At 37.7% G+C, this 46,814-nt stretch carries 58 protein-coding genes and 5 pseudogenes (1 of these 63 only partly in view); 22 read left to right on the forward strand and 41 right to left on the reverse strand.

Annotated features, from left to right (window positions below; translation table 11 throughout):
* Positions 1 to 666: the 5' portion of a MerR family DNA-binding transcriptional regulator gene (locus tag DL897_RS15295; protein ID WP_113659994.1), read on the reverse strand. The gene continues 54 nt to the left of window position 1, outside the view; only the first 666 of its 720 coding nucleotides appear in the window; the start codon lies at positions 664 to 666; the stop codon falls past the left edge of the window.
* A gap of 299 nt (positions 667 to 965) precedes the next feature.
* Between DL897_RS15295 and DL897_RS15300 the strand changes: the two genes are divergently transcribed.
* Both DL897_RS15300 and DL897_RS15305 read left to right on the forward strand, forming a co-directional pair.
* Positions 966 to 1,859, forward strand: a complete 894-nt coding sequence (locus DL897_RS15300) for a Vgb family protein (RefSeq protein ID WP_113660050.1) — start codon at positions 966 to 968, stop codon at positions 1,857 to 1,859.
* Positions 1,860 to 1,898: 39 nt separating this feature from the next.
* The gene (locus DL897_RS15305) at positions 1,899 to 2,345 is read left to right on the forward strand and encodes a DoxX family protein (protein WP_113659995.1); all 447 of its coding nucleotides are present in this window, start codon (positions 1,899 to 1,901) and stop codon (positions 2,343 to 2,345) included.
* 529 nt (positions 2,346 to 2,874) lie between these two features.
* Here the strand turns inward: DL897_RS15305 and DL897_RS15310 are convergent.
* Positions 2,875 to 3,093 carry a helix-turn-helix domain-containing protein gene (locus tag DL897_RS15310; protein WP_113659996.1) on the reverse strand — a complete coding sequence of 73 codons (219 nt, stop codon included), beginning with the start codon at positions 3,091 to 3,093 and terminating at the stop codon, positions 2,875 to 2,877.
* Between the two features lie 213 nt (positions 3,094 to 3,306).
* Entirely contained in the window at positions 3,307 to 3,612 is a 306-nt protein-coding gene (locus DL897_RS15315) for a hypothetical protein (protein WP_113659997.1), read from the reverse strand.
* Between the two features lie 100 nt (positions 3,613 to 3,712).
* Here DL897_RS15315 and DL897_RS15320 point away from each other — a divergent pair, with 100 nt between their 5' ends.
* On the forward strand, positions 3,713 to 4,093 hold the full coding sequence (locus DL897_RS15320; protein WP_113659998.1) for a DUF4158 domain-containing protein: 381 nt from the start codon (positions 3,713 to 3,715) through the stop codon (positions 4,091 to 4,093).
* A gap of 17 nt (positions 4,094 to 4,110) precedes the next feature.
* On the opposite strand, the pseudogene DL897_RS15325 reads toward DL897_RS15320, so the two are convergent.
* From DL897_RS15325 to DL897_RS15335, 3 genes and pseudogenes are all read right to left on the reverse strand, one after another.
* Positions 4,111 to 4,540, reverse strand: a pseudogene (locus DL897_RS15325) (SRPBCC family protein).
* 612 nt (positions 4,541 to 5,152) lie between these two features.
* The gene (locus tag DL897_RS15330) at positions 5,153 to 5,371 is read right to left on the reverse strand and encodes a hypothetical protein (RefSeq protein ID WP_113659999.1); all 219 of its coding nucleotides are present in this window, start codon (positions 5,369 to 5,371) and stop codon (positions 5,153 to 5,155) included.
* A gap of 4 nt (positions 5,372 to 5,375) precedes the next feature.
* On the reverse strand, positions 5,376 to 6,416 hold the full coding sequence (locus tag DL897_RS15335; RefSeq protein ID WP_113660000.1) for an AsnC family protein: 1,041 nt from the start codon (positions 6,414 to 6,416) through the stop codon (positions 5,376 to 5,378).
* Positions 6,417 to 6,487: 71 nt separating this feature from the next.
* On the opposite strand from DL897_RS15335, the gene DL897_RS15340 reads away from it, so the two are divergent.
* Both DL897_RS15340 and DL897_RS15345 read left to right on the forward strand, forming a co-directional pair.
* The gene (locus tag DL897_RS15340) at positions 6,488 to 6,952 is read left to right on the forward strand and encodes a hypothetical protein (protein WP_145962231.1); all 465 of its coding nucleotides are present in this window, start codon (positions 6,488 to 6,490) and stop codon (positions 6,950 to 6,952) included.
* Positions 6,942 to 7,478: a class IV adenylate cyclase gene (locus DL897_RS15345; RefSeq protein ID WP_113660002.1), complete on the forward strand. Its 537-nt coding sequence runs from the start codon at positions 6,942 to 6,944 to the stop codon at positions 7,476 to 7,478. Before DL897_RS15340 ends, DL897_RS15345 begins: the two co-directional genes overlap by 11 nt.
* 366 nt (positions 7,479 to 7,844) lie before the next feature.
* Here DL897_RS15345 and DL897_RS15350 read toward each other — a convergent pair whose 3' ends face one another.
* Positions 7,845 to 8,777, reverse strand: a complete 933-nt coding sequence (locus DL897_RS15350; RefSeq protein ID WP_206186539.1) for a hypothetical protein — start codon at positions 8,775 to 8,777, stop codon at positions 7,845 to 7,847.
* 79 nt (positions 8,778 to 8,856) lie between these two features.
* Here DL897_RS15350 and DL897_RS19100 point away from each other — a divergent pair.
* Positions 8,857 to 9,075: pseudogene (locus DL897_RS19100) on the forward strand (asparagine synthase-related protein); the annotation flags it as partial.
* Here the strand turns inward: DL897_RS19100 and DL897_RS15360 are convergent.
* From DL897_RS15360 to DL897_RS18340, 3 genes are all read right to left on the reverse strand, one after another.
* Positions 9,071 to 9,559 (reverse strand): tyrosine-type recombinase/integrase, encoded by a 489-nt coding sequence (locus DL897_RS15360; protein ID WP_113660005.1) that lies wholly within the window; start codon positions 9,557 to 9,559, stop codon positions 9,071 to 9,073. The pseudogene DL897_RS19100 and the gene DL897_RS15360 sit on opposite strands and share 5 nt — an antisense overlap.
* Positions 9,560 to 9,707: 148 nt before the next feature.
* Positions 9,708 to 10,286, reverse strand: coding sequence for a hypothetical protein (locus DL897_RS15365; protein WP_113660006.1), 579 nt, complete (start codon positions 10,284 to 10,286; stop codon positions 9,708 to 9,710).
* A gap of 107 nt (positions 10,287 to 10,393) precedes the next feature.
* Positions 10,394 to 10,555 carry a TFIIB-type zinc finger domain-containing protein gene (locus DL897_RS18340; protein ID WP_168188823.1) on the reverse strand — a complete coding sequence of 54 codons (162 nt, stop codon included), beginning with the start codon at positions 10,553 to 10,555 and terminating at the stop codon, positions 10,394 to 10,396.
* 1,094 nt (positions 10,556 to 11,649) lie between these two features.
* Here DL897_RS18340 and DL897_RS15380 point away from each other — a divergent pair.
* On the forward strand, positions 11,650 to 12,366 hold the full coding sequence (locus tag DL897_RS15380; protein WP_168188824.1) for a tetratricopeptide repeat protein: 717 nt from the start codon (positions 11,650 to 11,652) through the stop codon (positions 12,364 to 12,366).
* 109 nt (positions 12,367 to 12,475) lie between these two features.
* Here the strand turns inward: DL897_RS15380 and DL897_RS15385 are convergent, their stop codons facing one another.
* The 4 genes from DL897_RS15385 to DL897_RS15400 form a co-directional block, all read right to left on the reverse strand.
* The gene (locus DL897_RS15385; protein ID WP_113660010.1) at positions 12,476 to 12,901 is read right to left on the reverse strand and encodes an NUDIX hydrolase; all 426 of its coding nucleotides are present in this window, start codon (positions 12,899 to 12,901) and stop codon (positions 12,476 to 12,478) included.
* A 45-nt stretch (positions 12,902 to 12,946) separates the two neighbouring features.
* Complete coding sequence (locus tag DL897_RS15390) at positions 12,947 to 13,507, reverse strand: recombinase family protein (protein ID WP_113660051.1); 561 nt, start codon at positions 13,505 to 13,507, stop codon at positions 12,947 to 12,949.
* A gap of 218 nt (positions 13,508 to 13,725) precedes the next feature.
* The gene (locus tag DL897_RS15395) at positions 13,726 to 14,190 is read right to left on the reverse strand and encodes a phage tail protein (RefSeq protein ID WP_113660011.1); all 465 of its coding nucleotides are present in this window, start codon (positions 14,188 to 14,190) and stop codon (positions 13,726 to 13,728) included.
* A 23-nt stretch (positions 14,191 to 14,213) separates the two neighbouring features.
* Complete coding sequence (locus DL897_RS15400) at positions 14,214 to 14,687, reverse strand: GyrI-like domain-containing protein (RefSeq protein ID WP_113660012.1); 474 nt, start codon at positions 14,685 to 14,687, stop codon at positions 14,214 to 14,216.
* A 98-nt stretch (positions 14,688 to 14,785) separates the two neighbouring features.
* Here DL897_RS15400 and DL897_RS15405 point away from each other — a divergent pair, with 98 nt between their 5' ends.
* Positions 14,786 to 15,742: a helix-turn-helix transcriptional regulator gene (locus DL897_RS15405; protein ID WP_113660013.1), complete on the forward strand. Its 957-nt coding sequence runs from the start codon at positions 14,786 to 14,788 to the stop codon at positions 15,740 to 15,742.
* 296 nt (positions 15,743 to 16,038) lie between these two features.
* On the opposite strand, the pseudogene pdxR reads toward DL897_RS15405, so the two are convergent.
* A pseudogene (gene pdxR, locus DL897_RS15410) lies at positions 16,039 to 17,435 on the reverse strand (MocR-like pyridoxine biosynthesis transcription factor PdxR).
* Between the two features lie 120 nt (positions 17,436 to 17,555).
* Here pdxR and DL897_RS15415 point away from each other — a divergent pair.
* Positions 17,556 to 18,512 (forward strand): proline dehydrogenase family protein, encoded by a 957-nt coding sequence (locus DL897_RS15415; protein WP_113660014.1) that lies wholly within the window; start codon positions 17,556 to 17,558, stop codon positions 18,510 to 18,512.
* Between the two features lie 577 nt (positions 18,513 to 19,089).
* Here the strand turns inward: DL897_RS15415 and DL897_RS15420 are convergent.
* Together DL897_RS15420 and DL897_RS15425 are read right to left on the reverse strand one after the other, a co-directional pair.
* Positions 19,090 to 19,584 carry a helix-turn-helix domain-containing protein gene (locus tag DL897_RS15420; RefSeq protein WP_113660015.1) on the reverse strand — a complete coding sequence of 165 codons (495 nt, stop codon included), beginning with the start codon at positions 19,582 to 19,584 and terminating at the stop codon, positions 19,090 to 19,092.
* 4 nt (positions 19,585 to 19,588) lie between these two features.
* Complete coding sequence (locus DL897_RS15425) at positions 19,589 to 20,125, reverse strand: DUF6932 family protein (protein WP_113660016.1); 537 nt, start codon at positions 20,123 to 20,125, stop codon at positions 19,589 to 19,591.
* A 254-nt stretch (positions 20,126 to 20,379) separates the two neighbouring features.
* On the opposite strand from DL897_RS15425, the gene DL897_RS15430 reads away from it, so the two are divergent.
* From DL897_RS15430 to DL897_RS15450, 7 genes and pseudogenes are all read left to right on the forward strand, one after another.
* The gene (locus DL897_RS15430) at positions 20,380 to 21,003 is read left to right on the forward strand and encodes a recombinase family protein (RefSeq protein ID WP_113660017.1); all 624 of its coding nucleotides are present in this window, start codon (positions 20,380 to 20,382) and stop codon (positions 21,001 to 21,003) included.
* A gap of 572 nt (positions 21,004 to 21,575) precedes the next feature.
* Positions 21,576 to 21,716, forward strand: a complete 141-nt coding sequence (locus DL897_RS18345; RefSeq protein WP_168188825.1) for a hypothetical protein — start codon at positions 21,576 to 21,578, stop codon at positions 21,714 to 21,716.
* Between the two features lie 301 nt (positions 21,717 to 22,017).
* A complete protein-coding gene (locus DL897_RS15435) occupies positions 22,018 to 22,467 on the forward strand; it encodes a MarR family winged helix-turn-helix transcriptional regulator (RefSeq protein WP_113660018.1) in 450 nt (149 codons plus the stop codon).
* Between the two features lie 47 nt (positions 22,468 to 22,514).
* Positions 22,515 to 23,072, forward strand: a pseudogene (locus DL897_RS15440) (permease); the annotation flags it as partial.
* Between the two features lie 14 nt (positions 23,073 to 23,086).
* Positions 23,087 to 23,227 carry a hypothetical protein gene (locus DL897_RS18350; protein ID WP_168188826.1) on the forward strand — a complete coding sequence of 47 codons (141 nt, stop codon included), beginning with the start codon at positions 23,087 to 23,089 and terminating at the stop codon, positions 23,225 to 23,227.
* A gap of 61 nt (positions 23,228 to 23,288) precedes the next feature.
* Entirely contained in the window at positions 23,289 to 23,480 is a 192-nt protein-coding gene (locus DL897_RS15445) for a hypothetical protein (RefSeq protein ID WP_113660020.1), read from the forward strand.
* Between the two features lie 28 nt (positions 23,481 to 23,508).
* Positions 23,509 to 23,958, forward strand: a complete 450-nt coding sequence (locus DL897_RS15450) for an ArsI/CadI family heavy metal resistance metalloenzyme (RefSeq protein WP_113660021.1) — start codon at positions 23,509 to 23,511, stop codon at positions 23,956 to 23,958.
* A gap of 198 nt (positions 23,959 to 24,156) precedes the next feature.
* Here DL897_RS15450 and arsC read toward each other — a convergent pair whose 3' ends face one another.
* From arsC to DL897_RS15465, 3 genes are read right to left on the reverse strand one after another with little or no spacing between them, the layout of a single operon-like run.
* Positions 24,157 to 24,579: an arsenate reductase (thioredoxin) gene (gene arsC / locus DL897_RS15455; RefSeq protein WP_113660022.1), complete on the reverse strand. Its 423-nt coding sequence runs from the start codon at positions 24,577 to 24,579 to the stop codon at positions 24,157 to 24,159.
* 11 nt (positions 24,580 to 24,590) lie between these two features.
* The gene (arsB, locus tag DL897_RS15460) at positions 24,591 to 25,634 is read right to left on the reverse strand and encodes an ACR3 family arsenite efflux transporter (RefSeq protein ID WP_113660052.1); all 1,044 of its coding nucleotides are present in this window, start codon (positions 25,632 to 25,634) and stop codon (positions 24,591 to 24,593) included.
* A 58-nt stretch (positions 25,635 to 25,692) separates the two neighbouring features.
* Positions 25,693 to 26,016, reverse strand: a complete 324-nt coding sequence (locus tag DL897_RS15465) for an ArsR/SmtB family transcription factor (protein WP_113660023.1) — start codon at positions 26,014 to 26,016, stop codon at positions 25,693 to 25,695.
* Between the two features lie 537 nt (positions 26,017 to 26,553).
* On the opposite strand from DL897_RS15465, the gene DL897_RS15470 reads away from it, so the two are divergent.
* A complete protein-coding gene (locus tag DL897_RS15470; protein WP_113660024.1) occupies positions 26,554 to 26,937 on the forward strand; it encodes a VOC family protein in 384 nt (127 codons plus the stop codon).
* A gap of 157 nt (positions 26,938 to 27,094) precedes the next feature.
* Here the strand turns inward: DL897_RS15470 and DL897_RS15475 are convergent, their stop codons facing one another.
* Positions 27,095 to 28,300, reverse strand: coding sequence for an erythromycin esterase family protein (locus DL897_RS15475; RefSeq protein ID WP_113660025.1), 1,206 nt, complete (start codon positions 28,298 to 28,300; stop codon positions 27,095 to 27,097).
* A gap of 441 nt (positions 28,301 to 28,741) precedes the next feature.
* Positions 28,742 to 29,545, reverse strand: coding sequence for an alpha/beta fold hydrolase (locus tag DL897_RS15480; RefSeq protein WP_113660026.1), 804 nt, complete (start codon positions 29,543 to 29,545; stop codon positions 28,742 to 28,744).
* Between the two features lie 95 nt (positions 29,546 to 29,640).
* Here DL897_RS15480 and DL897_RS19105 point away from each other — a divergent pair, with 95 nt between their 5' ends.
* Positions 29,641 to 29,811 carry a JAB domain-containing protein gene (locus tag DL897_RS19105; RefSeq protein WP_420824144.1) on the forward strand — a complete coding sequence of 57 codons (171 nt, stop codon included), beginning with the start codon at positions 29,641 to 29,643 and terminating at the stop codon, positions 29,809 to 29,811.
* 1,000 nt (positions 29,812 to 30,811) lie between these two features.
* Here the strand turns inward: DL897_RS19105 and DL897_RS15490 are convergent.
* The 9 genes from DL897_RS15490 to DL897_RS15530 form a co-directional block, all read right to left on the reverse strand.
* Positions 30,812 to 31,633, reverse strand: coding sequence for a cytidyltransferase (locus DL897_RS15490; protein ID WP_168188827.1), 822 nt, complete (start codon positions 31,631 to 31,633; stop codon positions 30,812 to 30,814).
* Positions 31,634 to 32,093: 460 nt separating this feature from the next.
* The gene (locus DL897_RS15495) at positions 32,094 to 33,377 is read right to left on the reverse strand and encodes an MFS transporter (RefSeq protein WP_113660028.1); all 1,284 of its coding nucleotides are present in this window, start codon (positions 33,375 to 33,377) and stop codon (positions 32,094 to 32,096) included.
* 152 nt (positions 33,378 to 33,529) lie between these two features.
* Complete coding sequence (locus DL897_RS15500; RefSeq protein ID WP_113660029.1) at positions 33,530 to 33,874, reverse strand: cupin domain-containing protein; 345 nt, start codon at positions 33,872 to 33,874, stop codon at positions 33,530 to 33,532.
* A gap of 4 nt (positions 33,875 to 33,878) precedes the next feature.
* The gene (locus tag DL897_RS15505; RefSeq protein ID WP_168188828.1) at positions 33,879 to 34,505 is read right to left on the reverse strand and encodes a DUF2848 family protein; all 627 of its coding nucleotides are present in this window, start codon (positions 34,503 to 34,505) and stop codon (positions 33,879 to 33,881) included.
* A 49-nt stretch (positions 34,506 to 34,554) separates the two neighbouring features.
* Entirely contained in the window at positions 34,555 to 35,355 is an 801-nt protein-coding gene (locus DL897_RS15510) for a carbon-nitrogen family hydrolase (protein WP_113660031.1), read from the reverse strand.
* 164 nt (positions 35,356 to 35,519) lie between these two features.
* Positions 35,520 to 36,965 carry a 4-hydroxyphenylacetate 3-hydroxylase family protein gene (locus DL897_RS15515; protein ID WP_113660032.1) on the reverse strand — a complete coding sequence of 482 codons (1,446 nt, stop codon included), beginning with the start codon at positions 36,963 to 36,965 and terminating at the stop codon, positions 35,520 to 35,522.
* Between the two features lie 110 nt (positions 36,966 to 37,075).
* Positions 37,076 to 37,525 carry a PNPOx family protein gene (locus DL897_RS15520; RefSeq protein WP_168188829.1) on the reverse strand — a complete coding sequence of 150 codons (450 nt, stop codon included), beginning with the start codon at positions 37,523 to 37,525 and terminating at the stop codon, positions 37,076 to 37,078.
* 2 nt (positions 37,526 to 37,527) lie between these two features.
* Entirely contained in the window at positions 37,528 to 38,193 is a 666-nt protein-coding gene (locus DL897_RS15525) for a GntR family transcriptional regulator (RefSeq protein ID WP_168188830.1), read from the reverse strand.
* Positions 38,194 to 38,705: 512 nt separating this feature from the next.
* Positions 38,706 to 39,647 carry a helix-turn-helix transcriptional regulator gene (locus DL897_RS15530; protein ID WP_240627470.1) on the reverse strand — a complete coding sequence of 314 codons (942 nt, stop codon included), beginning with the start codon at positions 39,645 to 39,647 and terminating at the stop codon, positions 38,706 to 38,708.
* 102 nt (positions 39,648 to 39,749) lie between these two features.
* On the opposite strand from DL897_RS15530, the gene DL897_RS15535 reads away from it, so the two are divergent.
* Entirely contained in the window at positions 39,750 to 40,724 is a 975-nt protein-coding gene (locus tag DL897_RS15535; RefSeq protein WP_113660036.1) for a quinone oxidoreductase family protein, read from the forward strand.
* A 961-nt stretch (positions 40,725 to 41,685) separates the two neighbouring features.
* Here the strand turns inward: DL897_RS15535 and DL897_RS18355 are convergent.
* Both DL897_RS18355 and DL897_RS15545 read right to left on the reverse strand, forming a co-directional pair.
* Positions 41,686 to 41,862 (reverse strand): hypothetical protein, encoded by a 177-nt coding sequence (locus DL897_RS18355; protein WP_168188831.1) that lies wholly within the window; start codon positions 41,860 to 41,862, stop codon positions 41,686 to 41,688.
* 137 nt (positions 41,863 to 41,999) lie between these two features.
* Positions 42,000 to 42,275, reverse strand: a complete 276-nt coding sequence (locus tag DL897_RS15545) for a hypothetical protein (protein ID WP_113660038.1) — start codon at positions 42,273 to 42,275, stop codon at positions 42,000 to 42,002.
* 117 nt (positions 42,276 to 42,392) lie between these two features.
* On the opposite strand from DL897_RS15545, the gene DL897_RS15550 reads away from it, so the two are divergent.
* Positions 42,393 to 42,602, forward strand: a complete 210-nt coding sequence (locus DL897_RS15550; RefSeq protein ID WP_113660039.1) for a helix-turn-helix transcriptional regulator — start codon at positions 42,393 to 42,395, stop codon at positions 42,600 to 42,602.
* A 17-nt stretch (positions 42,603 to 42,619) separates the two neighbouring features.
* Here the strand turns inward: DL897_RS15550 and DL897_RS18930 are convergent.
* From DL897_RS18930 to DL897_RS18360, 3 genes and pseudogenes are all read right to left on the reverse strand, one after another.
* Positions 42,620 to 42,853, reverse strand: a pseudogene (locus tag DL897_RS18930) (terminase large subunit); the annotation flags it as partial.
* Between the two features lie 87 nt (positions 42,854 to 42,940).
* The gene (locus DL897_RS15560) at positions 42,941 to 43,504 is read right to left on the reverse strand and encodes a hypothetical protein (RefSeq protein WP_113660041.1); all 564 of its coding nucleotides are present in this window, start codon (positions 43,502 to 43,504) and stop codon (positions 42,941 to 42,943) included.
* A 91-nt stretch (positions 43,505 to 43,595) separates the two neighbouring features.
* The gene (locus DL897_RS18360) at positions 43,596 to 43,757 is read right to left on the reverse strand and encodes a hypothetical protein (RefSeq protein WP_168188832.1); all 162 of its coding nucleotides are present in this window, start codon (positions 43,755 to 43,757) and stop codon (positions 43,596 to 43,598) included.
* A 215-nt stretch (positions 43,758 to 43,972) separates the two neighbouring features.
* Here DL897_RS18360 and DL897_RS15565 point away from each other — a divergent pair, with 215 nt between their 5' ends.
* Positions 43,973 to 44,161 (forward strand): ribbon-helix-helix domain-containing protein, encoded by a 189-nt coding sequence (locus DL897_RS15565; RefSeq protein WP_113660042.1) that lies wholly within the window; start codon positions 43,973 to 43,975, stop codon positions 44,159 to 44,161.
* Between the two features lie 60 nt (positions 44,162 to 44,221).
* Here the strand turns inward: DL897_RS15565 and DL897_RS15570 are convergent, their stop codons facing one another.
* Both DL897_RS15570 and DL897_RS18935 read right to left on the reverse strand, forming a co-directional pair.
* Positions 44,222 to 44,746 carry a hypothetical protein gene (locus tag DL897_RS15570; RefSeq protein ID WP_113660043.1) on the reverse strand — a complete coding sequence of 175 codons (525 nt, stop codon included), beginning with the start codon at positions 44,744 to 44,746 and terminating at the stop codon, positions 44,222 to 44,224.
* Positions 44,747 to 44,822: 76 nt separating this feature from the next.
* Positions 44,823 to 44,945, reverse strand: coding sequence for a hypothetical protein (locus DL897_RS18935; protein ID WP_276308599.1), 123 nt, complete (start codon positions 44,943 to 44,945; stop codon positions 44,823 to 44,825).
* A 166-nt stretch (positions 44,946 to 45,111) separates the two neighbouring features.
* On the opposite strand from DL897_RS18935, the gene DL897_RS15575 reads away from it, so the two are divergent.
* A complete protein-coding gene (locus tag DL897_RS15575; protein WP_113660044.1) occupies positions 45,112 to 45,261 on the forward strand; it encodes a ribbon-helix-helix domain-containing protein in 150 nt (49 codons plus the stop codon).
* Between the two features lie 127 nt (positions 45,262 to 45,388).
* Here DL897_RS15575 and DL897_RS15580 read toward each other — a convergent pair whose 3' ends face one another.
* From DL897_RS15580 to DL897_RS15590, 3 genes are all read right to left on the reverse strand, one after another.
* Positions 45,389 to 45,982 (reverse strand): hypothetical protein, encoded by a 594-nt coding sequence (locus DL897_RS15580; RefSeq protein WP_113660045.1) that lies wholly within the window; start codon positions 45,980 to 45,982, stop codon positions 45,389 to 45,391.
* A 78-nt stretch (positions 45,983 to 46,060) separates the two neighbouring features.
* The gene (locus tag DL897_RS15585) at positions 46,061 to 46,315 is read right to left on the reverse strand and encodes a hypothetical protein (protein WP_113660046.1); all 255 of its coding nucleotides are present in this window, start codon (positions 46,313 to 46,315) and stop codon (positions 46,061 to 46,063) included.
* Between the two features lies 1 nt (position 46,316).
* Positions 46,317 to 46,814, reverse strand: a 498-nt coding sequence (locus DL897_RS15590; protein WP_145962233.1) for an arylamine N-acetyltransferase, incomplete at its 5' end; no start/stop codon positions are given.

Genomic DNA, 46,814 nt, shown 5'->3' on the forward strand with positions numbered 1-46,814 from the left:
GTAGAGGGCTTTCAACTGAGACCTGTTGGTATTATTTAAGTAAATTAGGATTTTTTCTGCAAGCTTCATCACATGCTCTATATTATGATCATCTATCGCAGCAATCGATTTCTTTAGACTTACGGTGTCCTCAGAATATACAAAGCTTTGCAGCACCTGAATCAACCTGATTTTGAACAAATGAGCTTCGCTATATTGACGGTAATCGTTTGCAGGGTCCCGCTCTGCAGTAATTAGACTTACTTTCTCCCAATAGCGGATTGCCGATTTAGGCACACCTGTCCGTATAGAGACCTCATTGATGTTGAAGCGTTGCTTTAGGTCGTGAGTTTGGCTTCCATCGGCATATGCTTCCAACTCCTTAATCAATTTCTCCACTCTCGCTTTTTCCTGATACAAAGAAACTTCCCTCTCCTTAACGATCCACAGAGCTTTGTCCAACTCGCCCCTCTGGAGACAATGTAGCACTTCGGTTGTGATTTCCATCCCAAACGCAGGAGCCATGGCTTGAATACATGCCAAATAGGCCTCATGTTGCTCTGTATAAATGCGGTAGCCATTTGCCGATCGATCTGCAGGAGGGATCAACCCATTTGCTTCGTAGTTTCTTATCGTGCTTGCGCTCATCTTGAATTTCTCCGCCATTTTTTTTGGCCGTAGGACCATACTATCTCTCCTCTTGGAAGAAAATACATCTAAACATTAAAATCGTTATAATGTTTCTTCTGATTTTCTCGTTGTTTTCCTACTATATTTTCCCGAAACCTTCCAATTGGCTTACATGTTATACAATGGAGTTAGAATTAATCGAGGAGGCGTATATTATGGAAAAACACTCCCCCGTCTTCCAACAGAGCATGACGATCGAAGAAATTGGCGAAGAAGGTAATCGGTATATTACATCTGTATGGAAGTCTTTGTATGATTCGATGCACGAGCAATTAATACAATGGAGGGAGTATGGTATGAGGATTAGCATTCGAGAATACACAATGCCCAGAGCAGAATCCGGGCCCTACGGAATTACAGCCGGAAAAGACGGAGCGATGTGGTTTACGGAACAAAAAGGGAATCGAATCGGGCGAATCGACATGAATGGTGAAGTCGTGTCATTTTCCATCCTAACTCCCCATGCAGGGGTTATGTCTATCATTTCGGATCAGGAAGGCTCCTTATGGTTCACCGAATATCACGCCAATAAGATCGGGAGAATGTCGATGGACGGCTTATGCATAGAATACGAGCTTCCGACAGAGAACGCTTCGCCCTTTGGCATTACGGAGGGAGCGGACGGCGCAATATGGTTTACCGAAATGAGCAGCGGGAAGATCGGCAAGATAAGCAAATTAGGGGAGATCACGGAGTTTGAGCTGCCTAATCCCAAGTCATTTCCCTCATTTATTACTCGAGGTCCGGATGGTGCATTATGGTTTACGCTCAATCAAAACAATTCAATTGGAAGAATAACCATAAGTGGAGAAATACAGGAATACCCCATTCCGACTCCCAATTCCGGGCCGGTTGGTATTACTAGTGGACCCGATGGTGCCTTGTGGTTTGTTCAAATTCTAGGAAATAAGATCGGAAGAATGACAGTCTTAGGTGAGGTTCGTGAATTTGCGATTCCAACGCCGAACGCTAGACCTCATGCCATTGTTAGCGGTACTCATGATGAACTATGGTTCACAGAATGGGGCGGTAACCGAATCGGAAGAATTTCAACGCAAGGCGAAATATCGGAATATGAAATCCCCTCCAAGAATGCAGAGCCTCATGGTATCGCCCTTGGACCGAACGGTGATATTTGGTTCGCTGAAGAGTGTAATCAAGTTGGACGTCTTCAAATGAACCATGAATAATTCTGATCTATAACTTCGAATCGGACGGAGGAGGTAATTATGGCGCCATTTATTGCCCTTGTGGCATCCTTTTTATTGTTTCGAGCAGTCGGCTTCCTCGGTTGGCCTCTTTTCGATAGTTGGCATTCATCACTGAAAGGAGCAGTGGTTGTCATGCTGTTGCTTGCCGCTTCCGCTCATTGGGGGAAGAACCGTTCGGACCTAATCCGAATGGTTCCTCCTATTTTTCCAAGGCCCGACTGGATCGTGACGGCAACTGGGTGCTTGGAAATCGCGGGTGCAATTGGCATTATGATTCCCGCTACTTCTTACATTGCGTGCGTATGCTTAGTCGTATTGCTTATCGCCATGTTTCCAGCAAATATTTATGCAGCTAAGGAGAAATTAACAGTTGGCGGCAGGCCGGTGCCGAAGCTGTTTGTCCGCAGTTTGCTGCAGGTCGTATTTATAGTGGCGATCATACTCTCATTACCGACGTTCGGGTAATGAAATTGACAACAGCGAGAGACCGCTATGCTTCACGAAAAGGTGGAATAAAGAGTACCAGAACGGTGCAACCAAGTGTAATTTGAACAATAACTGAAAATTGAACGCAAAAGTATTGTAGAATTAATGTTCTGTGACACTTTAATCACTTTTATAAAGCAGAGGGAGTTTTAAATAGGACTACGAAGTTAATTTATCATGTAGCAACTACAGCTGATGGGTTTATTGCTGGTCCGAATGGAGAAGCAGACGCTTCAATTTTTCTTTACGATGAGGAACATGTCTCAGATTTTATTTCCGCTATTCAAGTAAAAAGCACATTAAATTAGAGTTGTTGAATCTGAAAAAATATGAAAATGGTGTTATATTACCAAGTAATTCACGGTGCGGGTATGTATTTCCACTAACCCAGATCCATTCACCACAAATTTCAATCTCAAGGGGTAAGTAAAAGAAAGTGATCAAGAGTGGGCTAGGAAGATGTTGGAGCTGGTGAGATAAGAATAAAAAAAGAAGGCCACGAAGGGCCTTATTTTTTTCGCAAATTCTTTTTATACTCCTCTACTTCTTGACGAAGAAATAAGGAAATATTCCCTGTTTCGATTGGTAGAGGACGAAGTTTTCCAGCTGATACAGCTTTTTTAACTGCTGTACGAGATACATTAAGATATTCTGTAACTTGGGTTGTAGTCATGATCTCGCTTTTGAAGAAGTGTAATAGTTCATTCATGTTTTTAATTGGAAACATACTAATCACCTTTTTTGGTATTTACCATTGCCAATATAACAGCAACAATTACTAAAATATCTAAAGCAATCATGAAAGTAGGTGTTGTAAAAAGGTTAAACCCCATTAAACGAGCTATAAAATAGACGGCTGCACCTACACAAGTTATAAACGTAAAAAAGTTTTTTATGGTATAATGGAGTGGCGAGGAAGAAAGGAGAGGGGGCTAATCCCCTATTCTCCTTCCTCATATTCAATCTCACGCTTTATCTCGGTTCCGTCAGGCTTAGTGATGTGTTCTTTCAGACGAAACTTTTTGGTAGAAGGTTTTTTCTTCTTGAAGGTTTGGACGCCTGTAAAGATAACTCCTACCAGAGTGAGCACTAAGCCGGCGAGACCGACAGCGTTAAGTGTTAGCCACTCCATTATACCATGAAAAACTTTTTTAATTTTTTGTGACAAAATATAAGATTGCAAAAAGCCATAAGGGGTACGTGAACGATTCGAGGAATGAAGGGCCACATCTGAAAATATTTCCAATTTAGGAGCCGACCTGCCATGTAAATGGACAGGTTTTTATTTTATTATAGGAAAAGACTGTGAAATCAGAAATACAGATTTGATAAGGAAGGGAACAGGATTGCCAAGCATTCAAGATACTATCTATCCTCGGATTAAAAGTAATTTAACGGACAAAGACTTAGAAGAAGCATACACTCCTCAAAGAGAAGAAGTTGAATGGGCAGAAAGGAAAACAAGAGGAAACTTTCAACAGCTGGCATTATTGGTTTTGTTAAAAACCACCCAAAAATTAGGCTTTTTTACGACTTTGCTGGATGTTCCTAAAGCAATTATTGAACATATTGCTCAAGTAGCATACTTACCTATTCCACAGGAAGAGGAATGGCAAGAGTATAACGGTTCAAGAAGGGGTAGAAGGAGCGAACAGCGATGTTCGCTCCTTCTACCCCTAGAAGTCGATTTTTTTTTGTATCATCTCTTCAGAACCTTTGTAAACTAATACAAAGGTTGCTGTTCTTAATGCACGAGTGCTGCTCTTAATTTATTAATGCCAAATTCCAAATACCCCTTTAAACAGGTCAACATATAAACCCAACCCTCTTTATTGCCTATTAATTGACTGACTATATTCTCATCATTTTCATTAAAGCCTTCTTCGTTCACTACAATCAATGTACTTGAATAATCCATCTCACTCAACATAATGGTAACTAAATGTTCTCCAAAATAATCCCATTTGAAAACGATTTTCTTGTTTTCCTCGATTTTTATTACTTTTATTTTCCCTTCTGCCTCATATTCATCGTATCTCAATGTAATCGTCTTACCTTCTTCCCATCTTTCAGAACTCGATGAAAACCAAAAGTTTCCGATTTGTGAAGGATCGACAATAGCTTCATACTTCATCGGCAGGTTTCAATATTTTCATTTTTGTTACGTTGTTCATACTAAATCAACTTCCTTTCTTGGCTGCACACAACGTTAAGTTATTCCGTTGCATCTTTTCTTCTTGTAACTTTGCGCCTTTATACATTATTGTATATACTTGACCCAATCATTAGACCCAATAGGGGGAATAGCAAGATGAAACTAGGCTATATAAAACAAAGAAAAAAAATAGCCTAAGTTCAGTAAAACATAGACCTAGATTGATTTTTTCTTTGTTTTATCATTCAATTGATACTACCGCGCTATTACTTGCTTCCCTGCTTAGATTCAGTCGGCAAAGCCTCTCTCATCACGCAGGCTACGTCCCCCTTCTTTAACAAAAATAATAAATCCAAACAAGTTTGAAACACAAACTTAAAAATAAACACCTTTATATTTATAGTAACAGACCATTAATCTATACATAAGATAGTGCCAAAAAACAAAAACTGATATAACTCCCCCATCCTACTATAAAATAGCCCAAAAAAAACTATATGCACCAGCAATAAAAAAACAAAAAAAGGCTTCCTTTCGGTAAGCCTAATCCAATAAAAAAAATTGTTTATAGTGACAGCGAGTACGCAACGAACATCAGTTCGATATCTTATAGTGACAACTAGTACGCACCTTATAATATTTGCTTTTTTAACTTACGAATATAAGCTTCACTGACTTCCAACATTTTTGATAACTTATAGTTTGATGCTTCTGGATGCTCTTTAATTAGCACTTTAAGCTGATCAACCTTACTTTCTTTTTGTTTTTTTCTTTGCTTCTCATATTCTTCCTTAGTGACTGACCCCCGTTTTTCTCTCTGATACTCAGTATTACGTTTCCTTTTTGTCACTCTATCAATTAGGACTCGATTCTTCTTCTGTAATATTAAGCTTTTCTATAATTGTTGATGATTTCTCAGGTTTAACAAGATCAGAAGCCAATCCCCTCATCCGGTAATTATTTTCTGCAAAGGCTTTTAAAAATTTAGTTGCATCATCATAAGCTGATTTAGCAGTCACATCAACTTCTTTTTTTAAAAGTGGCTCCGTAAATTTTTCATTGATTTGCCGAGCGAAGACAATAGTAGCAGCTTGCGTCTTTACAATAAGAGCTATTGTGAATGAGTAAGAATACAGAAAGGTATTCCTATAGCCTGTCATCTTACTCTGGCGTAATTGTACTAAAAGCTCCAAATCGTCTTTCTTCTTTGTATTTAAGGAGTATAAATCCACTACACCTTTTGGCGGTGGAAAAATAACAACACCTTGTTTCTTCTTTCTACGAGTCTTACGAATCTCTTCGATCGGAGTAACATATCGATAAAGCTCTTGTAATGTATATTCCACAGGATTCCAGATCTCAACTGTTGCCTTTATCTGATTCTTTTGGTTAATCGTATTCGGAAAACGCAAGACCCGTGTTGGGTCTGTTGTCCTTGTATCAGCTCCCAAAAATGCTAACTTTGCAATATATTGAGAAGTAATATAACGACTTAACCACGAAATTTTTGGTGCAGCTCCACCCTCAATTCCATAGATAAGTTGTAAACCTCGTCCAGATTGGACAAACAAATTAGGCTCAGGGAGTGTGTCATCCATAATCATTACTTGTATCTCATCTATCGCTTCTTCTATAGAAGCCCCCACTTTGTATATATCCAAATCAACACCAAGGTTCCGAATCTGCATTAAACTTGTTTCTTGACGACTACCATACTTAAATGCATTCAAAGAAAGATAAACATTACTCTTATTTTGATCCTGTGCATATGACAGCATTTTTTGGATGTCATTTAATCCCCAAAAACGTTGAAATTTTTCTGGTAACTGTAAAGTACAAACAAAACCCGTTTTCTTACGAGACGACAGATAGCAATCAGTCCAATCTTTAATCAAAACTACTCCTTAATTGTGGAATCAAAGCAAGTGCGAACATTGTTGTCCCTGACTATAGCCATGCTCCTCGTGTGCGGCGACTTCTAGAGGAGTACTCGACTAATCTATCTGTTCGATTGCTTAATTCTCTTGATGATGGTAAATCTTCAATTAACGCAATCTTTCGTATTCTAGATGATCTTAAGGCCGTTCCAATCGCTCAATATATTACTGCTGGTGTTTCTGGTTCTCGTACTGCGTACCGTTTACCTTCAGGACGAATTATCTATTTCAAACAGATTCGCCCGGTTCGACTACCTAAAACTTGTAATAATTGCCGATTTAACAATGAGACTGACTGCCAAGAAGGCTACTATGGAGTAAGGCTCTATCGGGCGCAAAATAGTGGTTATCAATTTGGAGTTTGCATTCAACGAATGGATTTATGTATGCCAATAGAGGAATTTGTAGATAGTGATCTCTGCAAAGAGATTGTTAACTTTCGTGAATCAGAGTACCATCAACTGACTAGAGGAGGTCACACAGATGTCCATTGAGTACGAGGGGAAAATTCTCGATATCGATCCGACAGCCATTTCAAAAAAAATCATTGCCATCGGTGGTGAGCGAATGGGAGAATCATTTATGCGTCGCTATGTGTATGACATCATCCCAAATGATAAAAGCCGCTGGATTCGTCTTAGAGACACTGGGAAAGAAGTAACACTTACAGTTAAAGAGATCGTACATGATGGAATTGATGGAACCCATGAAGTAGAGATTCTTGTCGATAATTTTGAAGCAACAAACCAACTACTTGGTAAGCTCGGATTCCATCCCAAAGGATATCAAGAAAACCATCGTACCAGTTTTTTTTTGAACGGCGTGCGTTTAGAGATCGACCATTGGCCATTAATTCCACCTTATTTGGAAATTGAGGGGAACTCCCATGAACAGGTGATCCAAGTAGCTACGTTGCTTGGTTTCGATAAATCACAGATAACTGGCGAGAATACGATTAAAATTTATGCCCGATATGGCATTGATCTAAATACTATTAAAGAGCTTCGTTTCAACCTTTAAATGGAGTACTCTTCAATTAAAATTAAGGAATATCTTAAAAAAAGTAAATATCAGAAAATACCCGTATCAACTACACTTAAAATGATACGGGTTTCTTATGTTTATAAGATACAACAATATAAATTGACAGGTAATTCAGAAAAATGATCTCCTGTTAGAAGAATAAATAGTTCTATTTCGGTTATAATGGATGGTTTTTGGTAATTTTAATTATGTTGGTGCGATAGCTAAAATAATTAATGGGCAAAAACACCCTTATATGAGAGTATCTTTATCAGTAGTGATAAAATACCCTCAAAGCAAAAAGCCCTAGTATCTTAATATAAAAATACTAGGGATAATTATAAACAATAATAAAATGAATGTTTAACTGCCTGGAGGATCACCAACAGTATGATTTTTAATTTGTTCATGAGTGTTATTCATTTCCTTTTCACCTCCTTTAGCATAGGAATGGAAAAAGTCAAGTGCATAGTTTGTAAAAGTAGGATCACCAATATCCTTTAAATAAATTGCTAGTTTTAGGAGGATCTTATTTTTTTGATCTATAAAAAGATGTTTTTCAGCCAGTTCTAATGCCTCACTAAAACATTGATGTACCTTGTCGTCCTTTTTTAATTTTATATAACAATCTCCTAAACCGGAAAGAGCTTGCGTTTCAAGATAAACATCATTTGTTTTTTTACTATATTTCCTTGCGTTTAGGAAAGATTTTTCAGAACGTTTTAAGTCCCCTAAGTTATCATGTAACATTCCGAGCTGAATGTAAACATAAGCAAGAAGATACTCTCTTTTTACTTTGTCCTTTAGTTTTAAAGCAGTACGAAAACAGCATTCAGCTAGATTAAGTTTATTTTGTTTTATATAAATACTCCCTAATGTAGTCCACAATTCAAGGGACCTTTCGTACATTTTATCTAAACGTGCAATCTCAATTCCTTTTAGAGCATATACTTTCGCTTCAGACAAACTACCATTCCTTGCTAAAAGCTTAGAATACATTTCGTACATATTAAGTGTAGACTCATTGCTTTTACTCTGAAAAGTATATATTTCTTTGTCTTGTATAAAATTATTCTTGTTTACTGCTAAATCCTCAAGAAATTTCTGAGCATCCCCGAATCGATTCAGTTTTTCAAGGTAAATAACTTTACTAACTTGGATTAGATCATACAAATATTTTCTTTCGCCATCATAAAGAAAATATTTTATCGCTTCATTAGAGTATTGCTCAAAAAAAGCATTAATGGGCTGGTCTAGTTTACCAAGTAATGCTATTTGGTATACAGAAGAAGCCAAATATAAGGCAGGGGAATTATTAATTCAATATTCAAATGAGGCAGAACCCTTTTCTTATAAAGCTGGTCAACATCAATCAATGGTTGATATAAATCTTATTGGACGTACTTCACGTATTGAAAAGCAAATAGCCGACAGGATTGGTATTAATCTACACTTTCCGTATTTAGACCATCATATCATCCAAACTTGTATGAGTACAAATATGGAAGAACGAATGAGCCCATATGAATTTAAACCTCTACTAAAAAAAGCGTTTAATAGAGAATTACCTAAAAAATTATTAGAGAGAACTACAAAAGGAGATTACACATATGATTTATTTTTTGGAATGAAAAAGAATGTTCATCAGATTTTAGAGCTTCTTCAAACTTCACATTTGGCAGAACAAGAGAAAGGTCCCCATTCGTTGCGTCCAGTAAATTCTTACAGAAAGTATGTCGAAGACTATGGATAGTGATATCCTCATTTCCTGTAATTTGCTCTAAATAAGGTTTGACTTGTTTATGAATGGCTTGTCTGGACATTTTTTCACCACGATTGGAGATAAACATTGCATTCGTTTGTGATTCTCTCACCTCTAGCCATTCATCGATAGCTCTACAAATATCTTTTACAGCCTTAACTGTATCCATTTTCCCACCTTTACCCTGGCGAATGTCAATTGTCCCTTCACTACCCCACTTCTTATAATCATCCAGTTCTAAGTTAGCAACCTCACTCACACGAAGGCCTGCCTGTAGCATCAATCGAATCATTGCTTTATGGGGCAGAAGGAGCATCGATCGATTTTGGGGCCAAGAAGGAATTAAATGGAAAAATAACTTGAGTTACCTATATGGTTTCTCAAGTCATTTTTCCATTTACTGGATTTGTGGCACCAAATTTGCTGTTCGCTCCTTCTATCCCTATTATAACCGAATTTATGTATTAATCGGAAACAAGTGACGGTAAAGCCGCTCTTCTCTCTTTGAATAGCTGAATAGTTTCTTCTAGCTTTGTGAAATTTCCGTATGGTATTTTCACAAAGCTAGAGTACTTTTTGTCCCAAAGGTCTAGCGGAATATCAATCGATTTCGGATGGTTATAAGTATCCCATAGCCAACGAATTTCCTGATCGACAATTTCTAAATGTGACTGAACCCCGAATCCTGCCCAGTGAATGCCTACCCCGTATTCTTCTTCTTCCTTAGATGTTTCTCCTGTTTTGTTCTCATATTCTCGCATTTTTGCGAAAACCTCAACGGATCGACGCGGAAACCCTAGCGTTAAGCCTACGATGAGATGTTCTTCGTAAGAGTCCTTTTCAACCCCTTCAATCTGTTCTTGATACTTCGTTTTCAATTCTTCATTTTGAAAAAACATAAAACTGTCTGGTTCACTGTCGAATGGCGATATAAATGGATATTGTTTGAGTTGGGCAAAAAACCTCGATTGCTTATCATTCCTTTTCCAATAGATTACCGCAGGCTTATAACCGTCTAAGAACCCTTGTTCATGCCTTTTCATTCCCACACCATCACCTCAATTAAAAAAATGCCCCCGTAGGGGCTATTCTATATCATTTGCTTCTCCGAAACAACAAAACATTCTTACAAATGTGTTTAGATTACTTATTACTCATTAATCATGTGACACTTTTTACAAACCCATTCCCCGCCTATCCACTCGAAGGAAGTACTTCCACAACGGGCACATTTTGCAGGTTTTGGACGGTTATGTCTTACATTAACAATCTCTAACACCGTAAACTTATTAATATTCTTTTCCTTGTTCATTGAAATCCTCCTCATTATTTAAACTCGATAAACAAACCGTTATTCGTGCTGCAATAATGAGGTAATTAATTCGTACATAAAACGCCAAACCTACGATTATTATCGGAGGAGTCAATATACCATAAGGTATCATAGGAACGGCGTTGGGGTATTTTTTGTGGTAGAACATTAGAGAGTGTGAAATAAGAAACGAAACCATGATCTTGTCGGACAGCATATAGTTTAATCCTTTATTTCTTGCATCACCACCTTTCAAAATATTACATCTATTATAGTGACCTAGTGAGCTCCGAATAGATTAATATCCCTATCTAGAGTTGCATCACATCGACGACATTTCTCCGGTTTGAAGTCTCCTAACATCCATATATGTAAAGCATGACATTTTGGGCACGTGTCTGCATTTTTTCCAAATGTTCTTTCTATCAAGCGCAATCGCTTTCTCCTACCATACTCGCGAATTTTACTTGCTAAATTATCGTGCTTTAAAGTTAGCGAGCAGTGTATTTTTCTGTTTATCGAGCATACTATACTTATTTTTGTCATACAAATAATACCTCCTGCGCTTGATTTTATGGATATATTCTATTAATCCTTTTCTTACTGGTTATTTGATATTTTACATGATTCAGAATTAGCGAGCAAATAGCCAGTATTCCGCAAATATGCGTTTTATAGCGGCGTAAAAAGGTAAATTAATACTAAAATAGTATTAATACTCTAAAATCACGGCGTAACCGCCACGAATTAAGGCTAAACAAGCGTATAGAGAATCACAATCACGAATTTAAAAAAAGTTGAAGGAAGGGATCTATTGTGTTATTTGCTAAATCTAGATTGGAATTAGGCAAGTTCTTAAAGCAAATTCGTAAGCAAAGAGGGTAGAAAAGTATCCAGAGATCAAAGATACTAATCTTTACTCTTTAATATGTAAGAAAATTGCCGAAACTTACTACTATGAGAATGATCTAACAAATGCTCTAAACTACACTAATAAAGGAATACTATATTATCAACCAACAGGAGACAAGAGACATGTCATTCAGTATTTGCTTAGTTCGAAAGCTATTTATCTGGAGATGCTTGGGCGAAACATGGATGCAAAAATAGTTCTCGATGAATTATGGAAATATTCCCCTTCACCCTTGGTACCAGTAGTTTTAAGTGCCTATGAAGCTAAAACATCAGTGTTGATTCAATTTAGATTGTATGAGGAAGCCTTACTAGTGGCGAATGAGGGCCTTGATATTGCGATCAATAACAAGTTTCTTGATAGGGTACTAGAGTTATGGACTCTGTTAGGGAAGACTTATCTTCTTTTAAATAATTACGATAAAGCAGAGGAATGTTTGTATTATGCACTGGATTTAAGAGTCCCTGTTAAGCGACTGAAAAGGGAATCGTTAGTTATTGCAACTTACACAGAGTTGGCAAAACTATACCATAAAATAGGCGAATATAGGAAATCAGAAGAATACTTTCATAAAGCACTAGCGACAGGCGAAATAACAAATAACAGCAGACGACACGTAGAAGCCCTTCACGAATATGAAAAAACATTAATTATGTGGAATAGACCTAAGGATGCAGTTTTACACCTATCGCTAGCTGATAAGCTATGTGACGAATCTAAGTTCATCCGAAAACGTGAGGAAGTTTTATTTGACTTGAGCAATGCTTACTTACAATTTGACATGAAAATGCATATAAAAATACTTGAAAGAAAACATCAAATTCAACTAATATTGAAGCAAGAGGAAGTGGAAGGAGGGGTTACTATGCGTGTAGGCGACCCACCTGAAGGCGGTTAGGTTAAAAATAAAGAGACCTTAGGGTCTCTTTCAGCTTGTCGACCTGTTCAAAAATGAACTTTGTCGACAAGCTGAAAGAACGCCACTTAGGCGTTCTTTCTCTTTTAAGTCAAGAGTAAATAGCAGATGACTGAAATCCTTTTAGGATACATTTCTTAATTTCATCGCTTAAGTCATATTGGTTAATCTCATTAGAGCCAATCCACTTCACGTCGATATGGTCTTCACTGAGCTTCAGGTTTTCAATAGATTCCCCATTAAATAGACGAACCATATAAAGTATATCAACAGTATGGCGGTTACCATTATCCGAAATATATGAAAATGTATGATATGGATCTCCGACCTCTATTTCTAAGTTAACTTCCTCATGAAACTCTCTTGCAAGCGCTTCTCTTGGATCTTCACCAAAGTCGACTTTTCCGCCTGGTAATTCAAAAAAGCCTGGTAAGAATTTCTCTTTAAACGAGCGTTGAATAGTCAATACTTTATTTTTGTGAAGAAGAAATCCAGTGCAGACGATTTTTTGATTCATATTGAACCTCCCAGATAGAACTTGAAAAAATATGAAGCCCGAAAGTTATGTAATACCTTTTTTGTTGCTCTGATTTAAATACCGATATAAAGTGGATTTAGACACTTTCAATGTTTCGCAAATTTCTTGTACAGATAGATTTGGATCTTTCATCAAGGATACAGCCATTTTCAATTTTTTCTCATCCATCTTCCGCGGGCGGCCACCTAGTCTCCCCCGGTCACGAGCTGCTGCTAACCCTGCTTGGGTTCTCTCACGGATTATTTCGCGCTCAAATTCAGCTAAAGCACCAAACACATGAAAAATTAGTTTTCCACCACTACTTGTAGTGTCCATATTTTCTTGTAGACTTCGGAAACCGATTCCTTGCTCATTCAAGCCATTAACAACGTCGATCAGGTGCTTTAATGATCTTCCAAGACGGTCAAGTTTCCAAACAACTAATGTATCACCTGTACGAACATAGCTAAGAGCTTCGTCTAAGCCCTTTCGAGTAAGTTGGCCACCACTAAAAATATCAGTGAATATCTTTTTGCATCCATGCTGCAACAAAGCGTCTTTTTGTAAAAGACAGCAAGTCCCTGTATAAACAAGAAATGACTTGATGCTACATGCATGGTACCTCAAGTCATTTTTCCATTTTTTGGGGATATGGCCCCAAAATCGCTCTTCGCTCCCTCTATCCCTTAGCCGAAACTCTATTGGCAAAGTAGAAGTTTTAGCGAGTGAAAGCTATTTTTTACCTTGAGAGAAAATAGCTTTCACTCATTTCAATGGAGAAAAAGAATGACCTACAGATTCCTCAACTTGCGCTTTTGCTTACTTTAATATTCTCCTTTAATTACAAAAAACGAGCCCCGAATTGTCCCAGCTAGTTTAGACTTCTGCCTAGCAAACTTAAACTTCCCTTCTAACTCCGTTGGTATCTCCATCCCCTCAGAAAGCTTAAAACCAACGGCCCGCTTCTTAGGGTTATCAGTGGGATACATCATGTTAACCACAAGACCATCCTCATAAAAGACGTAGGCAAATTGGATGTTTTCCACTTGGAAACGTGATGTTTCTAAAGGTTTGGCCGAAAACTCAATATCACGCTCTTCTTTCAAAATACGGTTCACATAATCAAGAGTCTCTTGGCTTTCGCTAGCTGGTTCAACCGTAAATTCATGCTTGTACTTGTTCATAAAATAACGGGCTTCATTCGCACGTAAGCCAGCAAGCGTCTCAACTACAGGTGAAGACTCTAAACCAACTGTAGATACATTTTTAAAATCAACGATATAGGACATATTCATCTTCTCCTTTTAGCTTTTTATTTCTTAACAACAGGAACCCACATCTCACCAAAAATGAAGCCGTCTCGTTGTCCCATCTCAACCATTGCATTTGGCCCACCGACATAAGCAAAGTTCTTTGCTTCTGGCAAGACTTGACCAAAGGCAATGCCTTCCAGTTTGCTATTCAATTCACTAACTGTTTTCTCTTCCCCTTTTACAACTAGGTATTTCCCTTTAGGAAATTGGATAATTCTAGCCTCTTCTGGTGCTGATACTGATGCATCTGTCATAACACCAGCATAATGCATCATCTTGTTATTCACCGCTTCGTTCACAGCAAAAATGTAGTCATTTGTAGCTATGGCTTTTAACGTGTCAAGTGTTCCATTTCGGCTGATGGCTTGCCAAAAGTCTGCCTTTTTCTTGTCCATTCCAGCATAGTCTGTAAGCTCCGTTCCAATACCTACAACGGTAAAGCTATCTTTTTCTTCTAGGGTATAATCTGCCATATTCAATCCCTTCCTTTTTTAATGAATTGTTTTCTTTGCTTGATAGGTATATGATAGTCTTAAATCATGTCAAAAAATGATACTGTTTAGGAGTCCTGATGAAAAAAGTTGAACGGATTAATACCATCATGCGATATATCAACAACCGCTCCCACTTTACCATTTCTGAAATCATGCGGGAATTTAACATCTCTCGTTCGACAGCGATTAGAGATATCAGAGAAATTGAGGCCATGGGGATGCCGCTCGTCTCTGAAGTTGGAAGGGATGGGGGTTATTTTGTCATGCATAACTCTGTCCTGCCTGTAGTTCGCTTTACTGATAATGAGCTTAAAGCTCTTTTTATAGCCTTTATGGCCACAAGAAATCAACAACTCCCCTATCTAAAGAGTCGTCAGTCTTTAGCTGAAAAATTACTTGGTCTCATTTCAGAAAATCAGCAAGACGACTTAGTTTTTTTAAATCAAATTCTGATTTTTGAAGGAACCAATCCTTATAATCCCGACCTACTTGAGCTTTCAGACCTCCCCCATCCCATGATAGAAAAACTCATCCAAACCCTTCTTTTGGATCGCTATTTATGGATTACCATCAAAGAAGAGGAGGTAATAAAGTCTTATCCCATTTATCTCTTGCACCTTTATCATGAAAAAAGTCTTTGGCTGATTGAAGGCTTTGACTTAAAGGAAGAAAAGAAGAAGATTTTTCTGGTCGACCATCTTATCGATGTGAACCCCTACCCGACGAAAAAAGGATTAAGTAAGAAAAAGATTTTAGAAAAACTAAGTAAGCAGGAAGAAGTAATCAATCTTATTGTTGAACTTGGTCCAAAAGCAATTGCCCAGTTCAAAAAATACCATCCGTTAAAAGTTTCCATTTCCTATACGAATCCTTACCAAACCACAGCCATTTTAAAGACTTTTATCAATGTGAATAATCCCGAAGAATTGACCGAAATAACAAATTGGATACTTTTTCTAGGTGCGGATATCAAAGTCAGGGAAATGCCAGAAGAAGTCTTAGAAGAGGTACAGCAACGATTTGTTCTTTTTTGAGCCACACACAAAAAGACTGGGGTAGATTCATTTACTTTGTTGAATCTACCCCATCTTTTCTATTTTAACCAACTTCTTCCAGTTGAGAAATTATAGTTTGTTATTTTTGTTGAAAAAACTCGTCATAGTCAGTTGCAGAATACGACGAATATTTATATTATATTGGTAATTCACACAACAAATCAAGCCAATTAACGAAAGATATTCTCAGCATTTTAAAAAAATCGTACGCTAAGGACCTGATCTCATAAAAAAGTCGATTTCCTTTACGTTCAGGATCAATCGACTTTTATTTTTTAAGTATTACCCTTATTTATTGCTTGAAACAGTCTAGTTATGCCTTCTTCAATTTCGTCATTGTTTAGATGTCCATAACCCAAAATAATTTGATTAGGATATTTTCCTTTTTCAATTACGTGATCTTCAACTGGATGAATTTTAACTCCAAATTGTTCAATTTCTTCAAGTAATTCTTTTGAAAAATGTTGTTCCTTAAATTCAACAATGAGGTGTAAGCCTGTGGAGTCACCCAAAATATTAATCTTATTCGAAAATGTTGTTTTTAAACAATTGATAAGAAAATCTCTCCGGAATTTATAAGTCTTCTTCATTCTTGAAATATGCCGTTCCAAATGGCCTTCCTTTATAGGATAAGCTGATCTAAAGAAGGCGTATGCAGATCCGAAAACCATTTTAGCTTCCGGCACTGTTCAATGAGCTGTAAAGGTAGAATCAAATATCCCATTCTAAGGGCGGGTGATAAGATTTTGCTAAATGAACCAATGTATAATACACGTTCAGGGTCCAATCCCTGTAATGAACTTACAGGCGGGCCTTCATACCGAAACTCACTGTCATAATCATCCTCAACAAGATAACAATTAGTTTTTCTTGAGTAATGAATCAATTGAATCCGTCGTTGAATTGGTAACGCTCCTCCTAAAGGAAATTGATGAGAAGGAGTAACAAAAACGAATCTTGGATTTTTATTTAATGGCAGATAAGATGTTTTCATTCCATATTCATCAACAGGTATGGGATAGAGGTGCGCACCAGTGGTTTTAAATATCGTTTGAATATCATTGGTGATTGGATCTTCCATTATTACCGTATCATTCAGTGATAAAAGTAATTTGGAAACGAGTGTCATAGCTTGAGTTGCACCAGAAGTAATCACAATTTGATCTGGATGACAGTCAACACCTCTCGTTTTCAGTAAATAATGTGATAAAACCTGTCTTAATTCCGGACGACCCTCAGGAAAATCATATCCAAACGCTGAAGAAGATGTCTCGCTCCATATGGTATAGGATAACTTTGCCCATGTCTTACGTGGGAACAAATCCAATGCTGGTATTCCTGAACGAAAGTTAATATCATCATCTTTTTTGTCTTTTTCATCCCTAATAAAAGAGTGTAATGAGGATGCCTTTTTATGTTGTTCTAAAAAAGCTCCTGCAGCAACAAATGTCCCCGAACCCCTTCGAGAAACTAAAAATCCTTCGGCCAATAGTTGATCATATGCTTCTAAAATTACATTCCTAGAAACTTTTAATTCAGAAGATAGTTCCCGGGTAGATGGTAGTTTTTCATCCGATTTTAGCTGACCATTTAATATCCGTTCCCGTATTTGCTGATAAACTTGCTTAATTAAAGGTATATCCAGCGACCGGTCAATAGGTATCCAAAGCATATTTGCATTTTCTCCTTCTATAAAAGTGGTGCCATAAAAAACATAATAAGTGGTACTAATATAAACCATTTTATCATGATAAAGTGGATTCAAATAGTAAAAAGGAGATGTACAATCATAATGAAAACTCAGGAATCCCAGGTCTCTCAAGCACTTAAATCGATTGCACGAAATCAACATATTAAATCCTATATTCAACAATCCAATGAACTATATCCATTATTATTGAAGGCTGCCAAACGGTTTGTTACAGGAGAAAATAAACAAGATGGAATCGAGATAGCAAAGGAGCTGATTTCAAAAGGGTATTTTATTTCACTTGAATACATAGGGGAAAATACAGCAGAATTAGAAGATTGTATAAAAGTCAAAGAGGAATTTTTGAATCTTATAGAAAAAATGGGTTCCATGTCAATGAAACAAACTGTTTCGCTAGATCTCTCGCATATTGGATTATCTTTGAATCCAGACATAGCTTATAAGCATTTACTTGAGATAGCCGAAAAAGCAAATCAATACGGGATTACACTAATGATCAGTATGGAGGAATCATCAAAAACGGACGACATTCTTGATATTTATAAAAAGGCGACTAAGCAATATCCAAATGTAGGCATAACACTGCAGGCACATTTATACCGATCCAGCGATGATATTAAGGAACTCATTTATTATCCTGGGAGAATACGAGTTGTTAAAGGTGCTTATGAGGAATCTGCTGAAATTTCTATTGCTAGATCTGAAGAATTAACCGAACGTTATCTGTCCCTTGTGGACACCCTCGTAGCAGCAAACCATCCTGTATCCATTGCAACACATGATGAGGTAATTATTCAGGAATTACTACATCGTAAACATGCCCAACAACCTAATGTAGAATTTGAAATGCTATATGGAATCCGTTCTGACTTGATATGGGATCTAAAGGAAAAGGGTTACCAAACAAAAGTATATTTAACATATGGGAAAGAGTGGTATTTATATTTATGTCACCGACTTGCTGAGTATCCACCGAACATTTATACTGCAATCTCTGATATTGTACAGCCAGATCTTACAGATAAAATATCATATTAACTCTTGACTTCTTAGATTAAGCTTAAGATTCCTATGAACCTCTCCCACTCACGCTAACGCTAAGAAGAGGGAGTTTCTTACCATTAGAATCAAGAAGCTCTCACGTATCGAAGGGTTTGCCTTCGATACTCGATCGAAGTGATCGGAAAGTCATCTGGATTCCTAAGTAAGCAACAGGTACAAAAAGGGATGTACCAGGGTCGGAACAGACCATCTACTACTTCTCGCTAAGCGATCCGTAGATACGTTTGTTTCGTGATAACAAATACCAAATAGACGAACCTATAAAAGTATCTGTGTTAATTAAACCTAGAAAAAATATTGATTTATGGATTCAGTACAAAAACGAGTCTGATATACATCATGTGTATGTTAACACGAAAGCCTTGTTATTACATAAAGAATCTCCTGCCATACCAAAAGTGGAACTGACTTTTTCCGTGCAAAAAAATTAATGGAGTGTATTCGTCATTATGTCATTCCATTAGAAGTAAAAGGTTCAAATCGTAGAGAAAAGAAAAAGAGTAAATAAAAAAACAGGGTTGACAAAGTAACACGTCAGCCCTGTTTTTGTTTATTAACCCGCTTGTCTCTTCTTCTCACTTGATGCTGCCATTTCTTGAATAGCTTGCCACTTTGAGTATTCATCTTTAGGAATAATAGTTAGCTTCTCAACTTCTAAAGCCTGTAATATCCGATTCAATTTTCTCATGCTGATGTTTTGATATTCATTTCTCTCATCCTTACAAACCTGTACAGGAGTCACCCCTAATCGTTCAGCAAGTTCGGTTTGACTAAGACCTTTCCAGATTCGAAGTTTGATAAGATGAGAGCCGAGTTTATCAATTGTTACCTTCTCTTTCTCAAAGTCTCCAGAAACTGCTTCTTCATATTCTCTTATATCACGACGTAAACCGCTTAGAACACAATCTAACTGACAAAAAGCAATACCTATCATCTCAGGCGTATATCCTTCTTCTTTCATTTTCTTTAATTCTTCTGCACGATATTGTTCATTCTCTTCTAATTCTTTCTTTGACTTCAAATACTGCTGTTCTGAATGAAGTCTCACATAATCACCCCTTAATTAGCTTAATAACCCCTTTAGGAAAGCCGTTTTTATCTTGACGAAACATTTGGTCAAACTTCTTTCCATCCTTTGTCGCATAGACCCCAAAACAATTCGGATAGATCTCAATTTGATATTTGAACCACATCTCTGGTTTTGACTCGAAATCACTATTTGGTCGCCTTTCCCACCAATTCCATAGTCCATCCTCAGATAAAGAGTTGAGTTCGTGAGCCAAGGCAATTAGCTCTTGTAATATTTGAGCTCTAGTTTTCCCATCATCAGGGAATTCAAAATAGGCATCAATATCTTTAGGTGTTTCTTTGTCAGTACAGAAAGAGCCATCAATATAAACACTTTCAATTCCTATAGTCCATAACGGCTGAATCAAATGCTCCAAATTATTCACTAAATACCGCCTATGTCCTTCTTTCCATTGATAGGTTGATTCATCTCCTAGTACTAAAATGGATTCTTTTAATTCAGATATAGTCATTTCATGGTCACCTTCTGGAAGATAGCCATATTCATTAAAACGTAACATATGTCCCACTCTCATTTTAGCCTATTTTATTCACCTTATAACTTCTAGGTTAAAAGACTAGTTCCTGCTAAAGAAAATCTTTATATATCTGTGTCCATAAAGGTATACTTTAGATCTCATCCACTTTTGAATGGATCTATTGTTTATAAAGGTATGTTTGATAATAAATAGACGTTTATTTTCTTACAACCACTTTTACAACCACATTTGATATAATATAAATATTAAATTGATATTGGAGAAGGGATATTTATATGAAGATGGGCTATATTCGAGTTTCATCGAAAGATCAGAATATTGAGCGGCAATTAAAAAAGATGCACGAGCTTGGAATTGAAGAAAGATATATTTTTATTGATAAGCAAAGTGGTAAAGACTTTGACCGTCCTCAATACCAGATGATGAAGAGATTTATTCGTGAAGGTGATATGGTTTATATCGATGCTCTTGACAGATTAGGAAGGAGTTATGATGGGATTATCAAAGAATGGAAGTATATCACTCGTGAAATAAATGCAGATATTATCATCTTAGAAAACGAAACATTATTCGATAGTCGGAAATTCAAATCCATGGGTGATATCGGAAAGTTGATGGAAGATCAGTTCTTATCTCTTCTATCTTATGTTGCTGAGCAGGAAAGAAAGAAGATTAAACAACGTCAGGCAGAAGGGATCGCACTGGCCAAGGCGCAGGGTAAGCATTTAGGAAGACCTAAAATCGATTTATCAACTCTATCTAAAGATCAAAGGAAGCTAATCAATGAAAACTACCCAAAGTGGAAAGCTGGAGAAATTACAGCAGTTAAGTTTATGCAGATATTGAATCTAAAAAAGAGTACATTTTATAAGATTATCAAAGAGTATGAAAGCATATGATAGTTGTTGATTTTATCCTAAAATAACAAACACTGATATTCCTCTTATATTTTGTCTATGAGTTTTCTTTTATTATGGATTAACTCTCTCCTATTACAGAAGAAATTAGAAGGCTGTTTTCATAGAAACTGTAGAGTTGGAAACTTATTGGAATAGGGTCATACTAATAGGTTGATTGTGAGGTTATAAAGCCATGAAGTGGTGGTCCTCTTTTCGGAGCCGCCCTTCCTAAGAATCACGAGTTTCTGAGTACATACCTAAACTCTAAAATATAGCATGTGTTGAAGGAAAGGGAATGACTAAACAAATATTACAGGAAGTTATGGATTGATGGGGTTGTAATATTTAGGATTATCAATATACAGCAGAGATATTTGCTACAGGTGCTTATGCTATAAAGTTTTCGGTAATATCAATCTTAAAGGAAGTAATTATATCTTATCGAATAGATTAAGTAGGTGCGTTTAATCGGTCTTTTTCGAAGCCTCATACATCCTTACCCAGTCTACACTGTATCAGACGTGGATCAACCGCGCTAACTACCATACAAGACGGTAAGGAGGGTATGTTTCGTGCAATGGCTTAACATCTATGTAGAGCTTAAAGAGTGGATGCTAGCTCTGGCTCCGGTTCTCATCAACTTGTACATACATCTAAGAGAAAAGAAAAAGTCCGATACTGCCACGAACAAGGACGATCGGACTAAGGTTTAATAGTCTGGTGCGACTGTTTGCGGCAGGTCGCACCTTTTACTATTATAACCGAAATAGAACTATTTATTCTTTATAACAAGAGATTGATTTTACAGTAATTGTTGTCTTTCATCCCACGGTTTCCTTCTATCGTCTTCATCAAATCCCATTAAATAAGAGCGATTTGACACAGGTAAAGTTTAAATAAATAAGTTTGTTTTATAAATGATAAAATCAATTGAGATGCAATTAAGAAATAATTTTTTAATATATACTTGCAAAATGCAAATAAATATTTATAATGAAATTAGAGGTGATTTTGTTGGAGAATATTCGAGCATTGTTTCAAGTAATGACACGACGCTTTGGATTTTTAAACAAAAATTGTTGCGGTGTTAGTGGTTATGAAATTTCTCTTACTCAAAGCCATATCCTTTATGAAATTGATCATCAACATCAACCATCTATACAGCAAGTCGCTGAGACTTTAGGAATAGATATCACCACCTTTAGTAGACAAGTTCAATCTCTTGTAAAAATGAATTTAGTGAAGAAAACCCCTTCGGTAGAAGATCGAAGAGTAATGGTTCTCTCTCTTACTACAGAAGGTAAGTACGTAGCTACTGCTGTTGATAAAATGATGAATAGCTTCCTTGATGAAGTTTTTTCATACATGACTGATTTTGAAAAGGAAACGGTACTTAGGTCGATTCAACTTCTAAATAGCTGTATGGCAAAATCAAAAATGTGTTGTAATCCAGTTGGGGACTAAACTCCCCTTTTCTTAAAACATATACTTGCAAAATGCAAATAAGAGAGATGGGGGCATTATTGGGGTTAAAAGTTGCAGTAACCTATACACTAATTACATCCATTTTATCGGTAATTATCGGATTAGCTTTGGAAAAATTGGGTTTTGAAAGTGCAGTCAAACAAGTAATAATGACTAGTTACGAGGATAAGAAAACAAAATTCAGTTTAAAAGGAGCTTTAAATGAAACATTAGGTTTAATGAAGTCTGTCTACCCTTACTTACTGATTGGTGCTGGTATCGGCTCTTTTATTCACGGATATGTTCCAACTGAATGGATTTCTTCTTATTTTGGCGGTAATCAATGGTGGCTAGTTCCGGTCGCAGCCATAATCGGAATTCCTTTATATATTCGATTATCTACAATGGTTCCACTATCACAAATACTCATTGTCAAAGGAATGGCAATCGCTCCTGTTATGGCACTCATGATTAGCTCAGCCGGAGCAAGTTTACCTGAAATTACATTGCTTCATTCCATCTTTCAAAAGAGATTAGTCATTGCTTTTATTCTATCAGTTATTTTTATGGCAACTATATCTGGGTTCTTATTCTTTATCCTTTAAAGGAGGTGTATTTGATGTCATGGATCAAAAAAGTATTCAGAAAGAAAGAGAACACTTGTTGTGAAGTAAAGATTCAAGAGTTTCAACCTCAAAATAATTCTTGTTGCAATATAAAAATTAAGGAAGCAAAAGAAGCAGAGCAACTCTCCAAATAGACTCTTCACACTTATAAGCTTATCAAAATAGTTTTAAAAAAATCGATTTGAGGTGAATCCCATGCAAAATTGGTATAAAGTAGATCAAATGGCAAGAATACGGCAGCAAGAAATGTGCCAAGAATTATGTAACATCCCTCGACTATCGAAAGAAAGTTTACTTGATACATTTATACAACAGATCAGACAGTTCTTTCGTGAAGATTATCCTAAATACTTACATGAACAATTATGCTGCTTAGATAAAATCTAACTGAAAAATCAAAAGGAGAGTGTAAAATATGATTTTGAAACCTCATCTCGCAATTAATGTAAAAAACTTGGATCAATCTATTCAGTTCTATACAAGTCTTTTTGGTGTAGAGCCTGTTAAAGTCAAACTAGGATATGCTAAATTTGATTTAGAACAACCCGCCCTAAACTTTACTCTCAATGAAGGTGGAGAAGTGAGTGGTGGGATTAATCATTTAGGTATTCAAGTCGCCTCTACTCAGGATGTCTTACTTGTCAAAGAACGACTACAACGAGCAGGTCTTGCTACATTTGATGAAATGAATACGAATTGTTGTTATGCTAGGCAAGATAAAATATGGGTAACGAGCCCAGATGGACATCAATGGGAAGTGTTTACTGTCCTAGAAGATGTAAAACAAAACGATGATCCAACTTCTTGTTGCATAACGGAAGAAGAACCACAAAAAGAAAGTGGAACATCTTGTTGTTCTGAATAACTTCGATTGAATGATGGAAGTAAAATGAATTAATCAAATAATAGACCAGCTGGCTATATCTCAAAAGTCTTGTGTGATCCCATTCGCCTTCAACTACTCACCATTGAAATGGTGAGTAGTTGACCGTTGATAAACTATAGAAACCCTTAATTAGAATAGGAAAAGCCACATCCATTTACTAAGGGGTGTGGCTTTAATTTATTTTCCTTCTTTAGCGAATTGGATAATCCGAGATTCAATTTGATCTCGAACACGTTGGAACACTGCCCATTTTTCTTCATCCGTTCCTTCTGCTTTAGCCGGATCATCAAAGCCCCAATGATCACGGTTTACATGTGGCGAAGTCATTGGGCATTTATCATTCGCATCACCACAAAGAGTGATCACATAATCAGCTTTTTTCAATAGCTCTGGATCAATGATATCTGAAGTTTGATTGGAGATATCGACCCCTTTTTCAGCCATCGCTTTGACTGCTTTCGGATTGAGTCCATGTGCTTCGATCCCAGCACTATAAACATCAAAATGCTCTCCTAAGTATTTCTTTCCGAAGCCTTCTGCCATTTGACTACGACAAGAGTTACCTGTGCAAAGGAAGTAAATGATTTTCTTATTGCTCATGTAATTCCTCCTTATGACTTTTGCTGTAATTTGAAATATTTTCGTCTAAACCAGAAAGCAACATTGACTAAACCAATAAGGACAGGAACTTCAACGAGGGGACCGATGACTGCTGCAAAGGCTGCTCCTGAGTTAATTCCAAATACACCAATGGCTACTGCAATTGCTAACTCAAAGTTGTTACTAGCGGCAGTAAAGGATAACGAAACCGTTTGGGAGTAATCAGCTCCTACTTTTTTACCCATGTAAAATGAAACAAGGAACATAATGACAAAGTAAATGAGTAAAGGAACAGCAATTTTAAGAACATCGAAAGGTAGCTGAAGAACTAAATCACCTTTGAGTGAAAACATCACAATAATTGTAAAGAGAAGAGCGATTAAGGTAATGGGGCTAATCGCTGGAATAAAGTTTTTCTCGTACCATTCCCGTCCTTTAGCTTTAACCAAAGTAAACCGGGTGAGCATTCCTGCTAGGAAAGGAATACCTAGATAAATCAGTACACTTTCTGCAACTTGTCCCATAGTGATATCTACTACTTGCCCTTTGAATCCAAGCCAATCAGGTACAAGTGTAATAAAGAAATAGGCATAAACCGAATAAAAGAGAATTTGGAAGACCGAGTTAAAAGCGACTAATCCTGCAGCATATTCTCGATTTCCATCTGCTAGATCATTCCATACAATGACCATCGCAATACAACGGGCTAAACCAATCAAGATTAATCCAACCATATATTCTGGTTGATTTTTTAAGAAGATCAAAGCCAGAGTAAACATAAGAACAGGACCAATAATCCAATTTTGAACGAGGGAGAGTCCTAAGATTTTAAAGTTGCGAAAGACCTGCCCAAGTTCTTCATAACGGACTTTTGCTAAAGGAGGATACATCATTAAAATAAGGCCGATTGCAATAGGTATGGATGTGGTTCCAGCTTGATAAGATGTCAATGCTTTTACCATATTAGGAGACAAATAACCTAATCCAATCCCAAGCGCCATTGCAAGGAAAATCCAGAGAGTGAGATATCGGTCTAAGAAAGAGAGCCTTCTCATCACTCCACTCATAAAATCAACAGCCTTTCAATAAATATCATTAAATGAGATGCCAAACTCAATTACAGAACACTTTCCGACCACTTTTCTTTAACTCCTCAATCTCGTTTTTCATATCTGGAAGTGTGTCTAAGATGGATTGGAAGAAAGGATATATTGATCCATCTAATGAGTAGAAAATCCATTGACCTTGCCTACGTTCTTTTACTAATTTTGTATTCTTTAGCTTTCGAATGTGTTGGGAAATGGCTGGCTGCGTCATTTGTAAAATTTCTACTAGCTCACATACACACAGTTCCTCTACTTTAAGTAAAGACAATATACGTAAGCGTGTTTTATCTCCTAAGGATTTATGACACTCAGCTATCTGTTCTAAATTCATCTTATTCATCACCTCATGATTATATAAGCATATACTTATATTAATGTCAAATAGCCCAAATAGGCCCAAGACCAGCGTTCGTGCAACCAGGGGCAAAGTAGATACCATAAAATCACATTAAGGAACCAGCTTACTTAAAGCTGGTTCAATTTATTAAGCATCTGTTACCGACTCGGGTTCAGAACAAAGTCGTATAAATATTGCTATGACCCGCGATCGATGCCACCTTACAGATCAGAAGGTTAAATTTTCGCTGTATTTAGTAAATGACTTGAATACTGTAATCTTAGAAAGCTGTTGGATACGGTTGCTTAAGAATAATAAGGACTTACCAGTAATTGCTGGCTGAAGCCCACGGTTGGGTAGTTTTCGTTTTGGCCTTCACCTCTATATGAATACGAAGTTTCCATCAGAAGGTATATCCTTGTATTTTTATAATATCGGAACAGGACTTTCTGACGAATGTGTGGGTTGTTTTGCGTGCAACTTATTAACACAGCACCATGCGTCACAAATAACAAGGGAGGCAACAACAGTATGAAAATCGTTGTTACCAGTATATTCGTACAAGATCAAGACAAGGCACTAAAGTTTTATTCAGAAAAGCTGGGGTTTGTAAAAAAGGAGGACGTTCCAGCTGGGGAATTTAGGTGGATAACGCTTGTTTCTCCCGATGATCCGGACGGTACCGAGCTTTTACTCGAACCGAATAACCATCCTGCCGCCAAAGAGTATCAAGAGAAGATATTTACCGATGGCATCCCAGCAACAATGTTTGGCGTTGCAGATATTCGTAAAGAGTACAATCGATTAGTGGAAAAAGGCGTGAAGTTTACTATGGAGCCGACAGAAATGGGCGAAGTCACAATAGCTGTCTTCGACGATACATGCGGCAACCTTATTCAGATCGTGCAGATGTAACTTCACGACGAAGTATCCTAGTACTAAACGACTTTATTGGCAAGTTTTAAGTTCGGTGAAGTGTTTTTTATCAAAAATTATACCACTTGATGTTAACTCTGTCTTATTTTTAGGATGGGGTAGTTCATTTACGGGTGATCATGATTTGATATCATCATTACACTAGCCGAAATGCAGGTGTAATCTCCTGTATATGAATAATGACATCGAACCAATCAGAGAGTAACCCTTTTAGATGTGTAGGGTCTTTCTTGGGATCATAGTAGGGACCAATCGCACGCATCTTCGTTGGAGTTCTGAGCCATGATTGAACTGATTTAGGTTTTTCAATGCGCAAATCTAATAAAAATGTATCCATGCTAGCTTTACTCAAAACAAATTCAACAAACTCTGAAGATGGCGGAGAAATAGGATTTAACCCTGAGCCATGATGAAAAGTGAGACAGATAGATGAATAACCCGATCCAAAAAATTTTCTTAAGTAGCTTCCCACACTATACCCTCTATTCGGAATTATGTTGTTGTTAGCCACATGAGCAACCCCACCCCAATAAACAATTTTATGGCCTGTGTGCTTATGCCATAAAATCATGTTTCTAGCAAATCTTTGATCAAGGTCTAGTTTATCTAAGTCGATTTGCTCATAGAATCCCCAGATAAATCGGGCGTATTGGACCGCAATAGAGTGATTGTCACAGCTAGGGAGATCAGAAACAAGCTCATAAGCCTGTTTAGCGTGGTTGATAAGTTCCAGTTTCTCCTTTTTAGGAGCGTTAGATAATGAAAAATGATCCATATGTGACGAGCGAAGGACAGAATAATGAACCTCAAGCTCGTCTAACCGTTCTGATGCTGTTGACCGAACGTAATCAAGCACCACCTCATAGGCCTTTATAGGTACACCTTGTGAATATCCACCAAAAACACGGATTGTATCGTTTGGATGCTGTTGGTTGTAGGAACGCATCCATTGAATGGCATCAAGGAATTCTTCTGTCTGCAATGGTTCCCATATATCTGACAGTATGGCTCGTAGATTACCTATGCCTGTACGAAGGTACTCATCGACCCGAATGCCTATCGTCCAATCAATCTCTAGAACAAGGGAACGGAATCCTAAATACTCAACCAAGAATCTCAAAAAGCGGTGTTTAATAAGCTGCATTTGATGGGAACTACGAGCACCACGGGTTGTTTCACCGAAGCTGACGACCTTGGTGCCTCGTAACATGCTAGCAAATTCCGATAGATCCGTGAGTGGGTCTCGTGGATCAATGGTAGTAAGTTGTCGCGCATGATTTCTAATCCACTGAATCACTAATTCGTCCTCTGATGAAAATGTACTATCTGGTACTTTGCTCATAGATGAAAATCCTTTCTCAGTTTGTTATTATCATGTTTGTATAAAGCGAAAATTTGGAATCTCGATCAGGGTTGTAGATGAATTCAAAAAAGGTAATTGACTTCTTTTCATTTACTGTTTCTATAGAATAAAATTTATATCTCCATTGCTTTTTTCTAGTACCCTTCCTGCGGTTCGAATTTTATTTCTCATTCCTAATTAGAAAATTCCTATTGTCCGTATGTTTATTCCTTGACACAAGGTGGAAAACAGAAGAAAAATGAAGTGATTGAACAGCGGATTTGTAAAATGAATCAGGAGATGACCACTGGTAAGTATAATCATCTCCTGAAAGAAGAAAAAACAGAATAGAGTAAGTATACCATATTTTATATATTCTGTTATGTTTGCTTTTGTTTTAGCTTTCAAGAACCCAGCTTTTCAGTGGGTTCTTTGTGTTCTTCACAAAAGTTTGTTACGCAGGAAAAATGTCATCAACTTATTAAACTCCTCTGGATTATCTTGATTGGCACAGTGACCTGCGTCAGGAATCCAGTGAAATTCGCACTGAGGTTCAGATTTAGCCCATATAGGTGCTATCTTTTTGATATTTCCAGTGTTATCATGTTCACCGCAAACTAGAAGAATGGGTTTGTTAATTTTGTAGTCCTCTTCAGTGTGCAGACAATTGGCAGTAGCTAAGAAGATTTTTGTGAAATCATGTGATCCGATAGAAAGAAAAGCGTTTCGCAAATACTCCTGCACTTCATATTTCACCGAGCTTGCTCGTATACTTTGTTTAACCATGAGGTCCCATGGATAAACAGACATGATTAAAGGAGTCAATCCTATAGTCAACTTTTCTGTAAATGTCAATTTTTGCATATTCCAAGTACAACCAATTAAAATTAAATTTTCTACTTTTTCTGGGTAATAAAAGGCAATTTCTTGTGCAACGTTCCCTCCCATCGATTGACCGATAAATGTAGCTTTATTGATCATTTCCTTATCCATGATCGAAAGAATATCGTCCATTAGCAGCTTAATACTAAAGTTTGGCCCCATCGGTCTGGACTTCCCATGTCCTCTTGCATCCCAAAGAAGTACAGCGAACTGCTCGTCCAACGACTTGAGCTGGTCTTTAAACATGCGATGGTTTGCACCTGCGCCATGAAGGAAAATTAACCAAGGGGCATCTTGGTTAGGTGTTAACCAATAATGAATGGAACAACCATCTTTTTGAAAAGTTTTTTCCAACAAATTCATTCTTATCCTCCATACAAATATTTACTAATTTCAGCTGTATGATGTATTTTTCAAAATAACCCCATAATCTTCTAGACAAAGGTTAAGTATAAATTATTCAAAAGCACTTAAAAGGAGTTGATCGTGAGCATTTTGTAATACTTCTATTAAACATAAAATTACAGGTTATAAGGATTAACACCGCACACATTGGATTACTAAACTCATCAGTAGTTCACCCACGGTTCTATTATTGCAAAGATCTACAAATTTGTTTGTCAGGTTGAACAAAAAGAATCCTCAACGTCAAAATCTGAAATGTCCCCATTAGACACTTGAAATAATGGTGTTAAGAGTTTGACCTTCGCTATTTGACATGTTTAAAAATGGAAACACGTTATTTTCTACAAAATGGTGGTTAACCGAAAGAAGATAAATAAAAAAAGACTACGAATTTTCACCTGTAGTCTTTTTTACCTCCAAAAACCAACCCTAGCAGGCTGATTCATGTAAATTATATACCAAATAAGAATAAGTATACATTATGCTTTAAGTAGAAAAAAAGTATTTTTAAATCGATACTACTACTAGCTTTCTCAATTAGGGTGAAAAAGAACGGGGGGATCCGAACGATTTGACCCTCTATGGTTAGGAATCCAACGACGCTGTGTGGTCGATCTGTAACGTCAACTACTCACCATTGAAATGGTGAGCTTGTATCTGTCCAGCAGTACAAATGTCATGGAGACTCCTGCCTTCAATTGACGATACATCGTGGGCAAGTTGACAGCTACCCGTACTACACCAGTCATGCTGATGTAGTCCCTCCCTGCAACAAGGTACTCAATTCCCCAGTTTGTAATCTTTTACGCAAGAAAACATTTCTCCTTGCAACGCGATAGATACAGTTTTCAAAGAGCTAGGAGTGCCTTTAGTACAGACAGTACCCAACCGTCTTCTCCGAAAAATATGATATCACTTTGGAGGGAGGTACGACAGGACAAAAATAGTGTTTTCCTAAGCATCCCTAAAAAGAAGGGGTACCGGGAAACGCCGACATTCCTCTACGCCTTTGAAAAGGCTAGTCTCCTGTCGGCTATTATCATGAAGTTCTCCATCTACTTCTGCGAATGGTGTCCAAAAATCGGCAAGAAAGCTGATTTGATGTTTTTCAGCACATACTTTCTAGCCTCTAGTCCAATGGTTGCATGGCAACCATCATGCCACACGGTTAGGTATAAGACAAAATGTTTCACTCCTCTATAGGATACACATCAATATGCACTTTCAAGAGCACCCAACTGATGCGGGCAGCGTCGATTCAATACGCTTCAGCCAGTGGAAACTCACTTCGTCGTGTACTTTTGCAACTTCAGGACGGTTGATTATCACGATTTCCCCAGATTCGAAGATCCTGCAGAATTCGAAAAAACTTTGGTCGACAGTGTCAATTTTCGTCAAATAAACTCCGCTTTTGGGCAGCAGAAACGGTTCGGCTACATAGAATACGTTTTGTGATATTTTAATACCCATGATTTCATAATGTTTGCCGAGATATTTTGGCACAATGTCCACAAAACCTTCCGATACAAGTTGCCGGATGACGGTAGAACTGATTTTTTGGTACTTGTGACTCAATTTTCTCACTTCATGCACTTTGAAGAACCCTGCCCCCTCGCGCCGGAGAGTCTCTATGTTCCCTTTACCACGGTAGCCATATCTGTAATCAAACCCAGCAACAACATGTTTAACTTGTAAACGGATCAGATATTCTTTTACAAAATCACAGGAAGACAACGTCGCAATATTTTCGTTAAATTGAACAATATACAACTGATCTACACCCATACGAGAAAAAATTTGTTCTTTGATACGCAATGGGGTCAAATACTTCATCGGTTGTAGTAAATGATCGACAACCTGTCGGGGATGGGGGTAAAACGTCATAACTGAAAAATTAAGTTTTTCGGTTCGTGCAATCCAAGCCGCCCGATTAATCAGAGACTGGTGGGCGATATGGACTCCATCAAAAAAACCGAGGGCCATGACGCATGAACATTTGGGATTAATCTCCAGTTCAACTGGATGTGACAAATGTATCACTTCCATTTTTCTACCTCCTTTCATTTAAGTTAGGCATGTCGTCAACCAAATGAACGAGTTTAATTAAATGAAGAGTAGAAGATGGTAACTGAGATGATCTAATACGAATCAAATAAATCTTCAGTCTCTACACCGTTATGCGTGACGAAGTCAGTAACGAAGGATGTTAATTTGGGATGAACCCAAATAGACGAGATCTCCCCGAATTATTACACAATGTGGCTAAATTATTCCAGAATACTCCGATTTCTCAGTTGTAAAATACAGCACTAATGAAACCTTTCCAGCATCGCCTTATAGCTGTAAATCATCACACATTTGATCGTCTTATATGAAATATGGGCACTATTTTCTACATTCTCACGAATATATCCAAAACCAAACCCGAATTTGAGATCGATTAGAATATTATCAGTGTAAATTCATAACTATTTGGTAGTAGACTCTCTCTAATATAAGGAAATTTCTAAATACTCATACCCCCTCGTCTTCGCAAGAGTGAAACCGAGATAAAAGATACTATACATAGAAGAAAGACAAAAATGGCAAGGGGAATCCAAGAATTATTGTAGGCGTTTAACAAATAAGTTGCGATGATTGGAGCTGTTCCTCCAAATAAGGCTGAACCACTTTGATAGCCAAGGGTTATTCCTGTGTAACTCACATTCGTATTAAACATTTCGGAGAACATTGTACCAATTATACTTGCAATTGAAGACCATAGAATCCCTAAGGCAAAAATCGAAATAGCATATACCCAAAAAACAGATTTTAATGATAACAAATAAAAGTATGGGAAAGAAAAAGCCGCAAGGGCAGATGTACCTAGTAGAAAAACGCGTTTACGGCCAATTTTGTCAGATAATATTCCCATTAATGGAATACAAATCGTTGTAACAAGACTTGCAATTGTAATTACATTTAACGTTGTAGTCCTTGTAAAGCCAATTTCTGTAGCATAGCCGATAAAAAAAGTGGTAAATATATAGAATGGTCCTACCTCTACACATTTTGCACCTAATGAAATGAGAACTGCTTTCCAATGGTTTCGAAGGATCTCAAAAAGAGGGATTTTGACAACATTACCTTTTTCTTTTTCTTCTTTGAAAGCCGATGTTTCCTCAAGTCCCATTCGTATCCAGAGACCAATGACTACTAAAAGTGCACTTAGTAAGAATGGAATTCTCCATCCCCATGATAGAAACTGCTGTTCTGGAAGTAAACTCATTAATGAAATAGACAATGTTCCAAGTAACATACCTAGCGGGATTCCCATAGCCGGAAAGCTTCCGAAAAATCCACGTTTATCTAAGGGTGAAGATTCAACCGCCAGTAGGACCGCACCTCCCCATTCCCCGCCAAGCGCCGCCCCTTGAATAAGGCGCAAAGTCACAAGAAGAATCGGTGCCATAATTCCAATCGTACTATAAGTCGGCAATAATCCAATACATACGGTAGAAAGCCCCATTAATACAAGCGAAAAGACAAGAGTATTTTTTCTGCCAAATTTGTCTCCCATGTGACTAAAAATAAGACCGCCAAGAGGTCGTACAAAAAAGGTAACTCCGAAAGATGCATATGCAAGCAACAAACTGATAAAGGGATCATTATTAGGAAAAAACAATTTATTAAACACAAGTGAAGCGACAGTTCCATAAAGAAAGAAATCGTAAAATTCTATAGTACTGCCAATTAAAGTAGCGAATAATACTTTTTTTGAGTTTACTACACGTTGTCCTTCCCTTTTCACCTAATACTCCTCCTCAGGTCTTATACCGCTTATATTGGCACATAAATCGTGATGGGTTCAGGTTATTAAAGTAACCCACCTCATTTGGAGGTAAGTGGATTAGTTTTTTACATTCATTTTCCAAATAGGTGGGGTTTTTATCTTAAATTAAGTCACTTGCTGTAATAACGCACCTCAAATATTTTGCAACCATTGGGAGATCTCCATGGTCCATGTTTCATACCTGGAGGACGACATGCTACCATTCCCTGAGTAAACTCTTCATTTAACTCTAAATCGATAATGGATCCTTCAATAATATAAAGTTCCTCCCAAAAATCATGAATTTGAACACCATTCGGTGAAGTATCCGTACCCGGTTCGAATTGAAGGATACGCGTAGCTACCTTAGTTTCTGGATCTGCTGCAATTATTCTTTCTGTGAGTCCTTTAACACTACTAAATGGTTTTTCTTCAAACTTGTAATAATCGGTAAATTCCAGCTCTGGCTTTGCCATTTTGTTACTCCTCCTCAGCGTCTTTTAAAACCTTAATGTTGTATTTTAATTGAATCGTGTTACCATTTTTCGGATCGCGAAGTTGAGCAAGGAAGGTTTCCCCGAATAGGAATGTACCAACCTGTAGCGGTAGAGTCCCACAGAATATAGCTATTCCACTGCTCTCATAATCACGTTCGCGCACAATTCGGAGCAATTCGTCCGGGTTCATAAAACTTCCTAGAGTTCCTTTCTGATATACATGCTGAACTCCATCTTTAATTACCCAACTTTCAATCTCGATTTCATCCCAATAATCCCTGATGTGATCTAACGGCCATACCTGTGAGGAAATTGGTTTTAAGCAGACCTGCTTCGACTTTTGGATCGAGGTCGCTTCCAAAACCCGATCTGTATGATCACTACCGAGTCCCAAATACCAGACTCCATTAATATCCAGCAATATGGCCTCGGCCTCACCGCTACTATGGTTTTGAACGACTGTAATCTGATCGGTCACCTGTATAAGTTCCGGTGATAGATCGTAAATCATCGGAACACGTGGCGGGGGTGAAATGCCTAGCGCTTTCAGTTCGTCAATATGCTGTTGAACTACCTTTTGATTTTTTCCGGTATAACCAGCAATAATCAACCTGGTCGGCTCCCATTCCAGTATCATCCCGTTGCAATGAATTTGCATATTAGATGTCCTCTCTCCATTCTGAAGATCCTGTTAATACTCGGTGTTTCAACTGTGGAAAAATCTCCCTGATGTGCTTGATTTGTGTCAGATCGATTTCCGCCTTAACAATCGTTTCCTGCTCTCCTCCTGATGCGATAACAACGCCCCAGGGATCGACCACCTGACTGTGACCTCCTAACAATGTACCTCTAGTCGTACCTACACAGTTGCTGGAGATCAAAAAACATTGATTTTCTAAAGCTCTGACCTGATTGAATAGATTCCAATGCATCAAACGTCGGTGCGGCCATGCAGATGTTACGAGCAATAGCTCAGCCCCCAGATCAACCTGCCTGCGGAACAGTTCAGGAAATCGCAAATCGTAACATGTGGCCAAGCCCACTTTGCCGAAGTCTGTATCCACCACCATAACCTCGTGGCCGCGGGTTAATAATTTCCCTTCGTCTGAGCCGTAATGGAATAAATGAATTTTGCGGTACGAAGCGATTCGACGGCCTTGCGGGTCAAACATCACACTTGTGTTATAAAAGTTGTCCCCGTCTTTTTCGACAAAACTTCCGCAAAAAAGATAGGCGCTTAACGCCTTCGCTTTGGCTGAAAACGACTCTACGAAAGGGCCATCTATCGGTTCGGATTCCTCTTTATACCGATCAAAAGAAAAGTATCCGGTTGCCCAGATTTCCGGTAATACAATAAGATTGTATCCCTTAAGCGTATCAAGTATCGATTCGACTCTAAGGATTCGCTGTTCTTTTGTTTCATCGTCTTTTATTTCAACTTGAACTGATGCAACTTTCATATGGCCCACCCACTTCCTTTTTTACTTATCCATGACAACCTTTATCCCAAGGGTTCATGATTATCAATTGTAATAATTTTCGATATCCTCGGCTAAAATGAACCGCTTTCAAGATTGGTCAATTGTGCCTTGCCCATCTTTTTTCCATAATGTGAACTCTAACATTATTGGGGAAACTGGTAAGATTCCAAAAAACGATTAACTAGATTGGTTGCTTCGTGATAACCGTAGTTGCGGAATGAGTATCCTTTCACTACGAACGGGGCTCCATTGTAAAACATTTCGTACTGTTGATGACGACCGCCGAATTCAGAGCCGACAATGTCCCAAGCTAATTTAAACAATTTAATCTTTTGCGTGGAATCAGCACTGCCCGCGCGGATGTATTTATTAATATCCCCAGCACTTTCAGGATTAATAATTTCTTTGTAGGTTGAAGGCCCCTGCAGAACTCCTCCTCCCGTCAATTCACGCAAAATTTTGATTACGTTGGAATATATAGTATCCTGCATACCTACAATACCGTATAGAAAACGAGGATTGGGACGAACTAAACCGTTCTTGTCATCTATACAGTAGTATTCCGAAGCGAGCATCATGCCTTCAACGCAGGAAGCGATGGAAGCAAGCTCCCCTAACTTTTCCTGCACTTGTGGGAATTTGTCAATCCCGTTCATTTCCGCAATTTTTCGTGCAACACCGATTATGAATTTCAGTTTAGTAGTAAAGCGAATTTGAGCTTGATTATTACCGAGCGCATGAGCTGGGGTTTCGTGAAATTGCGCTTTAACCAGATCAATATTTTTGTATACGAATACTTGCTCCCAAGGAATAAATACATCGTCAAATACGACAAAAGAATCACTTTCATCAAACTGAGTCGACAGCGGATAATCGAAAGTACTAGGCTTGTCTTGCGCATAGCTCGGGCGAGCATACAATTTCAACCCAGGTGCATCCATCGGAACCGCAAATGAAATTGCGTAATCTTCGTCTCCCGGACGAAGAGGAGAAATAACGCTACAGAACAGGTAATTGCATACTGCAGAACCAGTACCTAACATTTGAGAGCCGCGAACGACAATACCATCTTCCCGTTCTTCATAAACAGCCATGGCTACATATTTTTCATCCAATTCATGTGCAGCCTTGCTTCGATCGACCTGCGGGGGAATGATGACATAAGTTACATAAAGGTCATTGTCTCTTACCATCTTATAGAAGTTGACAATATTGTCCTTAAATCGTTCACCGCCTCGTTCAAATACATGAGAGGCACCGGCAAAACTGGCCAAGAAACTCGCCACGTGATCCGGACTGCGTCCTACAAAACCATATGTGGCTTCTGCCCATTTACTGATCGCCTCCCTACGTTCTTGCAGATCTTCCCTACTTCGAGGAATCATGAAAATCTTATTGGCGATCGTCCCATCTTCGGTCACATAAGTCATATTGTTTTTAGCATCTATAGCGATGTCATAAAGTCCAGCCACGGTATCAATAATCCCGGTAAATGCAGGATGAGTCGTTACATCTTTTACACGTTCCCCATCGATATAAATACAACGGTTATCCTTCAGCGATTCAATATACTGCTGTCCTGTTCTCATCTCACAAAATCCCCCAAGCCAATTATTATATATACGGTATTCTGTATTCTGTATACATTGATGAGGTAAAAAAAATTTTCCTTACAAAATTGAACGTTTCAAAATGATCATTAGCTGAATATGACCTCCTTGACTTCCCGATCGAGCTTTACAGCAAGCTCAGCGTTATAAGTTTTAATAAATAACGGTTCGGTAACAATCTTCCCGCCATAAAACATAATGTCTCGTACCTCTTCAACATCAACTTCAAGAACAGCAAGTTTAAGTGTGGTACCTTTTGTCTGTCTGGTTTTTATCGTCGCTTTCCCAATAACAGAGTAAACACTTTCGTGACCGATGAAATTAAGAACCAAATCCGGATCATTCTCTAAAATTTTAACAAATTCAGATTTGGCATCGATTGCAAAGCGAATCGTTTTCCCATTCATGGCATACACCCACGATAAAGCAGTAGTGTAAACCCTTTCGTTTTCCTTGTGAACAATGTTTAGCAGCACGATCGTGTTTCCCTGTATCAGGGAAATCATGTCTGGACTTAATTCTTCAATAGGTTTACCCATGTTCAATCCCCCCATTTCGTTTTAATAGATTCGTTAGTGTTTGCAAGATGTTTCGAGATACGTTGGGTAGCTAACTCCGCTTCACCAGACTGCAATGCCTCGATGATCGACAAATGCTCTTCTAGCACTTCCTTCATCCGGTTTTGCTTTTTCAATGCCCGCAAACCAATTAAATGAGATAGATTGTGAAGATTTAGCAGAATTTCCTTAACCAGTTCGTATTCGGCGAATGCAGCAAGAGTGATGTGAAATTTTTGATCTAAATTAATAAAGGAAACTTCATCCTTGTTTTTCATCATCTCTTCTTGATCTCGGCAAATATTTTGCAAATATTCAAGCTGCCTTTCCGTAATCGTTCCACTTAGTTTGCGTACCACCTCCCTCTCAATCGATTCCCGTAAGAAAAATATTTGCTCCACTTCACTTTCAGTGACTTTTCGGACGGTCAAACCTTTACGCGGAACTGTAACAATTAATCCTTCTTTCAAAAGATCCTGAAGAGCTTCCCGGACTGGAGTCCTAGAAGTGTTCAAATGTTCGGCCATCTTAACTTCGGTAAAAATTTCGTTTGAAGAGATTTGTCCATTTAGAATGACATGTTTTATCTGTTGATATACTTTTTCTTTAGTGGTTTCTCTTTCAATTGGTTTCAAATTAAATCCTGTCACGGACAATCAACTCCTAATAGTTTTACCTTATGTATACACAATACAGAATACATTGCTATGTAGTCAAGTATTTTTTGTCTTTTCAAATAAGACAATTACAACTTAAGTTTTCGAAATGTAGGAGAAATATCAGAAGTGAGAGGATTTGAGATTGCTTATACAACGATCATGAGATGGGAAAGGGAATAAGTCTCGAACAATTTTCCTTTCAGACAAAGTCGTTCGGCTGCTACATGATTACCTGAACCATGAAGACGGGAGAAACTATATCGTCTATCAGAAATGAGTCTATATGTATTTTTAAGCAGCCGTAGCCGACAACTATCACGAATTACTATATTCAAATCATTTGCTAAATACAGCAAACTGGCCAATATTCAACCTTCCATTTCTTCGCATTCTAGCTCTAGCGTGTAGTCCTGCATCACGTCCACCAACACATGTTTGACGTCTTCTTGTGTCTTGACACCTTCCAGATGCAAAAATGTTTATTTCTGACCTTGCCACCTCCTTCACGTATAATGCTGCAGAAGCTCCTCAGCCAGTACGCAGATGCGGTTTACAATCTCCTGCGGCTCTAGTACCTTAGCGGCAGTACCTAATCGGTAGAAGTAATGGGAGACGTATTCTATCTCGGTACGATCAATAGTTGTATCAATATAGCCCTGTTCTTCGTTTCTCATCACAATATTAGGCTCCAGCCAAGGCTGACTTCGGCATTGCCGAATCCCCTCCCTGGTTAATTCAACATATAGTCGTATAGGCGGTGCCGGTTCCTGCTCCGGATGGCGAATCAACCAATCATCAAGCGTCATCTCAGGATCATAAGTCTGATTTAATCTGCTGAGGGCTTGGATTCGATCGGTTCTGAACAATCTTACTTCACGACGGGCAATATCGAAGCCGGGCATATACCAAAAGCCATTATAGGCATAGATGCCGATGGGAGCTACTTCCCTTAAGGATTTCCCCGACTTCGAAATATACTCGATATGCACGACTTGTTTTTCCACGGCCGCTTCAATGATTTCTTTAAGATAGGGTGAGGGGACACCTCTTTTTATGTTCCAAAAGGTTAATACTGAAGAGAGTTGATCCACCTTCCTCTTCGTATCAGTAGGAAGGGAAGAATATATTTTGTCGGAAACCAACTTGATATCAATGTCGAAAGGGAGGGAATGGTAGTATTTCAACGACTCAAATGCGAAGAAAATGGAGAACGCTTCGCTCTCGCTGAAGAGAATGGGTGGCAATACCCGATTGTCCAATACTCGGTAGCCGCCGTTACGACCGGGTTCTGTATAGAGCGGGACACCCATCTCGCCTAGTTCTGAAAGGTATCGATGGACTGTCCGCAAGGAGATATTGAATTCATAGGCCACATCCCGAGCGGTAAATTGGCGTCTTGCATTAACATACATGATGAGTTCGAATAGCAGTTTAGCCTTGGACACAAAAATTCACTCCTCTTTCGATAAAAACATGCCAACTATTGACATGTTATTATGATAATTTAGTCTTTGCAAGAAGAAACTTGTTTATTGGAGGAGGAAACTATGAATAAACATCCAAGTACAATGAGGGCTGCAGTGCTTCATAGGTTTGGCGGTCCAGAAGAACTGATACATCGGGAGATTAATGTGCCTGAGATCGGACCCGAAGATGTATTGATTAGAGTTGCCTATGCCGGTGTTGGAGAGTGGGATGCATTCGAACGACAAGGCGGATATGCAGAAATGCTAAACATGAATCCGGAATTCCCTTATATTCTCGGTTCTGAAGGTTCAGGAATCGTAATTGCACAGGGGGAGAAGGTGTCTAATGTTGACTTGGGAGATCAGGTCTATGCACCAGCTTTTCTGAATCCTAATGGCGGCTTCTATGCGGAATATGCGGCCATCAATGCCAAGTATGTGTCCCGAATTCCGGATGGATTAACCATGCAGGAGGCAGCGGTTATTTCTGGAGTCGGAATTACTGCATTGCGCGGGCTGGAGGATGTACTGCAACTTCAACAAGGGGAGTCTATTCTGATCTTCGGCGCCAGCGGCGGGGTTGGACATATTGCCGTGCAGTTGGCGAAGGCTTTGGGAGCCCGTGTATTCGCGATTGCTTCGGGTGAAGACGGAGTTGCCATAATGAAGAAGCTTGGCTGCGATGCTGTTGTAAACGGCAAAGATGGGGATATCTCTTCGATGGCAAGGAAATTTGCACCGTTTGGATTCGAGGCAGCTATTTTTACCGCAGGGGGAGAGGCGGCTAATGCTGCTGTCAACTGTCTCCGTAAAGGCGGACGACTCGTATACCCTCACGGGATACACCCTGAACTACGGATACCCGCAGGAATCAGAGCTACAGGATATAACGGCGAACCCGAACCCGAGATTATTGCCCGACTTCAACGTTATATCTTACGATATAGGTTAACCGTTCATATCAGTCATATTTTTGCTCTGAAGGACGCCAATAAGGCTCATGTAGCCCTCCATAATCATTATTCGGGGAAAATTTGTCTAAAAGTGAATCCCTAACGTCATGCATAGCATGGAGAAAACAGGTCTATTACAACTGTATTAAGTATTTTTTATTTTTGTATTAGCTCATATGAATGCCGATATGGAAGAAAAATACAAAAATTAATTAATAATAAAAAGGTTGTTCTGGAGATGGATCAGCCTTTTTATTTGGTCAATCACTTGGAAGTTGTTTAATTCCCCTAGGGCTGCATCCGTTATTCCTGCGCGACGGTGTAACTGTTGCGTTTCCTTCATCTAAAAAAGTTTCGGAATCAGCTGTAATGCCAAAATAAATCTCTTCATCGGGTTGCAGATGGAATGTGAATCTACTATTAACATTTTGTCAAAAGTGTAATTATCATTGTTCATAATATATTCTATCATTACCATTGTGGATTGTTAGGGTCACTTAGTCAATGTGGTGTCACCTCGTAGTTGTTGTGTATCTTCCTTCGAGTCTATCCTGAATAACCAGAATTGCTACTTTTTTTACTGCATTAAGTTTGTTACATAAACCACTTTGCATTTATTGATAATAGAGATCAGATTTTTTCTTTTCCACTGCTTCACGCAAAGAAATCATATTGGATACTTGGCGTTTAGCTTTCTGGTTAATCTGCCCAATTTTACGATTAATTTGAATTTGAGCAGTTTTAAACAATAAAGGGGAGGTTTTAAGAAAGATATTCTTAATTTGAGATTTAGATATTGCAAGCTATACCCAAAGCCTACAATGTTTAGGGCGTATGCTTCTATGCATTGTGCTAAGATCGTCGATTGCTCTTTCATTTGCCGAAGCTCACGAATTGAATATGGTGGCTCGATGATATCGGTTATTCCCTCATTGCTCTGAACTGTTGACGTGGTAGCCTTGCTGATGGGTAACCTTATACTGCTTCCCTTTATCACCTTGACTCGCGCATTACCCACTGTATCACCTCCTTTATGCATAAAAAAAGAAGCTGTAAAACAGCCTCTAATCATTATTTTTTTTCGATTTCAGTTCTTCCTCGAACCTTCTTTCTAACTCATCCATTTCTTTTTCCATTTCATCCATTTCTTTTTTGCGTCTTTCAAGGTCTTCTAAGTCTTTTTTCTTTTGTTCCTCAAATTTTTTGAATTCATCTCTAAGCTTTTTAATTCTCTTCCACATCTTGAAACCTCCTCTAATTAAATAACAGGGAGTTGGAGAAGATATAAAATGTGTAATCGACTTATATTTGTGATATAATTTTTTTTGAGAAGAAACGAAAATAGAGGGGAGGGAATTCTCCCCTTAGGCTTGTCGGCTTACTTTCGTTTCTTCTTTTTCTTTTTTTCTCTTTTTTCCTTTAATTCTTCTTCTAGTTTTCTTTCTTGTAATGTTTGGTTTCTTTCTTCTACTTCTTGTTTTCTTTTTGCAATTTCTAGGTTTTCTTTATCCATTCTTTGCTGATGTTCTTGTTGATTTTTTGCTAGTTTGTATTCCAGAACCTTCATAACTAGTTGTCCAACTGCGACGATTGCTAGAAGTACTGTTCCAATCATTACTGCTTCGGTTAGATACGGTATATATAATCCTTTCATTTTATCCTCTCCCTCTTTCCCCTCCCCTCAATTATTATTATACAAGTTATAACTTGTATTTGCAAGTGTTTTTTTGTATAATATGAAAAGAAATTCAATTCAAAAGGGGAGAAATACATGCTAAAACCACGCATTAAAGAAATTATGAAGAAAAAGGGAATCAAGCAAGACCAATTAGCTGAAATGCTAGGGATTAAACAACAAATGATTTCATCATATGTCAGAGGGGTAAATATTCCATCGCTAGAGCGTGCCCATCAGATAGCGCATTACCTTGGCTGTAAAGTTGATGAATTGCATGAATATATACCAGATGAAGAAGGCTAAACTAGCCTTCTTTTTTGTTAAAACAATAACTGACGTTTCTCTCTCCGCTTCTTTGGCTTTGGCTTTCTTATTATCTCTATGGCATAGCGCAAAGCGTCCATTAAATGGTTATAGTCATCAATTGGTTTATTCACCAGCTTCCCATCTTTCGTATCCCAAACATAATTGCTTAGCTCTATCATTGTATTTGTACATTTCGGATGGACATAAATTTTGAACTGTTGAATAAACTGTATGCCACTTAGTACGCTATTCTTTCCTTTTCCGAGATCCTATAGGCAAAGTAGGATCTTGGCTATTTTCATGCACAAAAAAAGCCCTGTTTCCAGGACTGGACATCATATATTAACTAATATAGTCTGTTTTATTTTATTCTTTATTAATCCAAGAACATCATCTAACTTCTCAAAGCAGTTATACTCTATTGGAAACTCTTTTCCTTTATACCCAATATGTAAAATATTCTCCTCACTAGGATATGGATATGTATCCCATAACCATCTAACACAATCATGTACATTATCAATATGACAACCGCAATCGATACCAGCAAAAGACATACCTATTTTATATATTCTTCTTTCATACAAATTATGACGAAAATAAAGGTAATCTTTTACAGCTTGTGGAGGAAAGCCTAATGTGAGTCCTATTAGTTCATGATACTCATCCGAATCTCTTTCAGCTATTTTTTCTAGTTGATCCGAAAATCTTTGTCTCTGATCCTCTGATTGGAAATAGAAATACTTGTCCCTTTTGGGACATCTCTCTATAAAAACTGGATATATACCTATGTACTTAGAATCAAGTGTATATAAAGCAGGTTTAAATCCGGCTAGAAATGCTTCCTCATCACGTAAAAGTCCAGTTGGTATTTTAGGATATACTATTAATTTCTCCAATATATTCCCTCCTACTAAAAAATACCCTATTAGGAGCAATCCACTAATAGGGTATTCGATAAAAACCAAGACAAATCCTCTTTTACCAAAATTACTTGTCTAACTCGTAATCGGCTACCTCATGCTCGCAGATACCACATTCCCATGCATTACCATTCCAAATGTAGGAAGTAACTTCATCACAGTTAGGACAACGACGAGGTAAATACTTTTCATCATACTTACTAGCTTTTCCACCCCATGCAGCAGACATGCTATCAAACCCCCATAGTATTAGTACACCAGAGTAGCCTAGTAGCAATGGCAACTGCTAGAACTGAAGGAAATCTAGTATGGTATTATTAAAATTCATCTTGGTGCCTACTTAAATTATACCTTAAAACGTCGTTACATATAAACATATATTATGACGTTGAATAACATATTTTTATGTTGGACAATTAAAAGAAAAGAAAGTGTGGCAAAACCATGTCAGAATATAAACTACGTAATAGAAAGCGCTTTTCCACTAATATTAAAAAAGAGCTATTTGAAGAAATTCAAAATTTATCACAGTTAACTGGTATTCCTAAATCCAAGCTAACAGATGAAGCTTTCGAAGATCTCCTAAAGAAGTATCAAGGATTTAGAGAATGGAAAGAAGATAGGAATAAGTAGAGATTAATGAAAAAGCCGAGTCATCCTAAATAAACTGGATGATCGGCTTTTTCTATATCCTTAAACTGCAACCTTAGCTAATCGTTTTAATTGATGAAGTCTATCAAAATCACAATAATCTACTTTGTAAAAAGAACTATCTATACGGATCTGCAACTGCTCATGACTTGGATAGTGTTCCCAAAGCCATTGACAGTTCTCATCAAGATCTAAAACATCACTAGAGCAATTAACCCCCATATAGTATAAACCAACACTTCGTTGACTAAGTTGGGAGTTCACTTCCTTATGTATGTAAAAATCTACAGCCTTAGGCGGATAGCCTAACGTACGACCAAGTAGCCGATGAAATTCAAGAGATCCTTTAGTGATATCACTTAATTGGTTCTCAAATGACTCTTTTAATTCTTCGTTATCAAAGAAAAGATAGGTCTCACCTTCATCATTCAACGCAATATTATCACCATTAATGAAAGGATATTTTAATAACAAATCAGGAAGGACTTTACTAAACAATGGACAAAGTGAGTTCTCATAGATAGCTGGTTTATGTCCCTTTATAAATGATTCAAAACTGGGCATCATAATTTTAACCACCTTTCAGAGAAAAAAGGGATCTCAATAAGGCTTTAATATAACTTAAAAGAGACAATCCAACAAGTTACCGTTTTCCACCATATTGAGGGTTATCACAAGCTGTGCAGATCACCTTACCACCATCTGCACGGATAAGGGTACCCTCTCTACCACAGTGACGGCATTTTCCATTAACCTTCTTGCCCAAGATTTTCACCTCCTCCCTAATGGGATGAGGCTCTTTTAGGATTGAAAGCTACAGAGCCTTGCTGGTCACCTCCTATTTATAAGTGTACCACTATTACACACCAATAGCAACAAGTTACACACTTATGAGTTGTTTTGGTACACTATCTAAAAAGGAGGGATTAAGTATGGCTGTTGCCGATGAAAACACTCGAGTACAAGTCACCATGCCTAAAACACTTCGAAAAGAACTAGAGAAAGAAGCAAAACAAGAAAACCGTTCCCTCAGTAACTATATAGTCAAAATTTTATTAGACCGAAATCAAAAACCTAAATAAAATATGATTAACCGTAAATTTGATAATTATGAGTGAAAAGCCAAGTCCTTTATCATAGGAGGATCTTGGCTTTTTCCATGCACAAAAAAAGCCTTGTTTTTCTAGGACTCATAAAGAGTTATGTATTCTACACTTCAGTATGTACCAAACCATTTGATTTTAAATAAATCTTCGTTTCAACCTGATCAACCCATCTTTGGATCTCATGAATTTCACCATAGTTAATTTCGGTTTCTTCGTCGTCATAGTCCAGAATCAGAGATCTGTTACTGGGATACTTTGACCAAAGCCACTTAATACTTTCTAAGATATGCTCAACAAAACAAATAAACCTAAATCCAAAATATCTAACATAACATCGTCTTTGTTCCATTGCTCTTTTTCTGTCATGATCTTTTTCACAAAGTATATCTATATATGAATCAACTGCCTTTGGTGGATATCCAAGGATGTGACCAAGGAGGCGTTCTGCTTCAACATCATTAATTGATGTAATACCAAGTTCCTCTACTTTCTTCAATACTTCTTGTTTCTGGTCTTCTGTTTGGAAAAAGATCCAATTTTTGAAGTATCTTTTTCTTCCATAGTCATATCTCATAGGTTCAAAATCAGTAATTGCAGGATATTTTAATAGCTCATCAAACCTATCATCTTGATCCCAGGTAAGCAAAGCGGGCTTAATTCCGAGCAAAAATAAATCTGTATCTTTTATTTCTGACATATAAATAACTCCTTTCCCTAAAAAAGAGAAACCCAAATAGTTTCTCTAAATATTCTATATAATTTGTTTGATCCCTTTTTATTTTCTTTGAAGATGACCTTTGTTACACTCCCAAGCATACCCATTCCAGAAAAGTCGACTACTACCACACTCTTGACATGAATAAGGTTCGCGATATTTCGGAAGATAAGGACCATAATCATCCGCATCCCTTTTTTCCCCATCTGATCCCCATCCACCGCTTCCAGGGCGATCCCCTTTATCATCATCTTTTTTTCCGCCCATCATAGACAATCCACTTAAGTGTACTTGATCAAATTCATTTTTAAACATGTTAACCCCTCCATAAAGGTAAGTTATAATTAAAACTTTGCTGTCCTTCATAGATGGTTAGTGAGTTATCAGAAAAAATGATGAATCCATTTAATGTATATATACTAAAGATAGTTCGTTTTGATAGATAACCACCATTATTTATATGCTCCCAATACGTTTGCCTAAAATCTCTTATGTCTCTTGGTATAAGATTGATACTTAACTTATGAATCCACTTACGCCTATATTGCTTTCTTATAACAAAATAATCTTCTACTTTCTCTACTCTATATATTCCACTTTGATCTGAATACATACCATCCATGATCGGTAAAGGTTTGGTTAAAAAATAAAACCCATATCCGACATCGACATAATAAAGTTGATCATCCAAATGAACCACTATGGCCATGTGATCGATATCTGATTCATTGATGAAACAACCAATTAGATGGCAATCGAATCCAATAGATTTAAGCAGACAGTAAAAAGAGTAGTTCAAATGAAAACAGATTCC

Source organism: Thermoflavimicrobium daqui (assembly GCF_003313465.1).
In the GTDB taxonomy this organism is placed as follows: domain Bacteria; phylum Bacillota; class Bacilli; order Thermoactinomycetales; family Thermoactinomycetaceae; genus Thermoflavimicrobium; species Thermoflavimicrobium daqui.

Bases quoted from the DNA above. Each gene is read 5' to 3' on its own strand.
- DL897_RS15380 (WP_168188824.1), top strand. From the start codon at position 11,650: ATGGATGCAAAAATAGTTCTCGATGAATTATGGAAATATTCCCCTTCA.
- DL897_RS15450 (WP_113660021.1), top strand. From the start codon at position 23,509: ATGATTTTGAAACCTCATCTCGCAATTAATGTAAAAAACTTGGATCAA.
- DL897_RS15500 (WP_113660029.1), bottom strand. From the start codon at position 33,874: ATGGCAAAGCCAGAGCTGGAATTTACCGATTATTACAAGTTTGAAGAA.
- DL897_RS15405 (WP_113660013.1), top strand. From the start codon at position 14,786: ATGAAAAAAGTTGAACGGATTAATACCATCATGCGATATATCAACAAC.
- DL897_RS15480 (WP_113660026.1), bottom strand. From the start codon at position 29,545: ATGAATTTGTTGGAAAAAACTTTTCAAAAAGATGGTTGTTCCATTCAT.
- DL897_RS15360 (WP_113660005.1), bottom strand. From the start codon at position 9,559: ATGCTCCTTCTGCCCCATAAAGCAATGATTCGATTGATGCTACAGGCA.
- DL897_RS15515 (WP_113660032.1), bottom strand. From the start codon at position 36,965: ATGAGAACAGGACAGCAGTATATTGAATCGCTGAAGGATAACCGTTGT.
- arsC (WP_113660022.1), bottom strand. From the start codon at position 24,579: ATGAGCAATAAGAAAATCATTTACTTCCTTTGCACAGGTAACTCTTGT.
- DL897_RS18350 (WP_168188826.1), top strand. From the start codon at position 23,087: ATGTCATGGATCAAAAAAGTATTCAGAAAGAAAGAGAACACTTGTTGT.
- DL897_RS15575 (WP_113660044.1), top strand. From the start codon at position 45,112: ATGGCTGTTGCCGATGAAAACACTCGAGTACAAGTCACCATGCCTAAA.
- DL897_RS15535 (WP_113660036.1), top strand. From the start codon at position 39,750: ATGAATAAACATCCAAGTACAATGAGGGCTGCAGTGCTTCATAGGTTT.
- DL897_RS15415 (WP_113660014.1), top strand. From the start codon at position 17,556: ATGAAAACTCAGGAATCCCAGGTCTCTCAAGCACTTAAATCGATTGCA.
- DL897_RS15520 (WP_168188829.1), bottom strand. From the start codon at position 37,525: ATGGGTAAACCTATTGAAGAATTAAGTCCAGACATGATTTCCCTGATA.
- DL897_RS15475 (WP_113660025.1), bottom strand. From the start codon at position 28,300: ATGAGCAAAGTACCAGATAGTACATTTTCATCAGAGGACGAATTAGTG.
- DL897_RS18340 (WP_168188823.1), bottom strand. From the start codon at position 10,555: ATGAACAAGGAAAAGAATATTAATAAGTTTACGGTGTTAGAGATTGTT.
- DL897_RS15400 (WP_113660012.1), bottom strand. From the start codon at position 14,687: ATGGCAGATTATACCCTAGAAGAAAAAGATAGCTTTACCGTTGTAGGT.
- DL897_RS15550 (WP_113660039.1), top strand. From the start codon at position 42,393: ATGCTAAAACCACGCATTAAAGAAATTATGAAGAAAAAGGGAATCAAG.
- DL897_RS15545 (WP_113660038.1), bottom strand. From the start codon at position 42,275: ATGAAAGGATTATATATACCGTATCTAACCGAAGCAGTAATGATTGGA.
- DL897_RS15345 (WP_113660002.1), top strand. From the start codon at position 6,942: ATGTCCATTGAGTACGAGGGGAAAATTCTCGATATCGATCCGACAGCC.
- DL897_RS15565 (WP_113660042.1), top strand. From the start codon at position 43,973: ATGTCAGAATATAAACTACGTAATAGAAAGCGCTTTTCCACTAATATT.
- DL897_RS15470 (WP_113660024.1), top strand. From the start codon at position 26,554: ATGAAAATCGTTGTTACCAGTATATTCGTACAAGATCAAGACAAGGCA.
- DL897_RS15585 (WP_113660046.1), bottom strand. From the start codon at position 46,315: ATGTTTAAAAATGAATTTGATCAAGTACACTTAAGTGGATTGTCTATG.
- DL897_RS18355 (WP_168188831.1), bottom strand. From the start codon at position 41,862: ATGTGGAAGAGAATTAAAAAGCTTAGAGATGAATTCAAAAAATTTGAG.
- DL897_RS15310 (WP_113659996.1), bottom strand. From the start codon at position 3,093: ATGTTTCCAATTAAAAACATGAATGAACTATTACACTTCTTCAAAAGC.
- DL897_RS15430 (WP_113660017.1), top strand. From the start codon at position 20,380: ATGAAGATGGGCTATATTCGAGTTTCATCGAAAGATCAGAATATTGAG.
- DL897_RS15305 (WP_113659995.1), top strand. From the start codon at position 1,899: ATGGCGCCATTTATTGCCCTTGTGGCATCCTTTTTATTGTTTCGAGCA.
- DL897_RS15510 (WP_113660031.1), bottom strand. From the start codon at position 35,355: ATGAAAGTTGCATCAGTTCAAGTTGAAATAAAAGACGATGAAACAAAA.
- DL897_RS15490 (WP_168188827.1), bottom strand. From the start codon at position 31,633: ATGGAAGTGATACATTTGTCACATCCAGTTGAACTGGAGATTAATCCC.
- arsB (WP_113660052.1), bottom strand. From the start codon at position 25,634: ATGAGAAGGCTCTCTTTCTTAGACCGATATCTCACTCTCTGGATTTTC.
- DL897_RS15465 (WP_113660023.1), bottom strand. From the start codon at position 26,016: ATGAATTTAGAACAGATAGCTGAGTGTCATAAATCCTTAGGAGATAAA.
- DL897_RS18360 (WP_168188832.1), bottom strand. From the start codon at position 43,757: ATGTCTGCTGCATGGGGTGGAAAAGCTAGTAAGTATGATGAAAAGTAT.
- DL897_RS15580 (WP_113660045.1), bottom strand. From the start codon at position 45,982: ATGTCAGAAATAAAAGATACAGATTTATTTTTGCTCGGAATTAAGCCC.
- DL897_RS15425 (WP_113660016.1), bottom strand. From the start codon at position 20,125: ATGTTACGTTTTAATGAATATGGCTATCTTCCAGAAGGTGACCATGAA.
- DL897_RS15385 (WP_113660010.1), bottom strand. From the start codon at position 12,901: ATGAATCAAAAAATCGTCTGCACTGGATTTCTTCTTCACAAAAATAAA.
- DL897_RS15570 (WP_113660043.1), bottom strand. From the start codon at position 44,746: ATGATGCCCAGTTTTGAATCATTTATAAAGGGACATAAACCAGCTATC.
- DL897_RS15365 (WP_113660006.1), bottom strand. From the start codon at position 10,286: ATGAAAAGGCATGAACAAGGGTTCTTAGACGGTTATAAGCCTGCGGTA.
- DL897_RS15300 (WP_113660050.1), top strand. From the start codon at position 966: ATGAGGATTAGCATTCGAGAATACACAATGCCCAGAGCAGAATCCGGG.
- DL897_RS15445 (WP_113660020.1), top strand. From the start codon at position 23,289: ATGCAAAATTGGTATAAAGTAGATCAAATGGCAAGAATACGGCAGCAA.
- DL897_RS15395 (WP_113660011.1), bottom strand. From the start codon at position 14,190: ATGTCCTATATCGTTGATTTTAAAAATGTATCTACAGTTGGTTTAGAG.